The sequence below is a fragment of the Ideonella margarita genome, from assembly GCF_038066635.1.
In the GTDB taxonomy this organism is placed as follows: domain Bacteria; phylum Pseudomonadota; class Gammaproteobacteria; order Burkholderiales; family Burkholderiaceae_C; genus Ideonella; species Ideonella margarita.
Genome location: NZ_JBBUTI010000014.1, coordinates 1 through 57,320 on the forward strand (window position 1 = coordinate 1; position 57,320 = coordinate 57,320).

51 protein-coding genes and 1 tRNA gene (1 of these 52 running past the window's edge) are annotated in these 57,320 nt (G+C 65.4%); 17 read left to right on the forward strand and 35 right to left on the reverse strand.

The genetic code is table 11. From position 1 onward, the window contains the following. A partial coding sequence (locus tag AACH00_RS17375; RefSeq protein WP_423221955.1) for an ABC transporter permease subunit occupies positions 1-275 on the reverse strand: 275 nt, incomplete at its 3' end. 318 nt (positions 276-593) lie between these two features. Here AACH00_RS17375 and AACH00_RS17380 point away from each other — a divergent pair. Both AACH00_RS17380 and AACH00_RS17385 read left to right on the forward strand, forming a co-directional pair. After that, on the forward strand, positions 594-2,444 hold the full coding sequence (locus tag AACH00_RS17380; protein WP_341400442.1) for a sensor histidine kinase: 1,851 nt from the start codon (positions 594-596) through the stop codon (positions 2,442-2,444). Further along, positions 2,437-3,774, forward strand: a complete 1,338-nt coding sequence (locus AACH00_RS17385) for a sigma-54-dependent transcriptional regulator (RefSeq protein ID WP_341400443.1) — start codon at positions 2,437-2,439, stop codon at positions 3,772-3,774. Before AACH00_RS17380 ends, AACH00_RS17385 begins: the two co-directional genes overlap by 8 nt. Before the next feature lie 16 nt (positions 3,775-3,790). Here AACH00_RS17385 and AACH00_RS17390 read toward each other — a convergent pair whose 3' ends face one another. Beyond that, positions 3,791-4,615 carry an amino acid ABC transporter substrate-binding protein gene (locus AACH00_RS17390; RefSeq protein WP_341400444.1) on the reverse strand — a complete coding sequence of 275 codons (825 nt, stop codon included), beginning with the start codon at positions 4,613-4,615 and terminating at the stop codon, positions 3,791-3,793. Positions 4,616-4,889: 274 nt separating this feature from the next. Here AACH00_RS17390 and AACH00_RS17395 point away from each other — a divergent pair, with 274 nt between their 5' ends. The 7 genes from AACH00_RS17395 to AACH00_RS17425 all read left to right on the forward strand — a co-directional run bounded on the left by AACH00_RS17395 (position 4,890) and on the right by AACH00_RS17425 (position 12,816). After that, entirely contained in the window at positions 4,890-5,570 is a 681-nt protein-coding gene (locus AACH00_RS17395; RefSeq protein WP_341400445.1) for a response regulator transcription factor, read from the forward strand. 14 nt (positions 5,571-5,584) lie between these two features. Beyond that, positions 5,585-7,060 (forward strand): sensor histidine kinase, encoded by a 1,476-nt coding sequence (locus tag AACH00_RS17400; protein WP_341400446.1) that lies wholly within the window; start codon positions 5,585-5,587, stop codon positions 7,058-7,060. Between the two features lie 304 nt (positions 7,061-7,364). Next, positions 7,365-8,540 (forward strand): maltoporin, encoded by a 1,176-nt coding sequence (locus AACH00_RS17405; protein WP_341400447.1) that lies wholly within the window; start codon positions 7,365-7,367, stop codon positions 8,538-8,540. An 85-nt stretch (positions 8,541-8,625) separates the two neighbouring features. After that, positions 8,626-9,876, forward strand: coding sequence for an ABC transporter substrate-binding protein (locus AACH00_RS17410; RefSeq protein ID WP_341400539.1), 1,251 nt, complete (start codon positions 8,626-8,628; stop codon positions 9,874-9,876). 104 nt (positions 9,877-9,980) lie between these two features. Then, entirely contained in the window at positions 9,981-10,859 is an 879-nt protein-coding gene (locus AACH00_RS17415) for a carbohydrate ABC transporter permease (protein WP_341400448.1), read from the forward strand. Further along, the gene (locus AACH00_RS17420; RefSeq protein ID WP_341400449.1) at positions 10,859-11,734 is read left to right on the forward strand and encodes a carbohydrate ABC transporter permease; all 876 of its coding nucleotides are present in this window, start codon (positions 10,859-10,861) and stop codon (positions 11,732-11,734) included. Before AACH00_RS17415 ends, AACH00_RS17420 begins: the two co-directional genes overlap by 1 nt. A gap of 5 nt (positions 11,735-11,739) precedes the next feature. After that, positions 11,740-12,816: an ABC transporter ATP-binding protein gene (locus tag AACH00_RS17425; protein WP_341400450.1), complete on the forward strand. Its 1,077-nt coding sequence runs from the start codon at positions 11,740-11,742 to the stop codon at positions 12,814-12,816. A 128-nt stretch (positions 12,817-12,944) separates the two neighbouring features. On the opposite strand, the gene AACH00_RS17430 is transcribed toward AACH00_RS17425, so the two are convergent. The 4 genes from AACH00_RS17430 to AACH00_RS17445 are packed head-to-tail and all read right to left on the reverse strand — an operon-like array spanning position 12,945 to position 16,294. Then, positions 12,945-13,958, reverse strand: coding sequence for a TRAP transporter substrate-binding protein (locus AACH00_RS17430; RefSeq protein WP_341400451.1), 1,014 nt, complete (start codon positions 13,956-13,958; stop codon positions 12,945-12,947). Positions 13,959-14,002: 44 nt separating this feature from the next. Then, complete coding sequence (locus AACH00_RS17435) at positions 14,003-15,292, reverse strand: TRAP transporter large permease (protein ID WP_341400452.1); 1,290 nt, start codon at positions 15,290-15,292, stop codon at positions 14,003-14,005. Beyond that, positions 15,292-15,741, reverse strand: coding sequence for a TRAP transporter small permease subunit (locus tag AACH00_RS17440; protein ID WP_423221957.1), 450 nt, complete (start codon positions 15,739-15,741; stop codon positions 15,292-15,294). Before AACH00_RS17440 ends, AACH00_RS17435 begins: the two co-directional genes overlap by 1 nt. A gap of 49 nt (positions 15,742-15,790) precedes the next feature. Then, positions 15,791-16,294: a gluconokinase gene (locus tag AACH00_RS17445; protein ID WP_341400454.1), complete on the reverse strand. Its 504-nt coding sequence runs from the start codon at positions 16,292-16,294 to the stop codon at positions 15,791-15,793. A 183-nt stretch (positions 16,295-16,477) separates the two neighbouring features. Between AACH00_RS17445 and gntR the strand changes: the two genes are divergently transcribed. Beyond that, entirely contained in the window at positions 16,478-17,512 is a 1,035-nt protein-coding gene (gene gntR / locus AACH00_RS17450) for an HTH-type transcriptional regulator GntR (RefSeq protein ID WP_341400455.1), read from the forward strand. A 159-nt stretch (positions 17,513-17,671) separates the two neighbouring features. Further along, positions 17,672-20,086, forward strand: a complete 2,415-nt coding sequence (locus AACH00_RS17455) for a methyl-accepting chemotaxis protein (RefSeq protein WP_341400456.1) — start codon at positions 17,672-17,674, stop codon at positions 20,084-20,086. Here the strand turns inward: AACH00_RS17455 and AACH00_RS17460 are convergent. The 3 genes from AACH00_RS17460 to aroC all read right to left on the reverse strand — a co-directional run bounded on the left by AACH00_RS17460 (position 20,048) and on the right by aroC (position 25,776). After that, positions 20,048-23,260, reverse strand: coding sequence for an efflux RND transporter permease subunit (locus tag AACH00_RS17460; RefSeq protein WP_341400457.1), 3,213 nt, complete (start codon positions 23,258-23,260; stop codon positions 20,048-20,050). The two genes, AACH00_RS17455 and AACH00_RS17460, sit on opposite strands and share 39 nt — an antisense overlap. A 36-nt stretch (positions 23,261-23,296) precedes the next feature. Continuing rightward, positions 23,297-24,496 carry an efflux RND transporter periplasmic adaptor subunit gene (locus tag AACH00_RS17465; RefSeq protein WP_341400458.1) on the reverse strand — a complete coding sequence of 400 codons (1,200 nt, stop codon included), beginning with the start codon at positions 24,494-24,496 and terminating at the stop codon, positions 23,297-23,299. Between the two features lie 179 nt (positions 24,497-24,675). After that, a complete protein-coding gene (gene aroC / locus AACH00_RS17470; RefSeq protein ID WP_341400459.1) occupies positions 24,676-25,776 on the reverse strand; it encodes a chorismate synthase in 1,101 nt (366 codons plus the stop codon). Positions 25,777-25,977: 201 nt separating this feature from the next. On the opposite strand from aroC, the gene AACH00_RS17475 reads away from it, so the two are divergent. Then, positions 25,978-28,320 (forward strand): putative bifunctional diguanylate cyclase/phosphodiesterase, encoded by a 2,343-nt coding sequence (locus AACH00_RS17475; protein WP_341400460.1) that lies wholly within the window; start codon positions 25,978-25,980, stop codon positions 28,318-28,320. A gap of 3 nt (positions 28,321-28,323) precedes the next feature. Here AACH00_RS17475 and AACH00_RS17480 read toward each other — a convergent pair whose 3' ends face one another. Further along, on the reverse strand, positions 28,324-28,791 hold the full coding sequence (locus AACH00_RS17480) for a CBS domain-containing protein (protein ID WP_341400461.1): 468 nt from the start codon (positions 28,789-28,791) through the stop codon (positions 28,324-28,326). A 95-nt stretch (positions 28,792-28,886) separates the two neighbouring features. On the opposite strand from AACH00_RS17480, the gene AACH00_RS17485 reads away from it, so the two are divergent. Both AACH00_RS17485 and AACH00_RS17490 read left to right on the forward strand, forming a co-directional pair. Beyond that, on the forward strand, positions 28,887-30,221 hold the full coding sequence (locus tag AACH00_RS17485; protein WP_341400462.1) for an O-acetylhomoserine aminocarboxypropyltransferase: 1,335 nt from the start codon (positions 28,887-28,889) through the stop codon (positions 30,219-30,221). Position 30,222: 1 nt separating this feature from the next. Then, a complete protein-coding gene (locus tag AACH00_RS17490) occupies positions 30,223-31,026 on the forward strand; it encodes an alpha/beta fold hydrolase (RefSeq protein ID WP_341400463.1) in 804 nt (267 codons plus the stop codon). 44 nt (positions 31,027-31,070) lie between these two features. Here AACH00_RS17490 and AACH00_RS17495 read toward each other — a convergent pair whose 3' ends face one another. Beyond that, positions 31,071-32,021, reverse strand: coding sequence for an NAD-dependent epimerase/dehydratase family protein (locus AACH00_RS17495; protein ID WP_341400464.1), 951 nt, complete (start codon positions 32,019-32,021; stop codon positions 31,071-31,073). Then, positions 32,018-33,226: a glycine C-acetyltransferase gene (kbl, locus tag AACH00_RS17500; RefSeq protein WP_341400465.1), complete on the reverse strand. Its 1,209-nt coding sequence runs from the start codon at positions 33,224-33,226 to the stop codon at positions 32,018-32,020. The genes AACH00_RS17495 and kbl overlap by 4 nt, the downstream gene beginning before the upstream one ends. Positions 33,227-33,367: 141 nt before the next feature. On the opposite strand from kbl, the gene AACH00_RS17505 reads away from it, so the two are divergent. Then, positions 33,368-33,964, forward strand: a complete 597-nt coding sequence (locus AACH00_RS17505; protein ID WP_341400466.1) for a helix-turn-helix domain-containing protein — start codon at positions 33,368-33,370, stop codon at positions 33,962-33,964. 10 nt (positions 33,965-33,974) lie between these two features. On the opposite strand, the gene AACH00_RS17510 is transcribed toward AACH00_RS17505, so the two are convergent. After that, positions 33,975-35,210: a YihY family inner membrane protein gene (locus AACH00_RS17510; RefSeq protein WP_341400467.1), complete on the reverse strand. Its 1,236-nt coding sequence runs from the start codon at positions 35,208-35,210 to the stop codon at positions 33,975-33,977. A 19-nt stretch (positions 35,211-35,229) separates the two neighbouring features. Between AACH00_RS17510 and AACH00_RS17515 the strand changes: the two genes are divergently transcribed. Next, a complete protein-coding gene (locus tag AACH00_RS17515) occupies positions 35,230-35,643 on the forward strand; it encodes a DUF2069 domain-containing protein (RefSeq protein ID WP_341400468.1) in 414 nt (137 codons plus the stop codon). A gap of 2 nt (positions 35,644-35,645) precedes the next feature. Continuing rightward, the gene (locus AACH00_RS17520) at positions 35,646-37,052 is read left to right on the forward strand and encodes an FAD-binding oxidoreductase (RefSeq protein WP_341400540.1); all 1,407 of its coding nucleotides are present in this window, start codon (positions 35,646-35,648) and stop codon (positions 37,050-37,052) included. Between the two features lie 23 nt (positions 37,053-37,075). Here AACH00_RS17520 and AACH00_RS17525 read toward each other — a convergent pair whose 3' ends face one another. The 22 genes from AACH00_RS17525 to pnp form a co-directional block, all read right to left on the reverse strand. Next, the gene (locus tag AACH00_RS17525; protein WP_341400469.1) at positions 37,076-37,654 is read right to left on the reverse strand and encodes a DUF1178 family protein; all 579 of its coding nucleotides are present in this window, start codon (positions 37,652-37,654) and stop codon (positions 37,076-37,078) included. Positions 37,655-37,676: 22 nt separating this feature from the next. Next, positions 37,677-38,252, reverse strand: coding sequence for an NUDIX domain-containing protein (locus AACH00_RS17530; protein ID WP_341400470.1), 576 nt, complete (start codon positions 38,250-38,252; stop codon positions 37,677-37,679). A gap of 5 nt (positions 38,253-38,257) precedes the next feature. Then, the gene (locus tag AACH00_RS17535; RefSeq protein ID WP_341400471.1) at positions 38,258-38,557 is read right to left on the reverse strand and encodes a DUF2818 family protein; all 300 of its coding nucleotides are present in this window, start codon (positions 38,555-38,557) and stop codon (positions 38,258-38,260) included. Positions 38,558-38,565: 8 nt separating this feature from the next. Beyond that, positions 38,566-40,068: an NADH-quinone oxidoreductase subunit NuoN gene (nuoN, locus tag AACH00_RS17540; RefSeq protein WP_341400472.1), complete on the reverse strand. Its 1,503-nt coding sequence runs from the start codon at positions 40,066-40,068 to the stop codon at positions 38,566-38,568. A gap of 19 nt (positions 40,069-40,087) precedes the next feature. After that, entirely contained in the window at positions 40,088-41,563 is a 1,476-nt protein-coding gene (locus AACH00_RS17545; protein ID WP_341400473.1) for an NADH-quinone oxidoreductase subunit M, read from the reverse strand. A gap of 18 nt (positions 41,564-41,581) precedes the next feature. Continuing rightward, positions 41,582-43,609: an NADH-quinone oxidoreductase subunit L gene (gene nuoL, locus AACH00_RS17550; RefSeq protein ID WP_341400474.1), complete on the reverse strand. Its 2,028-nt coding sequence runs from the start codon at positions 43,607-43,609 to the stop codon at positions 41,582-41,584. A gap of 28 nt (positions 43,610-43,637) precedes the next feature. Beyond that, complete coding sequence (gene nuoK, locus AACH00_RS17555; RefSeq protein ID WP_341400475.1) at positions 43,638-43,952, reverse strand: NADH-quinone oxidoreductase subunit NuoK; 315 nt, start codon at positions 43,950-43,952, stop codon at positions 43,638-43,640. Then, a complete protein-coding gene (locus tag AACH00_RS17560; RefSeq protein ID WP_341400476.1) occupies positions 43,949-44,581 on the reverse strand; it encodes an NADH-quinone oxidoreductase subunit J in 633 nt (210 codons plus the stop codon). The genes nuoK and AACH00_RS17560 overlap by 4 nt, the downstream gene beginning before the upstream one ends. A 69-nt stretch (positions 44,582-44,650) precedes the next feature. Beyond that, a complete protein-coding gene (gene nuoI, locus AACH00_RS17565) occupies positions 44,651-45,148 on the reverse strand; it encodes an NADH-quinone oxidoreductase subunit NuoI (RefSeq protein WP_341400477.1) in 498 nt (165 codons plus the stop codon). Between the two features lie 15 nt (positions 45,149-45,163). After that, complete coding sequence (nuoH, locus tag AACH00_RS17570) at positions 45,164-46,231, reverse strand: NADH-quinone oxidoreductase subunit NuoH (RefSeq protein ID WP_341400478.1); 1,068 nt, start codon at positions 46,229-46,231, stop codon at positions 45,164-45,166. 14 nt (positions 46,232-46,245) lie between these two features. Further along, on the reverse strand, positions 46,246-48,558 hold the full coding sequence (nuoG, locus tag AACH00_RS17575) for an NADH-quinone oxidoreductase subunit NuoG (RefSeq protein ID WP_341400479.1): 2,313 nt from the start codon (positions 48,556-48,558) through the stop codon (positions 46,246-46,248). A 17-nt stretch (positions 48,559-48,575) separates the two neighbouring features. Continuing rightward, entirely contained in the window at positions 48,576-49,922 is a 1,347-nt protein-coding gene (gene nuoF / locus AACH00_RS17580; RefSeq protein WP_341400480.1) for an NADH-quinone oxidoreductase subunit NuoF, read from the reverse strand. Between the two features lie 2 nt (positions 49,923-49,924). Then, complete coding sequence (locus AACH00_RS17585) at positions 49,925-50,431, reverse strand: NADH-quinone oxidoreductase subunit NuoE family protein (protein ID WP_341400481.1); 507 nt, start codon at positions 50,429-50,431, stop codon at positions 49,925-49,927. Next, on the reverse strand, positions 50,428-51,681 hold the full coding sequence (locus AACH00_RS17590; protein ID WP_341400482.1) for an NADH-quinone oxidoreductase subunit D: 1,254 nt from the start codon (positions 51,679-51,681) through the stop codon (positions 50,428-50,430). The genes AACH00_RS17585 and AACH00_RS17590 overlap by 4 nt, the downstream gene beginning before the upstream one ends. 10 nt (positions 51,682-51,691) lie before the next feature. Continuing rightward, entirely contained in the window at positions 51,692-52,291 is a 600-nt protein-coding gene (locus AACH00_RS17595) for an NADH-quinone oxidoreductase subunit C (protein ID WP_341400483.1), read from the reverse strand. A gap of 21 nt (positions 52,292-52,312) precedes the next feature. Then, complete coding sequence (locus tag AACH00_RS17600) at positions 52,313-52,789, reverse strand: NuoB/complex I 20 kDa subunit family protein (RefSeq protein WP_341400484.1); 477 nt, start codon at positions 52,787-52,789, stop codon at positions 52,313-52,315. 81 nt (positions 52,790-52,870) lie between these two features. Then, positions 52,871-53,230 (reverse strand): NADH-quinone oxidoreductase subunit A, encoded by a 360-nt coding sequence (locus tag AACH00_RS17605; RefSeq protein ID WP_341400541.1) that lies wholly within the window; start codon positions 53,228-53,230, stop codon positions 52,871-52,873. A gap of 151 nt (positions 53,231-53,381) precedes the next feature. Then, positions 53,382-53,466: transfer RNA gene (locus tag AACH00_RS17610), tRNA-Leu, on the reverse strand. 164 nt (positions 53,467-53,630) lie between these two features. Continuing rightward, positions 53,631-53,996, reverse strand: a complete 366-nt coding sequence (secG, locus tag AACH00_RS17615; protein ID WP_341400485.1) for a preprotein translocase subunit SecG — start codon at positions 53,994-53,996, stop codon at positions 53,631-53,633. 42 nt (positions 53,997-54,038) lie between these two features. Next, on the reverse strand, positions 54,039-54,779 hold the full coding sequence (gene tpiA / locus AACH00_RS17620; RefSeq protein WP_341400486.1) for a triose-phosphate isomerase: 741 nt from the start codon (positions 54,777-54,779) through the stop codon (positions 54,039-54,041). 22 nt (positions 54,780-54,801) lie between these two features. Beyond that, positions 54,802-55,791, reverse strand: a complete 990-nt coding sequence (locus tag AACH00_RS17625; protein WP_341400487.1) for an NAD(P)H-quinone oxidoreductase — start codon at positions 55,789-55,791, stop codon at positions 54,802-54,804. 13 nt (positions 55,792-55,804) lie between these two features. Next, positions 55,805-57,320 carry the 3' portion of a polyribonucleotide nucleotidyltransferase gene (gene pnp, locus AACH00_RS17630; protein ID WP_341400488.1) on the reverse strand. The gene runs 773 nt beyond the window's last position, so 1,516 of the gene's 2,289 nt are visible here — the last part of the coding sequence; its start codon lies off the right edge, out of view; it ends in the stop codon at positions 55,805-55,807.

The following is a 57,320-nucleotide window of genomic DNA, read 5'->3' on the forward strand; positions in this document are numbered from 1 at the left end:
CGGTACGCGATCTTCTCGATCGCGAAGTTCAGCGCCGAGCACGCGATGATGGCCGCCACCAGCGAGATCAGCAGCAGCGCCCAGCCCGGCAGACCCGAGTCCGCCAGCGCCGTGACCACCGTCCAGCTGACCATCGCCCCCACCATCAACACCTCGCCGTGCGCGAAGTTGATCAAGCTGATGATGCCGTAGACCATCGTGTAGCCCAGGGCCACGAGCGCATACATGCTCCCGAGCACCAGGCCGTTGATGATCTGTTGTACGAAGATATCCATGGGTTTGACCTTTACGCGGCGGACCGCCAAAGCTGCTGAGACAGCGGTCATATTGCACAGCCCATGCCACATTGCCCATGCACCAGCTTGGTTCAGGGTAAGCCCCGACGGTTCAGAGCCTGTTGAGCCCCTTCCGCCCCCTGCAGGTGCCCCCGGTGCACGGTGAGCGTGCAGCAGGAGTGTGGAAATCCGCACTCACCAAACTGCGGTTCGTGCGGTGTTTCACACCAAGGCGGGGGCTGAGCGGCCCGACACTCGAAAAAAGTCCGCTGGCGCAGCGCCTTGCACCCGCTCCCATTGGGCACACTACGCACCCTGATGTCGCTTCCGCCTGCTTTCCCCACGCCGCGCCCGCCTGTGGCGCCGCCCCCTCGCTGGTGGCGCTCCGGCCTCCTGGCGGCCCTGATGGTGGGCTTGGTGGCGCTGGGCGGCATCGTCGGATTCCGCTGGAATGAGCGCGCCGGCCTGATCAACCTGGCTGCGGTGGCCAATGAGCGGCTGGAGCTGTATGCCGCCACGCTGGAGGCCGAGCTCGCGCGCTTTGCCTACCTGCCCAGCCTGATTGCCGCCGACAACGACGTGCGGGCCTTGCTGGACAACCCCGACAACCCGGCCCTGGCCGAACGCGCCGGCCGCACCCTGGCCCGCATCGGCGTGCGCGCCGGTGCCGCGCAGGTGCTGGTGCTGGACCCGGAAGGCAGCGTGCTGGCCCGCAGTGACCTGGGCAGTCTGATGGCTGGCGCCGATGCCCAGCGCAGCACCTCATCCTGGGTGCAGCTGATGGCCAGTGGTGACCACTTCAGCCGCAACCCGCTGGATGGCAGCACCGATTACCAGTTCGTGCTGCCGGTTCAGAGACAAGGAAAGACACGGGCCAATGTCGTGGTCACGGTGAACCTGTCGCCGCTCGAGGCCACCTGGATTGACCTGGGCCTGCGCACCCAGAGCGAACGGCTGCTGGTGGTGGATGAGCGCGAGAGCGTGGTGATGTCGTCGGTGCCCAGCTGGAAGTACCGGCACCTGCAGAACCTGGAGCCGGCCGTGCCTCGCAGCACCAGTACACCGCCGCCCACCGTGCTGGCCCTGCAGACGGAAACCGTGCTGGCGCCGGGCGCCACGCTGGTTCGTGCGCCGCTGCTGGGCGCCGGCACCACCAGCCGCTACCTGCTGCAGGAACGCACGCTGACGGCCGTGGGCGGACGCATGCTGACGTTGTCCGACCCCTCCGAGGTCTGGCGCCAATCGCGCATGGCCGCACTGGGCGGCGCGGCGGCAGGCGCTTTGGCCGGCCTGCTGCTGCTGTATGTGCTGTACCGGCGCCGCGTGCTGCGCCAGTTGCTGCAGGCCCGCAATGCCTTGCAGCAGGCGCACGATCAGCTGGAGCGGCAGGTGGACCTGCGCACCGCCCAGCTGCGCAGTACCAACGACGAGCTCAAGCGCCAGATCGCCCAGCGCATGCTGGCCGAGGACGAGCTGCTGCAGGCCAGCAAGCTGGCCGTGCTGGGCCAGATGTCGACCGGCATCTCGCACGAGATCAACCAGCCGCTCACCGCCCTGCGGGCGCTGTCGCGCAATGGCATCCGCCTGCTGGACACCGGGCGCATCCAGGACGCCATCCGCAACCTGCAGTCGATCGACGAGATGACCGAGCGCATGGGGCGCATCGTCACCCAGCTCAAGAACTTTGCGCGCAAGGACAGCCCGCACAACCGGCCGGTCTCACTCGCCGAAGCCGCCCGCAACGTGCTGCTGATGCTGGAGCACCGCCTGCGTGAAAATCAGGTGGGCGTGATGGTGGACATCGCCGACACGCTGCAGGCGCTGGGTGACCCGACGCGGCTGGAGCAGGTGCTGCTCAACCTGGCGGGCAACGCGGTGGACGCCATGGCCCACAGTGAGCGGCGCGTGTTGCGCCTGTCGGCACAGATGACACAGCACCGCGTCATGGTGCGGGTCGATGACAGCGGCCCGGGCATCACGGACGAGCAGCTGCAGCGCCTGTTCGAGCCCTTCTTCACCACCAAACCCGCCGGTCAAGGGCTGGGATTGGGGTTGGTGATTTCCACGAAGATCGTGCGCGAGTTTGGGGGCACCTTGCGCGCGCATCGCCTTGAAGAAGGCATGCGATTCGAATTTGATCTGGCCCCCGTCGAGGATCCCGATGTTTGATGGTTTCAAGGTCTTGTACGTCGAGGACGATCCGCCGGTGCGGTCGAGCGTCAGCCAGACGCTGGAGTTGTCCGGCCTGGCGGTGCAGGCTTTCGGCCGCGCCGAAGATGCGCTGACCCACGTGAGTGCCGGCGCCCAGGTCATCGTCATCACCGACATTCGCCTGCCCGGCATGGACGGCCTGACCTTGATGGACCGCGTGCGCGCCATCGACCCCGACATTCCCGTGGTGGTGGTGACGGCCCACGGCGACATCGCGATGGCCGTGAACGCCATGCGTGCCGGCGCCTACGACTTCATCGAGAAGCCGTTTGACCCGGAGCGCTTTGTCGACACAGCCATGCGGGCGCTCGACAAGCGCGTGCTGCGCGTGGCGCTCGATGACCTGCGGGCGCAGTTGCAGCAGCGCATCGGCATCGAGTCGGTGCTGCTGGGCGATTCACCGGCGATGCAGGAAGTGCGGCGCAAGGTGCTGCGCCTGGCCAGCACGTCGGCCGACGTGATGATCCTGGGAGAAACCGGCTCAGGCAAGGAACTGGTGGCCCGCTGCCTGCACGACCACAGCAACCGGCGCGACCGCAACTTCGTGGCCATCAACTGCGGCGGCCTGCCCGAAACGCTGTTCGAGAGCGAGTTGTTCGGCCATGAGCCGGGCGCCTTCACCTCGGCCGCCAAACGCCGCATCGGCAAGCTCGAACATGCGAACGGCGGCACGCTGCTGCTCGACGAGATCGAGACCATGCCGATCAGCATGCAGATCAAGTTGCTGCGAATCATCCAGGAACGCAAGATCGAGCGGCTGGGCTCGAACGAGGAGGTGCCGCTGAACGTGCGCATCGTGGCCGCCACCAAGGCCGACCTCAAGGAGATGGGCGAGCAGCACAAGTTCCGCAGCGACCTGTACTACCGGCTCAATGTGGCGGTGATCAACCTGCCGCCGCTGCGTGAACGCCGCGAAGACATTCCGCTGCTGTTCCAGTATTTCCTGACCCAGGCCAGTGCGCGCTACGAGTTGCCGCCGCCGGAGCTGACCCCTGCCCTGCTGCGAGAGATGATGGCCCACGACTGGCCGGGCAATGTGCGCGAGATCCGCAACGCAGCTGACCGCTATGTGCTGGAAAACGGCGCGACCGACCTGACCAGCACCAGCGCGGATGCGCCCACCTCACTGGCGCAGCAGATCGAGCTGGTCGAGAAGGCGCTGATCGAGCAGGCGCTGCAGCGCTGCCAGGGCCGCATGCAGGAAGTCATGCAGCAACTGGGCATCGCCAAGAAGACGCTCTACGACAAGCTGCACCGGCACGGCATTGACCCTGAGCGCTTCCGTTGAGGCTTCAGCCGACGTTTCAGCGGTAAGTCGCCGGGTCCGGTGAATCGGTGGGGTGGCGGATGACGCGCTGCAGCGATTCACTCATCGGCAACTGCAAATTGACGCCCCGCGGCCCGACCGGGGACTGGAACCACCGGCGGTAGATCTGCATGATCTCGCCGCGGCGATAGAGGTCGGTCAACACGTCGTCGACCAGCTTCTTGAACACCGGGTCACCGCGCCGCATCGGGATGCCGTAGGGCTCACGCGTCAACGGCTCTTCGGCAATGACGAAGTCGGCCGCATCGGGCGCGGTGCTCAGCAGGCTGAGCAGCAGCACATCGTCCATGGCGTAGGCCACGGCACGGCCGGTGCTGACCATGCGGAAAGCCTCGACGTCGTCCTGACCGGCGAGGATGCGCATGTCCAGATCACGCGCCTGGTTCAGCGCATGCAGGTACTGGATGCTGGTGGTGGCGAGTGTGGACACCACGGTGCGCCCCTGCAGGTCGTCCACGGTGCGGATACCGCTGCTGCGCCTTGAGAGCAACTTGCTGCCCGCCACGAAGGTGGTCACCGAAAACGCCACCAGCTTCTGCCGCTCGGCGGTGTTGGTGGTGATGCCGCACTCCAGGTCCACGCTGCCGTTGGCCACCAGCGGCATGCGCGTGGCCGAACCCACAGGCACGGTGCGCACTTCCAGATCAGGCAGCGCCAGGCGCCGCTTCACGGCGTCCACCACGCGCTCGCACAGATCAAGCGAATAACCCACCGGCACCCGGCGCGCGTCAAGGAAGGAAAACGGCGGGGAGTTGGTGCGATAACCGAGCGTGATCAGGCCGGTGTCGCGGATCTTGCGCAAGGTGGGCGATTCAGTCGGCGCGCTGCGGGCCACCGCGCTCGACGCCCCGCCGCCCTGGGCCCATGTCGCCCCCGTGAACAACCCAGCGGCCAGCCACAAGCCACACCAAACGGCGAGCTGTCGCGGGCGAAACGCAAGGCTGGATGGCAGAGTCACGGGAAGGTGCCGGGAGGGCGTGGTCAGCGGAATGGGCGCGATTGTGACAAATCCGGCTGACGCGGCTCGGGCTATCTCCGGATGGCGAGGCGGCGGCGGCCGCGTTAAGCTCTCATTCATGAACTTGTTGCTCGCAGAAGACGATGTGATCCTGGCTGACGCGCTGTCGGCCCAGCTGATGGAAGCCGGCTTCCAGGTCGAGCACGCCCCCAATGGCGCGGTGGCCGAATACCTGCTGCTGAAGCAGACCTGGGACCTGGCCGTGCTGGACCTCGGCTTGCCGATGGTGGACGGCCTGACCGTGCTCAAGCATGTGCGCGCGGCGCGCCCCAACCTGCCAGTGCTGGTGCTGACGGCGCTCGACGGCCTCGACAACCGCGTGGCGGGCCTGAATGCCGGGGCCGATGACTACCTCACCAAGCCCTTTGATTTTCCGGAGCTCGAAGCCCGACTGCGCGCCCTGCTGCGGCGGAGCAAATCAGCCACCGGCGCGACCGACCTCGGCCGCATGATCTACGACCGCGAAGCCCGCCGCGTCAGCGTGATGGGCGAGGTGCTGGAGCTCAGCCCGCGAGAATGGCTGCTGCTGGACCTGCTGCTGACCCACCGCGACCGTGTGGTCACGAAGGAGCAGATCCACCTTTGCTGGAGTGCAGACGGCAGTGAAGCCGTGAGCGGCAACAACGCGGTCGAGGTGTACATCCACCGCCTGCGTCGCAAGATCGACAACTCCGGTGTGGCCATCCGCACGGTGCGGGGCTTGGGCTATCTGCTCGAACTCGACACCCAGACGGCCTGAGCCGCGACCTGCCCGTGCTTCACCGCCCTCATGCAGCCTGGCTTTACCGCTGGGTGGAAGCCCTGCCCGGTGGCCGCTCATTGCGGCGCCAGCTGCTGCTGTGGGTGCTGCTGCCCCAGCTGGTGCTGTGGCTGGCGGGGGCGCTGTTCACCTACAAGCTGGCCGCCCGCTATGCCAATGAGGTGATCGACGCCAGCTTGTCGCAGGCTTCGCGCGCACTGGCGCGGCAGGTCAAGCCGATGGGCAACGGCCTGTTCATCGACTTCCCGCGGGCGGCTCAGGACGTGCTGGAAGCAGACCCCTCGGATCGGCTGCTCTACACCGTCAGCGCCCCACCCGGCGAGTTCATCCTCGGCAACCGCAACCTGCCGCCACCGCCTGACAGCAACAAGGCCCATCAGCCCGGCGAGACCGTGTTCTACGACGGCCAGGTGGCCCCGCAGAACCACGCCGACGAGCCCCCGCAGCGGGTGCGCGTATCGGCGCTGTACCTGAGCTACGGCGACGAAAACGGCCCGATGCAGACCATGCTGGTACAGGTGGCCCGCTCCAGCGCCAACCGGGAAGAACTCACCCGCCGCATCCTGGTTGATACGGTGTTGCCGCTCTCGGGCCTGATGCTGCTGATGACGATGATCGTCTGGGCCGGCATCCGGGCCGGCCTGGCGCCGCTGGCCCGGCTGCGCAGCCTGGTCGAAGGCCGCGCCCCGAATGACCTGACGCCGATCGAGCTGGAAGCTGCGCCGGGTGAGGTGCGCGCGCTGGCCCAGGCCATCAATGACCTGCTGGGTGCGGTGCAGCACAACGTGGGCGCGCAGAAACGATTCATCAGTGATGCCGCGCACCAGCTGCGAACCCCGCTGGCCGGCTTGAAAAGCCAGACCGAGCTGGCCCTGAAAGATGCCACCGACCCCGCCTTGCAGGCCCGCCTGCAACGGGTGCATGAAAGCGCCACGCGCAGCGCCCACCTGGTGAACCAGCTGTTGACGCTGGCGCGCGCCGAACCGGAATCCGCCGGCCGCCAGGACCGCAGCCGGGTTGATTTGACCCGCCTTGCGCGTGAGCTCACCGCCGAGCTAGTGCCTCGTGCCCGGCAGGCCGGCATCGACCTGGGTTTCGACGATGCAGCCGATGGGGATGTGCTGCTGCCCTGCGAGGTGGCCGGCATCGGCCTGCTGCTGCGCGAAGCCTTGATGAACGTGATCGACAACGCGCTGCGCTACTGCGAGCGCGGTGCCGAAGTCACCGTGCGGCTGCGTCGGCAACCGCACCGCGCCTGGCTGGAGGTGCTCGACAACGGCCCCGGCATTCCGCCAGAGCAGCATGAGGCCGTGTTCGAGCGCTTCGTGCGCGCCACGCACCTGGGCACCGGCTGCGGCCTGGGGCTGGCCATCGTGCGTGAAATCGTCGAGCGTCACCAGGGCAGCGTCACGCTGCACAGCCTGCAACCGCACGGCTTGATGGTGCGCATCGACCTGCCGCTAGTCTGAGGCCACCCCGGGCCGGGCGGCCCGCCCCTACCGGCGTTCAGCCGGCGTTCGCCCGAATTTCGACCGGCGTTCTCCCGCTTCTCCCCCGTCATCCCCAACCTTGAGCCGTGCGCCCGCCGTGTTGCAGGCGCGCTGCCGCATTCGTGTAATCCCCGATGTTGGTTGTATTAATGCTTCATTAATAATTGCGCCACCAAACATGAACATGAACGTTTCGTTAACAAATGAGTTAACGCTGTCGTTCAGGCCATGTGCGGACACACCAAACTCCGGGCCCCCCAGCCCGCACCAAGGAGACGCTCACATGAAGAAAAGCACCCTCATCGGCGCAACGCCGATCGCCCTGACCCTGCTGCTGGCCAGCCAATCGGCCCTGGCCGTTGACTGGACCGGTTACTTCCGCGCCGGCCCCGGCCTCACCAGCGGCAACGCCAACCGCGCCTGCTATGGCCTGGGCGCCGGCAGCAAAGGCATGACCTACCGCCTCGGCAACGAGTGCGACTTCTACGGCGAGTTCCAGCTCAGCCAGGGTTTCCAGAAGGATGGCATCGAGTACCGCGCCACCCTGATGACGAACTACTACAAGGGCGCCACCGACAACGACGGCGCCGGCATGGCCATCGAACAGATGTTCGCCGAAGCCAAGGGCTTCGACGTCGCGCCTGAAGCCACCTTCTGGATCGGCAAGGAACGTGGCCGTCGTGGTGACGTGCACATCGTCGACACCCAGTTCATCGAAGCACTGGGCGTGGGCGCCGGCATGAAGGGCCTGAAGGCAGGCTCGGGTCAGTTCGGCATGGCGTTCTACAAGACCGACAAGGACGTGACGAAGCCGGGCAACCGCCTGAACTTCGAATACGTGAACCTGCCGGTGAACGAAGGCGGCAAGTTGAACTTCTTCGCTGCAGCCACCAAGGGTGACTTCGACGGCGGCACCAGCGGCGCCACCGTGAGCCTGCGTCACGACCAGGACAACATCTTCGGCACGGGCCTGAGCAACACCTTCTGGGTGCAGTACGCCCAGGGCTCCGCCTCGCTGAACGCCAACTTCGGTGACTTGAGCGCCGGCTCGGCCGCCAAGAGCTGGCGTCTGGTGGAAACCGCCACCTGGCAAAAGGGTCCGTTCGGCGGCCAGGTCATCGCCCTGGTGGCCAGCGAGAAGGACAGCGCCGGTCTGAAGACCGACTCGGCGACCCTCGGCGGCCGCGTGTCGTACGCCTTCACCCGCAACTTCAAGTTCCTGACCGAGCTGGGCGTGTCGCAGTACAAGCCGGAAGGCGGCGAAACTGCCCGCCTGACCAAGCTGACGCTGGCCCCGACCCTGTCGGTTGGCCAGGACTTCTTCAGCCGTCCGGAATTCCGCCTGTACGCCACGTTCGCGAACTGGAACAAGGCTGCTGGCAACGTGACCGGCAAGACGGCGTTTGACGGCAAGACCTCGGGCACCAGCTACGGCGCCCAGGTCGAATGGTGGTTCTGATCGTGTGAGTGCCAAGGGCCGGCCGCACAATGTTGCCGGCCCCGTTTTTCCATTGATGGAGACAAGAGAAATGACCAAGACCTTGATGCGTTCCCCTGTCGCGCTGGGCGCCCTGGTGTGCGTGGCCATGATGGCCGGCCAGGCAGCTCGTGCCGGTGAAGTTGAAGTGCTGCACTGGTGGACCAGCGGCGGCGAGGCCAAGGCCGCGTCGGCCCTGAAGGCCACGATGCAGCAGAAGGGCCACACCTGGAAGGACTTCGCGGTGGCCGGCGGCGGTGGTGATTCCGCCATGACGGTGCTGAAGTCGCGCGTGGTGTCGGGCAATGCCCCGGCCGCTGCCCAGATCAAGGGCCCGTCGCTGCAGGAGTGGGCCAAGGAAGGCGTGCTGGCGAACATGGACGATGTCGCCAAGGCCGAGAAGTGGGATGAATCGCTGCCGAAGGTCGTCAGCGACATCATGAAGTACAAGGGCAACTACATTGCCGCACCGGTGAACGTGCACCGCGTGAACTGGCTGTGGGCCAACCCGGAAGTCTTCAAGAAGGCCGGCGCCAAGGTGCCGACGACCTGGGACGAATTCTTCGTGGCCGCTGAAGCCCTGAAGAAGGCCGGCGTGGTGCCCATCGCCCACGGTGGCCAGAACTGGCAAGACTTCACCACCTTCGAAGCCGTGGCGCTGGGCGTGGGCGGCACCGACTTCTACAAGAAGGCCCTGGTGCAACTCGACCCCGCCAGCCTGAGCAGCCCGACCATGGAGAAGGTGCTGACCACCTTCAAGAAGGTCAAGGACTACACCGACAAGAACGCCCCGGGCCGCGACTGGAACCTGGCCACCGCCATGGTCATCAAGGGCGAAGCCGGCATGCAGATCATGGGTGACTGGGCCAAGGGTGAGTTCCTGGCTGCAGGCAAGACCCCGGGCAAGGACTTCGTCTGCGCCGCTGCCCCTGGCACCTCGAAGGCCTTCACCTTCAACATCGATTCGTTCGCGCTGTTCAAGCTGAAGAACGAAGCCAATGTGAAGGCGCAGAAGGACCTGGCCGTGGCCATCATGTCGCCGGAATTCCAGGAACTGTTCAACCTGAACAAGGGCTCGATCCCGGTTCGCCTGAACATGAAGATGGACAAGTTCGACGACTGCGCCAAGACCTCGTCGGCTGACTTCGTGGCCACCGCCAAGTCGGGCGCGCTGGTGCCGTCGATCGCCCACGGCATGGCTGTGCCTTCGGCTGCTGAAGGCGCCATCAAGGACGCCGTCAGCCAGTTCTGGAACAGCGACAAGATGAGCGCCAAGGACGCGATGGCGAAGATCGCCACCGCCGCCAAGACGCGCTGATCCCTGCGCGCAAGCGCCCTGGCCGCCATGTCTCGGTGGCCAGATTGACGGGCTGCGCGTGCCACCAGCGCGCGGCCCGGCTTTTCTATTTGCAAGGTTCCTCTATGTCTCGCAGCGCATCGGCGCGCACCCCCTGGCTGCCCAGGCTGGTCGTCGCGCCCTCTTTCCTGCTGTCGTTCCTCTTCATCTACGGCCTGATGGCCTGGAACGGCGTGCTGTCGTTCTCGGCGTCACGCCTGCTGCCGAACTATGAATGGGTCGGCCTCGAGCAATACCAGACCTTGTTCGACAACGAACGCTGGTGGGTGGCGCTGACCAACCTCGGCATCTTCGGCCTGCTGTTCATCGGCGGCGCCATGGTGGTGGGCCTGCTGCTCGCCATCCTGCTGGATCAGAAGATCCGCGTTGAAGGCGCCCTGCGCACCATCTACCTCTACCCGATGGCGCTGTCGTTCATCGTCACCGGCACGGCCTGGAAGTGGATGCTGAACCCGGGCCTGGGCCTGGAACACCTGATGCACCAGTGGGGTTTCGAGAACTTCGAATTCGGCTGGCTCGTTGATCCCGACAAGGCGATTTACTGCGTGGCGATTGCCGGCGTGTGGCAATCCGCCGGCTTCGTGATGGCGCTGTTCCTCGCCGGCCTGCGCGGCATTGACGACTCCATCATCAAGGCCGCCCAGGTCGATGGTGCGAGCCTGCCGCTGATCTACTGGCGCATCATCATCCCGACGCTGCGTCCGGTGTTTTTCTCGACGCTGATGGTGGTCAGCCACCTGGCCATCAAGAGCTTCGACCTGGTCATGGCCCTGACGGCCGGCGGCCCCGGTTACGCCACCGACCTGCCTGCCACCTTCATGTACACGATGGCGTTCTCGCGCGGCCAGATTGGCCTGGGCGCCGCCAGCGCCACGGTCATGCTGGCCACGGTGGCCGCCATCGTCGTGCCCTACCTTTACTCCGAACTGCGGAGCAAGAACTGATGAGCGCGCCAGCCTCCCTCACCCCTCGCCTGACCCTCGGCCGACTGGCCCTGCTGTCGGTGCTGCTGCTGTTCGCGGTGTTCTTCCTGACCCCGCTCTACGTGATGGTCGCGACCTCGCTGAAGGGCATGGACGAGATCCGCACCGGCACCCTGTTGTCGCTGCCGCTGAGCCCGAGCCTCGCGGCCTGGGCCACGGCCTGGTCAAGTGCCTGCACGGGCACCGACTGCGGCGGCCTCAAGCCCTTCTTCATGAACTCGGTGCTGATGGTGCTGCCGGCCGTGGCCATCTCCACGCTGCTGGGCTCGCTCAACGGCTACGTGCTGAGCAAGTGGAAGTTTCCGGGCAGTGAATTCCTGTTCGCGCTGCTGCTGTTCGGCGTGTTCATGCCGATGCAGGTGGTGCTGCTGCCGATGAGCCAGGTGCTGGGCTGGCTGGGCATCGCCAGCTCGGTCTGGGGCCTGATCTTCGTGCACGTGCTGGCCGGCATTCCCTCCACCACGCTGTTCTTCCGCAACTACTACGTGGGCCTGCCGGACGAGCTCATCAAGGCCGCGATGCTGGACGGTGCCAACTTCTGGCAGATCTTCTGGCGCATCGTGCTGCCGCTGTCCACGCCGATCCTGGTGGTGACGCTGATCTGGCAGTTCACGAACATCTGGAACGACTTCCTCTACGGCGTGGTTTTTTCCGGCGCCGACAGCAAGCCCATCACGGTGGGCCTGAACAACCTGGCCAACACCTCCAGTTCGGTCAAGGAATACAACGTTGACATGGCCGCGGCCATGATCGCCGCCCTGCCCACCCTCTTCGTCTATGTGGTGGCAGGCAAGTACTTTGTGCGCGGGCTGACCGCCGGCGCCGTCAAGGGTTGAACATCATGGGTGCACTTTCCATCAAAAACGTCCGCAAGACCTTCGGGTCGGTGGACATCCTCAAGGGCATCGACATCGAGATCGATGCGGGCGAATTCCTGATCCTCGTGGGCCCGTCGGGCTGCGGCAAGTCGACGCTGCTGTCGATGATTGCCGGCCTGGATGTGCCGACCACCGGCAACATCTTCATCGGTGAGCGCGACATCACCCACCTGCCCAGCAAGGACCGCGACATCGCGATGGTGTTCCAGAGCTACGCGCTCTATCCGAACATGAACGTGGCGCAGAACATCGCCTTCGGCCTGGAAATGCGCAAGGTGCCCAAGGCCCAGCGCGAAGCCGCCGTGACCCGCGTCTCCGCCATGCTGCAGATCGATCATCTGCTCGACCGCAAGCCGGGCCAGCTATCGGGCGGCCAGCGTCAGCGTGTGGCCATGGGCCGCGCCCTGGCCCGTGACCCCAAGCTGTTCCTGTTCGACGAGCCGCTGTCCAACCTCGACGCCAAGCTGCGCGTGGAAATGCGCGCCGAGATCAAGCGGCTGCACCAGCGCACCCGCACCACCACCGTCTACGTCACCCACGACCAGGTCGAAGCCATGACGCTGGGCGACCGCATCGCCGTGATGAAGGACGGCGTGGTGCAGCAGTTCGGCACGCCTGACGACATCTATGCCCGCCCGGCCACCCGCTTCGTCGCCGAGTTCATCGGCTCACCCGCCATGAACCTGGTGCCCTGCCAGGTGCAGGCCGGCGTGCCGATGGCGCATGGCCTGAGCCTGCCGCTGGCTGAAGACACCAGCGCGGCCTTGAGCCGTTCGCAAGCCAGCTCGGTGCTGGTCGGCGTGCGCCCGGAAGACCTGCAACTGGCCGCCGCAGACACCGCCGGTGGCCTGCCCGGCACGCTGGCGATGCTGGAGCCCACCGGCCCGGAAACCTATGCGATGGTCGACACGCCACTGGGCACCTGGACGGCCCGTGTGCCAGGCAAGGTCGACACGTCCATCGGCACTGCACTCTCGCTGACCTGGCCACGCCACGCCATGCACGTCTTTGACGCTGCCACCGACAAGCGCATCGGCTGATTCTGGTTCGATCAGCACCATGAAAAACGCCCCGTGGCGGCTTGCAGCCCGGGGCGTTTTGCCGTTGCCGGCAGGGTCAAGAAAACTCAAAAAGCGGCGCTGTTGAACGCCGCCTGAGGCTCAAGCCATCACTTGCGTGCGCGCAGCTTCTCCAGCTCGCTGCGGGTTTCATTCCACAGGTCCATGCCCACGTTGGCGGCAATGCCGGCGTTCACACGGGTCAGCTTGTCGCGCATGCGGGCGGCTTCGGTCGGGTTCAGCTCATTGATCTGCATGCCCTTGGCCTTCAGATCACCCAGGGCCTTGGCGGCTTCGGCGCGGGTATCGGCGCGCTCGAAGTCGCGGCTCTTCACGGCAGCGTCCATCAGCACCTTCTGCTCGTCCTTGCTCAGGCCGTCCCACCACTTCTTGCTCACCAGCACGATCCACGGGCTGTAGACGTGGTTGGTGACCGTCAGGTACTTCTGCACCTCGTAGAACTTGCTCGACAGGATGGTGTTGAACGGGTTTTCCTGGCCGTCCACGGCCTTGGTTTCCAGCGCGCTGAACAGCTCGGAGAACGGCAGCGGCACGGCGTTGGCGCCCAGCGTCTTGAAGCTGTCGAGGAACACGTTGTTCTGCATCACGCGCAGCTTCACGCCATCCAGGTCTTCCAGCTTGGTGACCGCGCGCTTGTTGTTGGTGAGGTTGCGGAAGCCGTTTTCCCAATACACCAGGCCCACCAGGCCCTTCTCGTTCAGCTTGGCCTTGACCTTCTCGCCCACCGGGCCGTCCAGCAGGGCGTCGGCTTCCTTCACGTTGTTGACCAGGAACGGCGTGTCCCACAGCGCCATTTCCTTGACGATGCCGACCAGCGTGGCGGTGGAGCCCACCATCATTTCCTGGGCGCCGCCGATCAGGGCCTGCTGCATCTGGGTGTCCGGGCCGAGGGCCGCGGCGCCGATGGCGCGCACCTTCATCTTGCCGCCAGACGCCTTCTCCACTTCCTCGGAGAACACCTTGGCTGCACGGCCCTGGTTGCTCTGCTCGTTCAGGCCGTAGCCAAAACGGATCAGGCGGGGCTTGATGTCCTGGGCCTGGGCGGCCAAGGGCGACAGCACGGCCAGGGCCAGTGCGGCGATCACGGAACGACTCAATTGCATGTTTGTCTCCTACAGGGTGTGTGCAATCTCAGGGAAGGAAGAGATCAGCGCATCCACGCCACGGGCGCGATGACGATCTGGGGAAAGATGACGAACAGGGTCAGGATGAACAGGTAGACCATCAGGAACGGATTGACGCCCTTGATGACCTCGTCGAGCCGCAGCTTGCCGACGCCGGCCACCACATTGAGCACCGTGCCCACCGGCGGCGTGATCAGGCCGATGGCGCCATTGAGCACGAACATCAGGCCGAAGTACACCGGGTCGATGCCCGCCTTCACCGCGATGGGCAGCATCACGGGGGCGAAGATCAGGATGGTCGGCGTCAGGTCGAGGGCCGTGCCGATGAGCACGAGCGTGATCATCATCACCGCCATCAACACACGCGGGTTGTCGATCAACGGGCCCAGCCAGGCGGCCAGGGTCGACGGCAGGTCGGCCAGCGTGACCATGTAGCTGGCCACCTGCGCACCGGCGCACAGGAACATCACGATGGCGGTGGTCTTGGCAGCGCGCACCAGCACGTCATGGAAGCCCGAGAGCGTCAGCTCGCGGTGCACGAAGAACGAAATCACCAGCGCATAGAACGCGGCCACCACGGCCGCCTCGGTCGGCGTGAACACGCCCGACTTCATGCCACCGATGATGATCAGCGGCATCAGCATGGCCCAGAAAGCCTTGCCGGTGGCCACCAGCCGCTGCCCGATGCTCAGGCGCTCATCCGCCACCACGGTGAACTTGTTGAGCTGCAAACGCCAGGCCACGATCAGGCCCACGCCCATCAGCAGGCCCGGCACGATGCCCGAGAGGAACAGCGCCGAGATGGAGGTGTTGGTGGTGACGCCATAGATCACGAAGGGCATCGACGGCGGAATGATCGGGGCGATGATGCCGCCCGCCGCCATCAGGCCGGCCGAGGTGTGCATCGGGTAGCCCTGGCTGCGCATCATCGGCAGCAGGATGGTGGCCAGCGCGGCGGTATCGGCCAGCGCCGAGCCGCTCATGCTGGCCATCAGGATGGCCGCACCGATGGTCACGAAGCCGAGGCCGCCACGGATGTGGCCGACCCAGGCGCGGGCCATGTCGATGATGCGGCGACTGATGCCGCCGGCGTTCATCAGCTCGCCGGCCAGGATGAAGAAGGGCACGGCCAGCAGCGGGAAGCTGTCGACGCCGGCCACCAGGTTCTGCGCCAGCAACTGGGTGTCCCAGAAGTCGAGCGCGAAGGCCATGGCGGCACCGGTGAGCACCAGCGAAAACGCCATCGGCATGCCCAACCCCATCAGGCCGAGCATGGCCACGATGAAGATGATCGAGACGAGACCTTGATTCATCACTCCACCTCGCTCTCATGGCCGAGGTCGATCACCTCGCCACGCAGCAGATTCCAGAAAGACATCGCGCCAATGGCTACGGCGCACAGAAAGGCCGGCAACGGCAGCAGCGCCGTCGGGTAGGCCATCACCACGCTGCGGCTGTCCATGCCGATCACCACCTGCTGCCAGGCGCCCCAGCCCAGCAAGCCGCAGCTCAGCAGCACCAGCGCATGCACGAGGCGCGACATGGCTTTCAGGGCGACCGGGCGCTTCGCGAGCGGCGTCAGCAGCGCCGTGAAGGCCATGTGCTGGCCCATGGGGTAAGCGGCGGTGGCGCCGATGAACACCATCCAGACGAACAGCAGGCGCGACAGCTCTTCGCTGGCCGCCACGCCGCTGCCAAAGCCGTACCGCAGCACGACATTGAGGAACACCGCGGCGGCCATCACGGCCAGGCACAGGGCCATGGCGCGTTCAGACCAGCGCTGGAAACCGGACGAGCCGGGGTTGGTGGAATCAGACAAGGGAGGTCTCCTGTTGGATCCAGGCCTGGGTATCGGCTGCCAGATCGATCAAGGGGCGCGTGGCCGAGAGTGACAGCACCCGAGGTTCACCCGCCGGGTCTTCGAGCGCGGCGAACTGGCTGTCAACGAGGCTGGGCGGGAACGGATGGCCCGGGCGGGCCGCCACGCGCTGGCGAGCCTCGTCGGGCGTGAGTTGAAGGTGCACGAAGCCGAGACCGGCACAGGCCGAGCGCAGTTGTTCGCGGTAAGCCCGCTTCAGCGACGAACACGTCAACACCACGCCGTTCGGGTGGGCCGCCAGCTGGCCGCCCAAGGTAGCCAGCCAGCTCGCACGGTCTGCGTCGTTCAGGGCCTGGCCGGCCTGCATCTTGGCCATGTTGCTGGGCGGATGGAAGTCATCGCCTTCCACCAGCGTCCAGGCCAGGCGCTGTGCCAATTCGGCGCCCAGGCTGGACTTGCCGCAGCCGGAGACACCCATCACCACGAGGGCTTTCATTTGGGATAGCGCTATCTTTGCTTGGTAAATGAAACGGGTCATCGACGCTTTGTCTGTTGACCCGTACCGTGCCTCCCGAAGAGCAAAAGCTCGTCGCGTTCAGGCAAACACCGATGAGAAACTCAACGGGATAGCGCTATCCTACAGGCCATGACTTTTACGCGTAAACGGGGTTAACCCGAGATGCCCAGTTCGCAACGCTCCCGGGCCACCGGCCGTGTCACCCTGGCCGATGTGGCCCAGGCCGCCGGCGTCAGCCCCATCACGGCCTCGCGCGCGCTGCGTGGCACCCGCAGCGTCGACGAGGCCATGGCGCAACGCGTGCATGACGCCGCCCGACAGCTTGGTTACGTGCCTGACCCGGCGGCGCGCGCGCTGGCCTCAGCCCGCAGCCACCATGTGGCCGTGCTGATCCCGCTGCTGTCGAACAACCTGTTTGTTGATTTGCTGGAAGCCGCCCAACGCTGCCTGCAACCCGCCGGCTTCCAGATGCTGATTGGCGTGACGCACTACCAACCGGCCGAAGAAGAAGCTCTGCTGCGCAGCTACCTGGCGCACCGGCCTGCCGGCCTGATGGTCACCGGCTTCGACCGCACGCCCGAAGCGCATCGCTTGATTGAAACCAGCGGCGTGCCCTGCATTCACCTGATGGAGCTGGGCGCGCCCGACCTGAACGATGAAGCACCGTACTCGGTGGGCCTGTCACAGCGCGAAGCCGGCTATGCATTGACCCAGCACCTGCTGGCCCAGGGCCGCCGCCGGGTGGCGTTTGTCGGTGCGCAGCTCGACCCGCGTGTGCTGCAACGGCTCGACGGCTATCGGCAGGCTTTGGCGGAAGCCGGTCTGCATGATCCGGCCCTTGAATGCCTGAGCCCCCTGCCCTCGTCATTGGCGCTCGGCGACCAGTTGATGCAGCAGGTGCTGCAGGCCCACCCCGACGTGGACGCGCTGTTCTTCTGCAACGACGACCTGGCGCAAGGCGGCTTGCTGGCGGCGCTGCGGCTGGGCATTCCGGTGCCGCAGCGGCTCAGCGTGGCAGGCTTCAATGACCTGGCGGGCAGCGCGCAATGGGTGCCGCCGCTCACCACCGTGCGCACGCCCCGGGCGGCGATCGGCGAGCAGGCCGCGCAGATGCTGCTGCGCCTGATGCACGGCGAGCCTGTGCCCCGCCGGCAGGTGGATGTGGGCTTCGAGCTGATGGTGCGCGGCAGCAGCTGAAGCACTGACGGCGCTGACGGCGCTGACGGCCGCCTTAAATGCCGTCAAAAGCCATGGCTTTTCCAGCCAGTTGGCAGCGCCACTCGCTGCCACGATAGGAGTGCAGACATGGGCCCGAGGACAAGGGCTGCCCACAAGATCTCCGCTCAAGGAACAGACATGGCCAGATGGACACGTGCGCTGATGCGCCCCGGCACAAGATTGATGCGCCAGATGCGCATGCCGGCGAAGCTGAGCCTGCTGGGCCTGTTGCTGCTGCTGCCCTTGCTGCTGCTGATCATCCACAACTCCAGCCGCGCCACCGACGAGCTGAAGCTGGTGCGTGAAGAGCTGGACGGTACCGCCGTCATCGAACAAATCGGGCAGCTGATCAACGAGACACAACGCCACCGCACACTGCTGCACAGGCAGCTGAACGGCGACGCTACCGCCGCAGCCGCGTTGGCCGAAACCCGGGCCGCGCTGAAAACACACACCGAGACGATGGCGCCGGGCCCCCTGCTGGGCGACGACTGGGCGGCAGCTGCTTCAGCCAGCCTGGCACTGGCCGACGGCAAGCACGCCCAGCGGCGCGACCAGGCCTTCGAGGAGCAAACGGCGCAGATCGAGCGGCTGCGCGAGATCATCTTGCTGGTGGCCGAACGCAGCGGCTTGCTGCTGGACCCGGACGCCGACACCTACTTTCTGATGGACCTGGCCGTGGAGCGCATGACGCCGTGGTCGGAAGCCCTGGGCCAGACCGTGGGTTACGGCAGCGCCTTGCTGGCCCGTGGCGATGCCAGCAGCGCCGAGCGTGCCAGCGTGCTGGGCCGCACCGAACAACTGGCCGTGAAGCTGCACGACATTGAGCTTCGCCTCGCTGCGCTGTCGCGCGCTGGTGTGGAAGCCCCTGCCGCCTGGACCACGGCGCGCGACAAGAGCAGCGCGTTCGCCCGCAAGGTGCGCGACACCTTCACCGCTGAAAGCCTGCAGGGCGAACCCGCCGAGCTGTTCAGTGCCGGTGACAGCGCGCTGGCGAGTGTGGTGGAACTGCACAGCGCGGTCTTGAAGGACCTAAACCAGCGCCTGCAGCTACGGGAAGCGCGGCTGCTGAAGACGCTGGCCATCGAGCTGCTGGTCTCCACGGGCGGCGTGATTGCCCTGCTCTACCTGGGCCTGGCCTTCTACCTGAGCTTCATGGGTGCGCTGCGTGCCCTGGCCAGCTGTGTCGAAGCCGTGGCCCAGGGCGACATGTCCCGCAAGATCGATATCCATGGCCGCGACGAGCTGGCCAGCATCGGCGGGCAGGTAGAGGCGATGAGCTCACGCCTCTCGGCCATGGTGGCCGAAATCCGCAGCAGCGCGGTGCGGGTGGGCCTGGCGGGCCAGCAGGTGGCGGGCAGCGGCGAAGCCCTGTCACAGCGCACCGAGGCCCAGGCGACCAGCGTGAAGCAGACCATCACCACGGTGGCGCACCTGAGTGAAGCCGTGGCCACCAACGCCAGCGCAGCTCAAGAGCTGGACGCCCTGACCCTGAAGCTGCGCAAGGAAGCGGAAGCCGGTGGTGCCGCCATGGACACCACGGTGAAGGCCATGGGCACGCTGGAGGACAGCTCACGCCGCGTAGCCGAAATCATCGGCGTGATCGACGGCATTGCGTTCCAGACCAACATCCTCGCGTTGAACGCAGCCGTCGAAGCGGCCCGCGCTGGCGAGGCCGGCCGCGGCTTTGCCGTCGTGGCGTCCGAGGTTCGGCAACTGGCCCAGCGCAGCGCGTCGGCGGCGGCGGAAATCCGTCAGCTGATCGGCCAATCCACCGAGCAGGTCGGGCAGTCGGTCACCCGCATCCAGCAGGTTGGCCAGACCTTGGCCACCGTGGTGGCCGGCGTGCGCAATGTGTCCGAGCGCCTGCGCGGCATCGCGGCCGCCAGCGCCGAGCAGAGTGCAGGCCTGCACCAGGTCAGCCAAAGCGTGGCCAGCCTGGACGACATCACACGCCAGAACGCCCAGATGGTCGAGGAATCATCACACGCCTCCAGCGATCTGGTGGCCCGCGCCACCGTGCTGAGCGATGCCGTGGCGGCCATTCGCCTGCGCCAGGGCAGCGCGGACGAAGCCCGCGCGCTGGTGGACCGGGCCGTGGGTCTGGTGCGCAGCATGGGCCTGGCGGCGGCCTGCAACGAATTCCACAAGGCCGAGGCCGGTTTTGTCGACCGCGACCTGTATGTCTTCATCGTCGACCGCGAGGGCCGCTATCACACCCATGCCGCCAAACCGGCCATGGAAGGCAAGCGCGTGCATGAGGTACCGGGTATCGACGGCGACCGCTTCACCCGCGAGGCCTGGGCGGCCACGCAAGGCTCGCAGTGGGTGGAGTACGACATCGTCAACCCCGAAACCGGCGCGGTGCAACCCAAGGCCAGCTTCGTGCAGGCCCTGGATGAGCGCCTGCTGCTGGGCTGCGGCATCTACCGCCAGGCCGACCCGGCGGCGAGCCGCACCGGCCCTGCCAAGCTGGCGGCGACAGGGCCCTCGGCCCCGCGCCACTCAGGCTCCTCAGGCCTCGGCGGCAGCCGCGCCCTCGCCCGACTCTGAGGCCCGCAAGGCCGCAGCGCGCATCGCTGCGGGCCGCACCAGGTAGCTGTAGAGCACCGGCACCACGACCAGCGTCAGCAGCGTCGAGGTGATGACCCCGCCGATGATGGCGCGGCCCATCGGTGCCTGCAGTTCACCACCTTCGTCGAGCGCCAGGGCCAGCGGCAACATGCCGAAGACCATGGCGGACGTTGTCATGATGATCGGACGCATCCGGATCATGCCGGCCTCCAGCACCGCCTCGGCCACCGTCTTGCCAGCCTTCACCGCGTGGTTGGCGAAGTCGACCAGCAGAATCGCGTTCTTGGTGACCAGGCCCATCAGCATGATCAGGCCGATCATCGAGAACAGGTTGATGGTCGAGCCGAAGATCAGCAAGGCCAGCATCACGCCGATCAGCGACAGCGGCAGCGAAGCCATGATCGCAATCGGCTGCAGGAAGCTGCCGAACTGGCTGGCCAGCACGATGTAGATGAAGATCACCGCCAGACCCAGCGCCGCGAAGATGGCGCCGAAGATCTCGCCCTGCTCTTTCGCCTGGCCGCCCACGTCGAAGCGGTAGCCCTGCGGCAGCACCGTCGCCTTGACGATCTTCTGCACATCGCCGCTCACGTCACCCACAGCCCGGCCCGAGCTGGCGCTGACGCCCGCATAGATGGCCTGGCGACGCTCCAGGTTCTGGCGCTTGATGACCACCGGGTTCTCGACCGGCTCGATGGTGGCCACGCTCGAGAGCGCAATCGGCGTGCCGTCCTTGGCATACGCCACCGGCAGATCACGCAGTTGCTCCACCGTCTGGCGGGCCGATTTGGCCAGGCGCAGCTGCACCTCCACCTGCTGGCCGTCGGGCGTGGTCCAGTAGGTCGCCACATCACCGTTCACGTAGGTGCGCAGGGCCGAGGCCAGCGACTGGGTGTTCAGGCCCAACTCGCGTGCCGCATCCGGCTTCACCCGCACCGCGAAGGCCGGCACGCCTGGCTTGACCGAGGTTTCCATGTCGGTGATGCCCGGCACCTTGGCGATCTTGGCGCTCAGGTCGTTCGTGATCTGGTCGAGCACGGTCGGATCAGGGCCCAGGATGGCGACGTTGATCGGGCGGTTCCAGCCCAGTGCAATGTCGATGCCCGGCACGGCCGACAGCGCCTGGCGGATGCCGTCTTCAATCTCCTTCTGGCTGCGCTTGCGTTCCTTGCGCGGCTTCAGGCTCAGGCCGATCTCGGCCGAGTTGCGGCCGTTTTCACCGCCCACCGTGGTGGTCATGGTTTCGACTTCCGGGAAGCCGGAGACGATGGCCTCGACCTGGCGGATCTTGGCGTCCGAGCGCTCCAGGCTGGAGCCCACGGGCAGCTTGATGTTGATCTGCGTGTAGCCCTGGTCGGTCTGCGGCATGGTTTCCGCGCCGATGATCGGGGCCAGCCCGATGGCCACGACAAAGCTCAGGGCCGCCATTGCAATCACGATGCCGCGGGGCGAGATGGTGCCCAGGCGCCAGCCGCGGGCCTGGCTCTTGTCGCGCTTGCCGTTCTCACCCAGCGGGCGGGCATACAGCGGCACCGGCAGGGCGAACAGGCGGTAGCGGCGGCCGCTGAAGGCCCACTTGATGACCCGCTCATACACATCGTGCAGCACGTCCATGCCGTGGTCGACCAGCGCAATCAGATGGCGGATGACGGGCCAGCGGCGCACCGGGTCGTTCTCCGGGTCCTTCCAGATCGACGACAGCATCGGGTCGAGCGTGAACGACACGAACAAGCTGACCAGCACCGCCACCGTGACGGTGATGCCGAACGGGAAGAAGAACTTGCCGACGATGCCCTTCATGAAGGCCACCGGCACGAACACGGCGCAGATGGCGAAGGTCGTGGCCATCACGGCCAGGCCGATTTCGTCGGTACCCACCCGCGCCGCGGTGTGGTGGTCTTTGCCCATGGCCACGTGCCGCACGATGTTCTCGCGCACCACGATGGCGTCGTCGATCAGCAAGCCGATGCACAGCGACAGCGCCATCATCGTCATGAAGTTCAGCGTGAAGCCGAACATCTGCACGGCGATGAAACTGGCGATCACCGAGATTGGCAAAGTCAGGCCGGTGATGACAGTCGAGCGCCAGCTGTGCAGGAACAGGAAGACGATTGCCACGGTCAGCAAGGCGCCTTCAAACAAGGTGCGCTTGACGCCGTCGAGCGACGACTTCACCCAGTCGCTGCTGGCCCAGACGATGCGCAGCTCGACGCCCGGCGGCAGGTTGGCCTTGAGGCTTTCTGCGGCTTCCTTGATGGCGTCGCCCGTCTTGACGATGTTGGCGTCCTGCTGCTTGAACACCTGGATGTTGATGGCCGGCTTGCCGTTGATGCGCGAGATGGAATCCGCCTCGCGGTCCGCTTCCACCAGCTCACCCAGGTCACCCAGCGTGATCACGCCGTTGCCGTTGCGTGAGACCACGATGTTGCTGAACTCCTTCGGGTCACGCACGCGGCCTTCCACACGCACGATGGCGTCGGTGCTGCCACCACTGACCAGGCCCACGGGCTGGTCGGCGTTCGAGCGTTGCAGGGCCACGGCCACATCGGCAGGCGTCAGCCCGGCGGCGCGCAGGCGCTGCGGGTTCAGGTCAAACCGCACCTGGCGCACGTTCAAGCCACCAGACTGCACACGGGCCACGCCTTCGGCGCGCTCCAGGCGCTTGACCACCAGCTGGTCGGCGATCAGCGAAAGCTCACGCGCGCTGCGATCGGTGGCGATCAAGGCCAGCGAGACGGTGGGCTGCGCGTTGTCGTTGTCCCAGTGGCCGATGAACGGCTGCTTGGCGTCCTTGGGCAGACCGGCCTGAACGCCGGCCATCTTGTCGCGAACGTCCTGCGTGGCGATGGCCACATCGGCATCCAGGCTGAATTCAAGCGTGGTTTCGCTCCGGCCTTCCAGGCTGTTGGAGCGGATCATCTTGACGCCGGCAATGCCGTTCAGCGCCGATTCCACTGGCTTGGTGATTTCGGTTTCCACCGCGGCCGGCGAAGCACCGGGATAGGCGATGGAGACAAACACCACCGGCGCATTGACGTTGGGCATCTGCTCGACGCCCAGCCGGTTGTAGGAGAACAAACCCAGCACGCACAACGCAACCATGACCATGGTGGCGAAGACGGGGTTGTTGATGGCGACACGAGTCATCCACATGACATGGCCTTTCTGGCTGGCAGTGACGGGGATGAATCAGGACGCCGAGGAGGCGGCCGGCGCGGAGGCCGAAGCCGCTGCGCTCGATGCAGGTGCTGATACCGATGCCGCAGGTGCGGCTGCACCAGTCAACTTCGCCTCGCCACCTTCACGCAGGTTCTCGAAGCGCATGGCCAGCACCATCACGTCGGGCTTCAAGCCCTCCAGCACTTCGGTCAGGCCCAGGCTGGCGTCACGCCGGCCGGTGGTCACGGTGCGGCGCAGCAGCTTGCCGCCCTCCACCGTCCATACGAATTGCTGACCGGATGCCGAGCCGATCGCCGCCGTGGGCACCGTCAGCTGCGCCGCGCCGTTGGCCAGGGCCACACGGGCGGTGGCGTACTGGCCGGCCCGCAGCTTCTCGCCCGGGTTCGGCACCTTCACCGCCACGCCGATGGAGCGCGTGCCGACGTCGGCCGCCGGGGCGATGCGCGACAGCACACCGCGGATCGGCTCAGACATGCCTTCCACCTTCATGGTGACCGGCATGCCCACGCTGAGCTGCGGCACCTCATGCGTGCCCACCGTGCCGGCCATTTCCAGCGAGGCCAGATCAACGATGGTCAGCACCTGCTGCTCGGCCGAGACCTTTTCGCCGGGCACCACATGGCGCTTGGCCACGATGCCGGAAATCGGCGCCACCAGGGCCGCATCACGCAGGCCGATGCGCACCGTTTCGACCTGCGACAGCGCTGCCGCATGCTGGGCCCGTGCGCTGTCGAGCGCGGCCTTGGAGGCATCCACCGCGCTGGGCGAGATGAACTGCTGATCGGCCAGGCGCAGGTTGTTCTGGTGGGTGCGATCGGCCTGCGCCAACTGGGCGCGCGCCGATTCGGCCGTGGCCAGGCGCTCGTTGAGGCGCGCCGTCAGATCAGCCAGGTCCAGGGTGCCCAGGGCCTGCCCGGCACGCACACGACTACCTTCGGACACCTGAAGCTTCAGCAGGGTGCCGGCGGCCTTGGCACGGACGATGGCTGTGTCGGGCGCCACCAGCGGCCCTGAAAAATCGATGCTGTTGACCAAGGCCAGCAGCTGAGGCTTCGCCACTTCGTTGGCTGCGAAGGACATCACCGGCTCAGGCGGCTTGCCGTCAGCGGCCTTGTCCGCCCCCTTCTTGCCCACCCCCATCGCCACGGCAGCCCCCAGGGCCACCGCCACGACCGCTCCACCCACCATCCATTTACGCTTCTGCTGCATGCTGTGCCTGCTCATCCTTGTTTGTCGCTCTCTTGAAGCGAGGGGCAGTTTATGGGTGGATAGGCAGAATTCACCAGCAGCGCGACGAATTGCACGGAATCGCCGATGAGTTGCCGTCAGCAGCGACCAACGGCGGCGCAGGCCGCCAGCCCGTCAGCAAGCACGCTCCAGCCGCTTGTTCAAGCCACGGCGCCAGGGATGCGCGGCGTATCCACCTGCACATCGCCGCACTGGGCACGGTGACGCAGCACGTGGTCAATCAGCACCAGGGCCAGCATGGCCTCGGCGATCGGGGTGGCACGGATGCCGACGCACGGGTCATGGCGTCCGAAAGTTTCAACGGTGGCCGGCTGACCCGCCAGGTCGATCGACTGCTTGGGGCTGCGGATCGAGCTGGTCGGCTTGATGGCGATGTTCACCGTGATGTCCTGGCCGGTGGAAATGCCACCCAGCACGCCACCGGCGTTGTTCGACAGGAAGCCCTGCGGCGTGAGTTCATCGCCGTGCTCGGTGCCTTTCTGGCGCACGGACTCGAAACCGGCGCCGATTTCCACGCCCTTGACTGCGTTGATGCCCATCATCGCGTAGGCAATGTCGGCGTCCAGCTTGTCGAACAGCGGCGCGCCCAGGCCCACCGGCACGCCCTTGGCCTCGACATACAGCCGGGCCCCCACCGAATCGCCCGCCTTGCGCAGCGCGTCCATGTAGGCTTCCAGCTCGTCGGTCTTGCTGGCAGATGCCGCGAAGAACGGGTTCTGGCTGACCTGCGACCAGTCGTCACACGGGATGTCGATCTCGCCGATGGCCGTCATGCAGCCGCGGATCTCGATGCCGAACTGCGCCGCCAGCCACTTCCGGGCAACCGCGCCGGCGCCCACCATCGGCGCCGTCATGCGGGCCGAGCTGCGGCCGCCGCCACGCGGATCGCGAATGCCGTACTTCTGCAAGTAGGTGTAATCAGCGTGGCCGGGGCGGAAGGTCTGGGCGATGTTGCCGTAGTCCTTGCTGCGCTGGTCGGTGTTGCGGATCAGCAGGCAGATCGGCGTGCCGGTGGTCTTGCCCTCATAAACACCCGACAGGATTTCCACGGCGTCCGGCTCATTGCGCTGGGTGACGTGGCGCGACGTGCCCGGGCGGCGGCGGTCCAGCTCGGGCTGGATGTCAGCCTCGCTCAGCGCCAGGCCGGGTGGGCACCCGTCAATCACGCAACCGATGGCCGGGCCGTGGCTTTCGCCGAAATTGGTGACGCGAAACAAGTCGCCGAGGGTGCTGCCGGACATGGAATGTGCGCGACCGGCCGGAAGCCGGGTTGCGAAGTCGGTTGATCAAGCTGCCCATTTTAGGCGGCTGGCCCGTGCATTCCGCACAACTGTGCCGTGAACGCCCCTCGCCTTCCGGCTTTGCATTGGCGACAAACCTGTGACAGTGATCACATCGTCCATGGTGGCCCTGCAAGGCAGTGCCACTGGCAAGGCTGCTGAATGAACAACGCCACACCACCGTCCGCCCTGCCGACTTCCCACCGCCAGCGTCCTGCCATCTGGCTGCTGCTGGCCGCCTGCCTGCTGGCCATGCAAGCCCATGCCGCCGGTGGCGGCGGTGGCACCAACACCACGCCCGTGGGTGACGACCACTGGATGAAGCTGGGCCTGGGCACGCTGCTGCTGGCCCTTTGCGCCCTGCTTGGCGCACTGCACGCGCTGCGCAGCCGAACCCGCCGGCAGAGCGACACCGACCGGCTCAGCCGCGCCATGCTCGACCACAGCCACCAGCTCATCGGGCTGCTGGACCGCAACGGCCTGGTGGTGCGCCTCAATGAAACCGCCCATGTCTGGCTCGGTGAATTGCCGGAAAGCCTGCGCGGGCAGGCTGTCTGGGCCTTGTCGGGCATTTGCCATGACGCCCAGCAGGCCGCGCGGCTGCGCACGGCGGTGGAGCAATGCCGGGATGGATTGAGCACCCGTGCCGACCTGCAACTGCTGCGGGCGGGGCCCCAAGCCCAGGGGATGCGGCATGCCGAATTGAGCCTGCGCCCGGTCACGCCGACCAACGGCCAGGAGGTTCGCTATCTGTTGCTGGAAGCGCGCGACGTGACGATGCGCAGGCAGGCCGAAGACAAGCTGCGCCTGGCCGCGGCCGTGTTCGAGCAAGCCAGCGAAGGCATCCTGATCACCGATCCCGATGGCCGGGTGGTGTCGGTCAACCAGGCGTTCACGAACATCACCGGCTTCCAGGCCGAGGATGTGATCGGCGAGGCTTACCACCGGCTGGCGAGCAACCTGCAAGGGGGCCGGACACAGGAAGAAATGCGCCGCGCCTTGAAGGTTCGTGGCCAATGGCAGGGCGAGATGCGCAGCCTGCGCAAGGACGGCACGCCCTATGTGGCCCGCGTCACCTTGAGCCGACGGCACGACCCCAACGGCGAGATGACGCACCTGATCGCCATCGTCAACGACGTGACGCAGGCCCGCGAGGCGGAGCTCAAGCTGCTCAAGCAGGCTCACTTCGACACGCTGACCGACCTGCCCAACCAGCACTTGCTGGCAGACCGTCTGTCGCTGGCCCTGAGTGCGGCGCGCCGCCACGACGAGCCGCTGGCCCTGCTCTACATGGACCTGAATCAGTTCCGGGTGATCAACGACAATTTCGACCGCTCAGCCGGTGACCTGGTGTTGATGGAAATGGCGCAACGCCTGCGCGACCACCTGCGGGAGGTGGACACCGTGGCACGGCTGGGCGGCGACGAATTCGCCGTGCTGTTGCCGGGCACCGATGCCGACGGCGCCGCCCAGGTGGCGGCCAAGCTGCTCAGCAGGGTGTCACGGCCGTGCATGGTGCGCGACCAGGAGCTCAGCCTGACGCTGAGCATCGGCATTGCGATGTACCCGACCGACGGCGAAGACGCAGAAGCCCTCGGCCGCTGTGCCGAATCGGCCATGTACATGGCCAAGCAAGGTGGCCGCGGCAATTGGCAGTTCTTCACCGCCGACATGCAGCAGCAATCGGTGCGCCACCTGCAGCTGGAAGCCGCACTGCGCCGGGCCACCGAGCGCGGCGAGCTGCTGCTGCACTACCAGCCGCAGCTGGACATGCGCAGCGGCGAGGTGCAGGGCGTGGAGGCGCTGGTGCGCTGGAAGCACCCGGAGCTGGGCATGATCTCGCCAGGCGAGTTCATTCCGATGGCCGAAAGCAATGGCCAGATCATTGAAATCGGCCAGTGGGTGATGCGTGAGGCGGCGCGGCAGATGCAGGCCTGGATCTCGCAGGGGCTGACGCCGGCCGTGGTGGCCGTGAACCTGTCGGCCATCCAGTTCCGCGACACCAGCCTGCCGGAGCAGGTGCAGGCCATCCTCACCGAGGTGGGCCTGCCGCCGCAGTACCTGGAACTGGAGCTCACCGAGAGCGTGGCCACCGGCAACCCGGCAGCGGCCATCGCGATGATGGGCCGCCTGCATGCGCTGGGGGTGCGCCTGTCGATCGACGACTTCGGCACCGGGTATTCATCACTGAACTACCTCAAGCGCTTCCCGATCCACACGCTGAAGATCGACCAGAGCTTCGTGCGGGACATCAGCACCGACGCTGACGACCGCGCCATCGTGCAGGCCATCGTGCAACTGGCCCGGGCGCTCAAGCTGGGCACCATCGCCGAAGGCGTGGAAACGTCAGATCAGGCGGAGTTCTTAAGGCGCCAGGGCTGCGACATGGTGCAGGGCTACCACTACTGCAAGCCCCTGCCGCCGGCGGAACTGCAGCAATGGCTGACCCAGCGCGCAGCGGCGCTGGCCGGCACATCCACCCAAACGGCGCTGAACTGCGCCTGAGGCTCAGACGGCCGGGCTGGTGCCCTCGGCACCCTCTTCCACCGGCCAGTCGCGGATGTAGGCCTTGAGCATGCGGTTCTCGAAGTCCTGGGCGTCCACCACGCTCTTGGCCACATCGTAGAACGAGATCACGCCCATCAGGGTGCGGCCGTTCAGCACGGGCATGTAGCGGGCGTGGCGGCCGAGCATCATCCGGCGCACTTCGTCGATCTCGGTTTCCGGCGTGCAGGTCAGCGGATGGTCGTCCATCACGCTGCGGACCTGCGTGGTGCCGACCTGGCCGCCATTGGCCACGATGGCCGAAATGACCTCGCGGAAGGTCAGCATGCCGACCAGATCACCGTGGCCGATGACCACCAGCGAGCCGATGTCGTGATCAGCCATGATGCTGACGGCATCCGCCAGGGGCTGCTCGGGGGTGACGGTGTAGAGGGTGTTGCCCTTGACACGCAGGATGTCGCTGACTTTCATGACGGATCTCCTTGCGAACGTGGGTGTTCTGTCGTTTCGTTGTGGGGGGCAACATAGCACACAATCGGCGCCCCAGACACATCTCGGAAAGCCTTATGCCCGGCGCTTCGAACCCAGGTTTTGACACCCTTGCGCTGCACGCCGGCGCGCAACCCGACCCGGCCACCGGCGCGCGCGCCACGCCGCTGCACATGAGCACGTCCTTCGTGTTCGAGTCCAGCGACCATGCCGCCTCGCTGTTCAATCTCGAGCGCTCGGGGCACGTCTACAGCCGCATCTCCAACCCCACCAACGCCGTGCTCGAAGAACGCATGGCGGCGCTGGAAGGTGGCGTGGGGGCGATCGTCACCGCCAGCGGCCAGGCCGCCCTGCACCTGGCCATCACCACCTTGTGCAGCGCGGGTGACCACATCGTGGCCAGCTCGGCACTGTATGGCGGCTCGCACAACCTGCTGCACTACACGCTGCGCCGCTTCGGCATTGAAACCACCTTCGTGGCACCAGGCGACCTGGCTGCCTGGCGCGCCGCCATCCGCCCGGAGACCAAGCTGCTGTTTGGTGAAACCCTGGGCAACCCCGGCCTGAACGTGCTGGACCTGCCTGCGGTGAGCGCCGTGGCCCACGAGGCGGGCCTGCCGCTGCTGGTGGATGCCACCTTCACCCCGCCCTGGTTGATGCGTGCGTTTGAGCACGGCGCAGATCTGGTGGTGCATTCAGCCACCAAGTTCCTCTCCGGCCATGGCACGGTGATTGGCGGCGTGCTGGTCGACTCCGGCCGGTTTGACTGGCAGGCGGCCCACAACCAGCACGGCAAGTTCGCCACCCTGTGCGAGCCCTACGCGGGCTTTCACGACATGGTGTTCACCGAGGAAAGCACCGTGGGCGCCTTCCTGCTGCGCGCCCGCCGCGAAGGCCTGCGTGACTTTGGCGCCTGCCTCAGCCCGCACAGCGCCTGGCTGATCCTGCAGGGCCTGGAAACGCTGCCGTTGCGCATGGCTCGCCACATCGAGAACACCCGCGCCGTGGTGAACTTCCTGGCAGCGCATCCGCTGGTGGCACGCGTGGCCTACCCTGAGCTGCCCAGCCACCCTGACCATGCGCTGGCCCGGCAGCTGCTGCCGCGCGGCGCCGGTGCCGTGTTCACCTTCGACCTGGCCGGCACCCGTGCACAAGGCGTGGCTTTCGTGGACGCGCTGAAGATCTTCTCGCACCTGGCCAACGTCGGCGATTGCCGCTCCCTCGTCATTCACCCGGCGTCGACCACGCACTCGCGCATGGACGATCAGGCCCTGCAGGCCGCCGGCATCGGCCCGGGCACCATCCGCCTGTCGATCGGCCTGGAAGACCCGGCTGATTTGCTGGACGACCTCGGCCGCGCCCTCAAGGCGGCCCAGCGCGCCGGCACCGCCAACCAAGCCCCGGGAGCCTGACATGCAATTCAATGTTCGAGGCCAAGCCGTTTACGCCTACACCGGCGGGCAAACGTTCGATGCCAGCAAGCCCTGCGTGGTGTTCCTGCACGGCGCGTTGAATGACCACAGCGTGTGGACGCTGCTGGCCCGGTGGTTTGCCCACCACGGCCACAGCGTGCTGGCGCTGGACCAACCCGGCCACTGCCGCTCAGCCGGCCCGCTGCTGCCGAATGTGGAAGCCTTGGCCGACTGGACCTGGGCGGCGCTCGACGCCCTCGGCGTTCAGCAAGCCAGCCTGGTCGGGCACAGCATGGGTTCGTTGATTGCCCTGGCGGCCGCTGGCCAGGCCCCACAGCGCGCCACCGCCTTGGTGATGGTGGGCACGGCGTATCCGATGGTGGTGTCAGATGCCCTGCTGCAAGCCGCGCGTGACACGCCGGCCCAGGGCATGGCCATGGTGAACAACCTGGCCATTTCCAGCACGGCCACCAAGCCGGGATTCCCTGGCCCCGGCAGCTGGCTGCATGGCGGCGGGCTGCAATTGATGGCGCGCGTGCAGGCGTCCAACACGGCTGCCAATGTGTTCGAGCACGACTTCAAGGTGTGCGGCGCGTATGCGGGCGGCATGGAAGCCGCAGCAGCCGTCACCTGCCCGGCCCACCTGGTGCTGGGCGACGTCGACCAGATGACCCCGCCCAAAGCCACCAAGGCCCTGGCGGCGGCGCTGCGGGCGCGTGTGCACCGGGTGCCGGGCGGCCACTCGCAGATGCAGGAGCAACCGGAGGCCACGCTGGCGGCCATCCGGGCAGCGCTCGGCGCTTGAAGCCCCCCGAAGCCACGGTGCGCGTGGCTTCGGGCTTTGCAAGGTCAAGCCACGAGCAAAGGCCGCAGCTGGGTCAGCATCTCGCGCACCATGGCCTGCAGGTCGAACTCGGGGCGCCAGCCCCAGTCGGCCTGTGCTGCCGTGTCGTCGATGGAGCGCGGCCAGCTGTCGGCAATCGCCTGCCGGAAGTCCGGCGCATAGTCGATCTCGAACCCGGGCAGCTCGCGGGCAATCGCCGCGGCAATCTCGGCCGGGGTGAAGCTCACGCCGGCCAGGTTGTAGCCGTGGCGGTCCTTCACCTGCTCGGCCGGTGCGTCCATCAGGCTCAGCGTGGCCCGGATGGCGTCGTCCATGTACATCATCGGCAGGGCGGTGTCCGCGCCGAGGAAGCTGGTGTAGCGGCCCGTCTTGAGGGCCTCGTGGAAGATTTCCACAGCGTAGTCGGTGGTGCCGCCGCCCGGGGGCGTCTTCCAGCTGATCAGACCGGGGTAGCGCAGGCAGCGCACGTCCACGCCGTGGTTGCGGTGGTACCAGTCGCACCAGCCCTCGCCTGCCAGCTTCGAGATGCCGTACACCGTCGTCGGCTCCATCACCGTCTTCTGCGGCGTGGCGTCACGCGGGGTGGTGGGGCCGAAGGCGGCGATCGAGCTCGGCCAGAACACGCGGTCGAGCTTGTGGGTGCGGGCCAGTTCCAGCACGTTGAGCAGGCCCTTCATGTTCAGGTCCCAGGCCCACATCGGGTGCTTTTCGCCCCGCGCCGACAAGGCGGCAGCCAGGTGATAGATGCGGGTGATGCCGTGGCGCTCCACCACCGCGGTCAGGGCGGAGGCATCGGTCACGTCCAGCGCCTCGTGCGCCAGGCCGGCCACGCGGCCCTTGGGCGACAGATCGCTCGTCACCACCGATTCACGGCCATGCCGCGCCGCGAGTTGTTCGGCCAGCTCGGTGCCGATCTGCCCGTTGGCGCCAATGATCAGGGTCTTGGGCGTGCTCATTTCACCAGCCCCAGTTCACGGCCCGCCTGGGTGAAGGCCGCCACGGCTAGCTCAAGATGGTGGCGGTCGTGCACCGCGCTCATCTGGGTGCGGATGCGGGCCTGGCCCTTGGGCACCACCGGATAGAAGAAGCCGACTGCGTAGACGCCCAGTTCCAGCAGACGCTGGCTGAGTTGCTGGGCCTTCACGGCGTCATGCACCATGATCGGCACGATGGCGTGGTCGCCGGGCTTGATGTCGAATCCGGCGGCCTGGATGGCCGTGCGGAACCAGGCGGTGTTTTCCGCCAGCTTGTCGCGCAGCGCCGTGCTGGCTTCGAGCAGGTCGAGCACCTTGATGGATGCACCGACGATGGACGGCGCCACCGTGTTCGAGAAGAGGTAGGGCCGCGAGCGCTGGCGCAGCAGCTCGATCACCTCGCGCCGGCCGGTGGTGAAGCCGCCCGAGGCGCCGCCCAGGGCCTTGCCCAGCGTGCCGGTGATGATGTCGACCTGGCCGTACACGCCTCGGTGTTCGTGCGTGCCGCGGCCGGTGGCGCCCATGAAGCCGCTGGCATGGCATTCGTCGATGCCCAGCAGCGCGCCATGTGCATCACACAGGGCGCGGATTTTGTCGAGCTGCGCTACGGTGCCGTCCATCGAGAACACGCCGTCGGTGAACACCAGCGTGTGTCGCGCGCCATCGGCCTTGGCCTGGTTCAGGCAGCGCTCCAGATCGGCCATGTCGTTGTGGGCATAGCGGTAGCGCTTGGCCTTGCACAGGCGGATGCCGTCGATGATGGACGCGTGGTTCAGGGCGTCGCTGATGATGGCGTCTTCCTCACCCAGCAGCGGCTCGAACAGGCCGCCGTTGGCGTCAAACGCAGCGGCGTAGAGGATGGTGTCTTCGGTGCCCATGAAGCGGGCAATGCGCTGCTCCAGCGTCTTGTGCAGATCTTGCGTGCCGCAGATGAAGCGCACCGAGCTGAGACCGTATCCATGCGTACGCAGTGCCTCATGCGCCGCCTCGATCACTTCCGGGTGCGAGGACAAACCCAAGTAGTTGTTGGCGCACAGGTTGATGACCTCGCGGCCATCGGCTGTGCGCACCACGGCGCCCTGGGGGCCGGTGATGATGCGCTCAGCCTTGAACAGCCCGGCTTCGCGGATGCCGTCGAGTTCCTGTTGCAGGTGGCGGTAAAACGGATGCTCTTGAGTGGTGGTCATGGCTGCGGTGTGGTGGTGGCGCTGTGTGGGCAGGTTTGTCAGTTACCATCGTTGTTCGATGGATTGCACCGTGTTCGATATATCGAACGATTCGTGCAGTATCCAAAAACACCACCGCCTCGTCAAGCCCCCACGCCGAACATGCCCAGCGTCTCTCGCGCCTCCCGCTCTGCCCCACCCGCTGAGCCGCCCCGTGTTGGAGAAACATTGGCTGCCTTGCGGCAGGAGCGCGGGCTCTCGCTGGATGAGCTGTCGCGGCAAGCCGGCGTGTCCAAGTCGATGCTGTCGCAGATCGAGCGCAACCAGGCCAACCCGACGGTGGCCGTGGTCTGGCGTTTGTCGAATGCCCTTGGCGTGCCGCTGGGTGAGTTGCTGGGTGGTGAACGCCCGACCGGCCCGACGATCAGCACCGTGGCCGCACACGCCACGCCGGGCCTCACCAGCCCGGACGGCAAGTGCCACCTGCGCATCCTCGGGCCGATCGAGCTGGCCGGCAAGTTCGAGTGGTACGAGCTGACGGTGCAGCCCGGCGGTACGCTGGATTCACAAGCGCACGAGCCCGGCTCGATGGAGCACCTGAGTGTGCTTGAAGGGCAGTTGCAGGTCAGCGCCGGCACTGAAAAAAGCCCGCTGGCGCCCGGAGAAACCGCGCGCTACGCGGTGGACCTGCCGCACGCCATCCACAACCCGGCCAAGACCGTGGCGCGGGCGCTGCTGGTGGTGCTGCACCCGGCCTGAGGCTCAAGCTTCAGCGGCCGAGCAGATCGGCCAGCATCAGGCGCTCGAAGCCTGCCTTTTCCCGGAAGTTGCGCACGCGCTCATCCGGGTTCAGCAGCAGCTTGTCGATGAGCTCGGTCGCCGGGGTGCGAACCGGATCACACAGCAGCACGATGCGCTGCACGCCCTCCTCTTCCAGCCGGCCCACCCAGTCCTGGCGCATCAGCATCTCGACGACGGGTTCGATCTGCAAGGGGTCGAGGCGCAGGCGCTCGGCCACGGTGGCCAGCGGCAAGCCCTGCGGGCCCACGCCTCGCACATCGGCCAGCACACCCAGCACCTGCAAGGCCAGCGCAAAGCGCTGACCCGGCATGTTCGGCTGCCGCACGACCCGCATCTGCAGGCTCGGCGCATAGGCAGCAATCACCGCGCCCATCAGCACGATCGCCCAGCTCAGGTAGAGCCAGAGCAGGAAGATCGGGGCGGTCGCAAACGCGCCGTAGATCGTCGAGTAGGTGGACACCGAGCCGACATACCAGGCCAGCACGCGCTTGGCCACCTCGAAGGCGATGGCCACGAACAGCCCGCCGGAGATGGCATGGCGCCAACGCACATGGGTGTTGGGCACGTAATGGAATAGCCCCGCCACCGCCGCGCCCAGCAGCACGAACTCGACCACGTCGAAAAACACGCTGATGCCGCCCGGCATGGCCCCCACCAGCCCCTTGGAGGCTGACACCGCGTACGAAGTCATCGTCAGGCTGCCGCCGAGCAGCAGGGGCCCGAGGGTGAGCGCTGCCCAGTACACCAGCACCCGCTGGGCGATGGGACGCGGCTTGCGCACCCGCCAGATGGCGTTCAGGCTGCGGTCGATCGTCAACATCAGGGACAAGGCGCTGACCAGCAGCACGGCCAAGCCCGCGGTGCCCAGGCGGTTAGCCTTGCTCGCGAACATCGTCAGCGAGCTCAGCACGGGCTTGGCGATGTTGTCGGGCACCAGGCTTTGCAGGAAGTACTTCTGCAGCGAATCCTGAAACTTGGCGAAGATGGGAAACGCTGTGAACAAGGCCAGCATCACCGTCAGCAGCGGGACCAGCGCGATCAGGGTGGTGAAGGTCAAGCTGCCGGCTGTCAGGCCCAAGCGGTCTTCGCGGAACCGCTCACGCAGCATGCGTGCGGTGTCATACCAGGGCCAGTTGCGCAGGGTCTGCAGGGTGCTTGCCACGCCCTCGCGCCAGTGGCCTTTCAAATCGGAACGGGAAATCATGGCGGCTATGATGCCAGCCATGTCTGAACCCGTAGTTTTGAAGGCCGATGCGGTCGTGCGCGGCACCCGCATTGCGGCCGTGGCCGCCCTCGTGGGCCTGATCGTTCTGGGCCTGGCCTGGGAGCTCTGGCTGGCCCCCACCGGCAACCGCAGCCTGAGCCTGAAAGTGCTGCCGCTCACGCTGCCCCTGGCCGGCTTGCTGAAGCACCGGATGTACACCTACCGCTGGGTCAGCCTGCTGGTCTGGATCTACTGCACCGAAGGCCTGGTGCGCGGCACCAGTGAAACCGGCATCAGCCAGGTCCTGGCCTGGATCGAAGTGCTGCTGTGTGTCGTGCTGTTCACGGCCTGTGCCTGGCAGGTGCGCTGGCGCCTGAAGCGCGCTGCCGCGTTGGCCGCGTCTTCCGCCAGCCCGGACGGGGCCGCGGTGTGACCATCGATGGGCTGCTGGCGCATCTGCGGCAGCTGCTCGGCGCTGCCGGGTTTCGCGAAGACGGCGACCTGAGCCCCTGGGAAAAGGACTGGCGTGGCCGCTGGCCCGGATCAGCCCTGGCCGTCGCACTGCCTGCCAGCACCGAGGAGGTGGCCGCCGTGGTGCGCGCCTGCGCGGCAGCGGGCGTGGCCATCGTGCCGCAGGGCGGCAACACGGGCCTGGTGGGTGGCGGCGTGCCTGACGCCACTGGCCGGCAACTGGTGCTGAGCCTGCGCCGGATGAACACCATCCGCGCGGTGGACGTAGCCAACCTCACCCTCACCGTTGACGCCGGTTGCCTGCTGACCCAGGTACAGGCAGCAGCCGAAGAGAACGGCCTGCTCTACCCCTTGAGCCTGGCGGCCGAAGGCAATTGCACCATCGGCGGCAACCTGGCCACCAATGCCGGCGGCACGCAGGTGCTGCGCTACGGCAATGCCCGTGAGCTGTGCCTGGGCCTGGAGGTGGTCACGCCGCAAGGCGAGATCTGGCACGGCCTGAGCGGCCTCCGCAAGGACAACACTGGCTACGACCTGCGCGACCTCTTCATCGGCAGCGAAGGCACCTTGGGCGTGATCACTGCGGCCACCTTGAAGCTGCACCCGCGCCCCGGGGCCGTGATGACCGCGCTGGCCGGTTTCAGCGATCTGAACGCGGCGCTGCGCCTGATCGACCGCAGCCGCCGTGCGCTGGACGCCGGCTTGACGGGCTTCGAGCTGATGTCGGCGCATGCCTTGGGCCTGGTGCAGCAGTGGTGCCCGCCGATGCGTTCGCCCTTGCCGGCCACACCCTGGACGGCCTTGATCGAATTGGCAGCAGCCACCGAAGCGCAAGGCCAGCGGCAGCTTGAAGAACTGCTGGGCGATGCCCTGGCCTGTGGCGACATCACCGATGCCGCGGTGGCCACCAGTTTGTCGCAGGCGGCGCAGTTCTGGGCGCTGCGTGAAGCCATACCCCGGGCACAGGCGCTGAGCGGCTTGAACATCAAGCACGACATCGCCCTGCCCGTGTCGGCCATTCCCGCCTTCGTGTCTGAAACCCATGCCGCACTGCAAGCCGCCTTGCCGGGCTGCCGACCGGTGACTTTCGGGCATCTGGGTGACGGCAACCTGCACTACAACGTGCAGGCCCCCGAAGGCGTGGAGCCCGCCACTTTCCTGCGTGAGCAGGAGGCGCTCGTGAACGCGCTGGTGCACGACCGGGTGAGTGCGCTGGGTGGGTCGATCTCCGCGGAGCACGGCATCGGCGTGCTCAAGCGCGAGGAACTGGCGCGGCGGAAATCACCGGTGGCGTTGCAGATGATGCGGGCCATCAAGCAGGCGCTCGATCCGCAGGGCTTGATGAACCCGGGCCGACTGCTGCCGGATTGAGCCGCAGTGCGGCGCCACTCACCTCAGTGGGTGGGGCCTTTGAGCAAGTCTGGCACCGGCAGCGTGAACACATCAATGCCTTCATCGGCCAACTCGGCGCGTTGGTCTGCCGTGGCCTGGCCACGGATGCCGCGCTCCTCGGCGTCGCCGTAGTGGATGCGCCGGGCCTCGTCGGCGAACTGCTCACCCACGTCCTCGGTTTTCGCGAGCACCTCGCGCACGGCTTCCAGCAGACGCGTCTGCAGCGCCTCCGACATCGCGTCGAAGTTGGGCGGCGTGATGGCGCCGGGTTGCGGTGTGCCGGACCTGCCTGGCGGTGTGTTGTGCTGTGCGTCGGGCGGGCCTGTTGGGCGGTCGCGACCAGGTGCAACAACCGCAGCGCCAGATCTTGCGGGCTGCTGCGGGCCGGATGAGGCCTCCTGGCGATCGCGCGAACCAGACAGGTTCAGGCGCGGCGCGCTGGGCAGGCGCTGCACCTGCAAGTCGCCGCACAGCGGGCATGAAAGCAAACCACGCTCGATTTGCGACTGGTAATCAGCCTCAGAGCCAAACCAGCCCTCAAAACCGTGGCCCTGGCCACAGCGCAGGTTCCAGACCTTCATGGGAATGTCCTGAACCGGCTGCTCAGGCGCTTTGCCAGTGCAGCGGCCATTGCCCGGCTCGCCACTTCTGCAGCCACATCAAGGCGATGAGCGACTTCGCGTCGGTCATTTCGCCCCGACCGGCCAGCGCGTCGAGTTCAGCCTCTTCCATCAGCACCACTTCAATGTGCTCGCCGTGGTCGAGTTGCTGCGGACCAGCCTGCAAACCCCGCGCAAACCAGATACCGATGCCTTCGGTGGAGTAAGCCGGCGCGTTGTGCATCACGCCTGCGCAGGCCCATTCACGAGCGGTGTAGCCCGTCTCTTCCAGCAACTCGCGCTGGGCGCAGTGCAGCTGGCTTTCATTCGGGTCGATCTTGCCGGCGGGGAATTCCAGCAGCACCTGGCCGATCGGGTGGCGGTACTGGCGCTCCAGCACCAGCCGGCCGTCGTCCAGGATGGGCACGATCATCACCGCACCGGAGTGACGGACGTATTCGCGGGTGGCCAGGCCCTGCTGCTTCGGCAGTTGCACCGTGTCGCGGCGCACATCCAGAAAGCTGCCCTTGAACACCTGGTGGGCTTCAACCAGGGGCTCAATCAGATGCTCGTCGGCCATGGCTCTCACTGGCGGCGCAGGTACCGCCACACGAAGCCGGGGAAGGCCAGGGTCGTGAACAGGAAACCGAAAGCCCAGTAGAACTCCCAGCCCTGCGGCGCACGCTGGCCGATCGAGCCTTCGAGCACGAAGCCGATGCCCAGCGTGGCGGCACCGAGCACCACCAGTTCCACCAATCGCCAGCCAAACGCCTTGCGCGGAGCGCGCTGCGGGCCGACCAGCAAGATGCGTTCAGTGAGGAACGGCAGGTTGGCGGCCACGATGGCCACCACCAGCACCGTCCACACCGAGATCGTCTGGTTCATGCGTACGCTCAACCAGCCAGTGCAGCGACGATGACGTCACGGCACAGGGCCATCAGGCCGTCGGGCAGCAGACCCAGCACCAGCGCAGCAGCACCGTTGAAGGCCAGCAGGATGCCCAGACCACCGTGCTGAGGCGCAGGTGCGTCATTGGTGGGCTCGTCAAAGTACATGACCTTGACGATGCGCAGGTAGTAGAACGCGCCGATCAGCGACAGCAGCACGGCCACCACGGCCAGGGTGATGTAGGCCGGATCAGCCGTCGTCACCAGCGCCTGCAGGATGGCGAACTTGGCGTAGAAGCCCACCATCGGCGGCACGCCGGCCAGCGAGAACATGAACACGGTCATCACGCCAGCCAGCCACGGGCTGCGACGAGCCAGACCTGCCAGGTCGCTGATCTCTTCGCTCTCGAAACCGGTGCGGCTCAGGAACATGATCAGACCGAAGGTGCCCAGCGTGGTCAGCACATAGCTGATCACGTAGAACATGGCCGAGCTGTAGCCGTTGGCTGCCGACAGCGTGTTGGCGCCGATGACGGTCGGGGTCAGGCCCAGCAACATGAAGCCCAGCTGTGCGATGCCCGAGTAGGCCAGCATGCGCTTGAGGTTGGTCTGGGCGATGGCGGCCAGGTTGCCCAGCGCCATCGACAGCACCGACAGCACGATCAACATCTGCTGCCAGTCGTGCGCCAGGCCACTGAGGCCTTCCACCAGCACGCGGATGGTGATGGCGAAGGCAGCCAGCTTCGGTGCGCCGCCGATCATCAGTGTGACGGCCGTCGGTGCTCCTTGGTACACGTCAGGCACCCACATGTGGAACGGCACGACACCCAGCTTGAAGGCCAGGCCGGCCACGATGAAGACGATGCCGAAGGTCAGCACGATCGCGTTGATCTGGCCGGTCTGGATGGCGTTGAACACCTCCGGCAGGTCGAGCGAGTGCGTGGCGCCGTACATCATCGACATGCCGTACAGCAGGAAACCGCTGGCCAGCGCGCCGAGCACGAAGTACTTCATCGCCGCTTCGGTGGACACGCCGTGATCGCGTCGCAGCGCCACCAGGGCGTACAGCGACAGGCTCATCAGCTCCAGGCCCACGTAGATGACCAGGAAGTTGTTGGCCGAGATCATCACGGAGATGCCGAGCAAGGCGAACATCGCCAGCACGAACAACTCGCCCTTCAGCAGATCACGACTGCCGGCGTACGGCTGCGCGTAGGCCAGGGTCATCATCATGGCGATGCCGGCGCACAGGGCCAGCAAGTGGCCCATCGGGTCAGAGACCACCAGGCCTTGCATGCCATACACCGAGGCTGCAGCGCCGTTGGCGCCCAGGCCCTGGCTCAGCATGCTGCCATGCATGAGCGCAAAGGCGGCCAGCGTCAGCTGCGTCAGCCAGAAGGTGATGCGGCGCTTCGGGTCGGTCAGGAAAAGATCAATCAGTGCGATGGCGCAAGCCGCCACCAGCAACAGGATTTCAGGAGAAACAACGAGCCAGTTCATTTGATTCATGGTGTGCATCCCGGCAACGTCAGTTCAACTTCGACGTGGCCACGTGCTTGAGCAGCTCGGTGACCGACACGTGCATCACATCGGTGAAGGGCTTCGGATACAAGCCCATCCACAGCACCGCCACGGCCAGCACGGCGAGCATCAGGAATTCACGTGCGTTGATGTCTTCCAGCGTACGGACGTGGTCATTGGTGATGTCACCGAAGTACACGCGCTTGTACATCCACAGGGTGTAGGCAGCACCGAAGATCAGGGCGGTGGCCGACAAGGCACCGATCCAGAAATTGAACTGCACGGCGCCCAGGATCACCATCCATTCACCGATGAAGCCTGCGGTGCCCGGCAGGCCGCAGTTGGCCATCGAGAACAGCAGCGCGAACGCGGCGAACTTGGGCATGGTGTTGACCACGCCGCCGTAGTCGGCAATCTCACGCGAGTGGACGCGGTCATAGAGCACGCCGATCGACAGGAACATCGCGCCCGACACGAAGCCGTGCGAGATCATCTGCACGATGCCGCCGGCCACGCCGAGTTCGTTGAAGATGAAGAAGCCCAGGGTGACAAAACCCATGTGCGCAATCGACGAATAAGCGACGAGCTTCTTCATGTCCTGCTGCACCATCGCCACCAGGCCGATGTAGATCACGGCCACTAGGCTCAGGGTGATGATCAGCCAGGCGTATTCATGGCTGGCGTCCGGTGCGATCGGCATCGAGAAGCGCAGGAAACCGTAGGCACCCAGCTTCAGCATGATGGCAGCCAGCACCACGGAGCCGCCCGTCGGTGCTTCCACGTGGGCGTCCGGCAGCCAGGTGTGCACCGGCCACATCGGCACCTTCACCGAGAAGGCGGCGAAGAACGCGAAGAACAGCAGCGTCTGCGCGGGCATGCCCAGCGGCAGCTTGTGCCAGGTGGCGATGTCAAAGCTGCCACCCGACTTGTAGTACAGGAAGATCAGCGCGATCAGCATCAGCAGCGAGCCGAGCAGCGTGTACAGGAAGAACTTGAACGCTGCGTAGACGCGACGCGGGCCGCCCCAGATGCCGATGATGATGTACATCGGAATCAGCGTGGCTTCGAAGAAGACGTAGAACAGCAGGCCGTCGGCTGCCGAGAACACGCCCACCATCAAGCCCGACAGGATCAGGAAGGCGCCCAGGTACTGGTGCGCACGGTCGGTGATGACCTCCCAGCCGGCGATCACCACGATGACCGTGATGAACGCGGTGAGCAGCACGAACCACACCGAGATGCCGTCGACACCCAGGTGATAGCGCACATTGAAGCGCTCGATCCAGACCAGGTTTTCCTGGAACTGCAAGGCCGCGGAACCGGGGTCGAACCCACTGATCAGCGGCAAGGTGACAACAAACGCCAGTACCGCTCCGGCAAGTGCAATCCAGCGGGCAGCGCCCGCCTGCTTGTCACTGCCAAGGGCCAGCAGGAGGGTGCCGAAAGCAATCGGCAACCAGATGGCAACGCTCAAAAGACCCATTCTTGTTCTCCGCCCTATTTAATGGCCAACGATCTGGCTCATCAGGTAGGGCCACAGTTGCCAGGTCATCAGACCAAAGATGCCCAACACCATCACCAGTGCATAGAACGACAGGTAGCCGGTCTGCACGGTGCGCACGATGCGCGCGAATACACCCACTGCGTTGGCGGAACCGTTCACCACGGCACCGTCAATCAGCGCAACATCACCCACCTTCCAGAGGCCCAGGCCCAGCTTGCGGGCGCCGGCGGCCAGGATGTTCTCGTTGATCCAGTCGAGGTAGTACTTGTTCTCCATGACACGGACCAGCGGCGACAGTGCGCGGCCGATGGCGGCCGGAATCTCCGGCTTGACCATGTAGAAAAAGTACGAGACAGCCACACCCGCCAGTGCCAGCCAGAACGGCAGCGTGCTCAGCGCGTGCAGGCCCATGGCGGTGGCGCCGTGGAACTCATGCGCCAGCTCTTCCATAGCGTGGTGCACTTCGTGGTTCACGAAGATGGCGTCCTTCAGCAGGTCGCCGTAGAGCATCGGCTGGATGGTCAGGAAACCGATCACCACCGACGGAATCGCCAGCAGGACCAGCGGTGCCGTCACGACCCACGGCGATTCATGCGGCACGTGTGGCTCATGGTGATCGTCGTCATGGTGATCGTGCTCACCCGGGAACGGCTTGTGGTGGAAGTGTTCCTTGCCGTGGAAGACCAGGAAATACATCCGGAACGAATAGAACGCAGTGACGAACACACCGGCGATCACGGCGAACTGGGCGAACCCGGCGGCCGGCAAGTGGCTGGCACCCACGGCTTCGATGATCGAGTCCTTCGAGTAGAAACCGGCGAAGAACGGGGTACCGATCAGGGCCAGCGACCCCAGCAGCGAGGTGATCCAGGTGATGGGCATGTGCTTGCGCAGGCCGCCCATGTTGCGGATGTCCTGGTCGTGGTGCATGCCGATGATGACCGAGCCTGCCGCAAGGAACAGCAGTGCCTTGAAGAAGGCGTGGGTCATCAGGTGGAACACGGCCACGTTGTAGGCCGACACACCGAGCGCGACCGTCATGTAACCCAGCTGCGACAGCGTCGAATAGGCCACGACACGCTTGATGTCGTTCTGGATGATGCCCAGGAAGCCCATGAACAGCGCCGTGATCGAGCCGATCACCAGGATGAAGTTCAGCGCGGTGTCGCTCAGCTCGAACAGCGGCGACATGCGGGTGACCATGAAGATGCCGGCCGTCACCATGGTGGCGGCGTGGATCAGCGCGGAGATCGGGGTCGGGCCTTCCATCGAGTCAGGCAGCCAGACGTGCAGCGGAAACTGCGCCGACTTGCCCATCGCACCGATGAACAGGCAGATGCAGGCCACGGTCAGCAGTGCCCAGTCGGTGCCCGGGAAGATGAGCTTCGACAACTCACCCGACTTGGCGAACACTTCCGTGTAGTTCAGCGAACCGGTGTAGGCCAGCACCAGGCCGATGCCCAGGATGAAGCCGAAGTCACCGACACGGTTGACCAGGAAGGCCTTCATGTTCGCGAAGATCGCCGTGGGCTTCTTGAACCAGAAACCGATCAGCAGGTACGACACCAGGCCCACCGCTTCCCAGCCGAAGAACAGCTGCAGGAAGTTGTTGCTCATGACCAGCATGAGCATCGAGAAGGTGAACAGAGAGATGTACGAGAAGAAGCGCTGGTAGCCAGGATCCTCTTCCATGTAGCCGATGGTGTAGATGTGCACCATCAGCGACACGAAGGTCACCACGCACATCATCATGGCGGTCAGGCCGTCGATCAGGAAGCCGACTTCCATCTTCAACGGGCCGAGCACCATCCACTCGTACACGGTGGCATTGAAGCGTGCGCCGTCGACGGCGACGGCCTTCAGCACCATCGCCGAGACGATGAAGGAAACGAGCACACCGAGGATGGTCAGGAAGTGGGAGCCTCGACGGCCCACCGACTTGCCGAACAGGCCCGCGATGACGGAGCCCACCAACGGTGCGAGCGGCACCGTCAGCAGCAGGTTTTGGGAGAGTTGTGCAGACATGTTCTTCAGGGCTTTCGTGGCTGCGTGATCAGCCCTTCAGGGTGTCGAGTTCGTCCACGGCGATGCTGGCGCGATTGCGGAACAGCACGACCAGGATGGCCAGGCCGATGGCGGACTCGGCCGCCGCGACCGTCAGGATGAAGAACACGAACACCTGACCGGCCATGTCACCCAGGTAATGGGAGAAGGCCACGAAGTTCATGTTCACCGCCAGCAGCATCAATTCGATGGCCATCAGCAACACGATCAGGTTGCGGCGGTTCAGGAAGATGCCCACCACCGACAGCGCGAACAGCGCGCCGCCCAGGGTCAGGTAGTGATAAAGCGTGATGCCGGCGTTCATGCCTGGCCTCCTTCCTTGGGGAGCGATGCAGCTTCGATCGTCGGAGCGACCTTCACCAGGCGCACACGATCAGCCTTCTTGGCCTTGACCTGCTCGGACGGGTTCTGCGAACGGCTGTCCTTGCGCTTGCGCAGCGTCAAGGCAATCGCGGCAACCATCGCCACCAGCAGCACCACGGCAGCGATCTGCAGCGGGTACAGGTACTGGGTGTAGATCTCGATGCCCAGGGCCTTGGTATTGCCCATCTTCACGACTTCAGGCGGCAGCGCCTTGACCGCGCCGAGGTTGAAGCCGCCCTTCATGACGAAATACATCTCGAGGGCGATCAGCACACCGACAAAGGCAGCCAGCGGGAAGTGGGTCCAGAAACCCTCACGCAGACTGTCGGTATTGATGTCAAGCATCATCACGACAAAGAGGAACAGCACCATGACCGCGCCGACGTACACGAGCACGAGGGTGATGGCCAGGAACTCGGCCTGCAGCAACATCCACACGCACGACGCGTTGAAGAAGGCCAGGACGAGGTAAAGCGCAGCGTGCACGGTGCTGCGGGCGGTGATCACCTTGAAGGCGGACACCAGCAGCACAGCCGCGAACAGATAAAAGAGAGCGGACGTTGTAGTCATGTTCTAACGCACCTGGGTGTGTCGCTCGGGAGCCGGAAAGGCAGCACTGCTGCCCTGCCCTGGCCGCCCTCAGCGGTACTTGGCGTCGGCCTCCTTGTTGGCAGCGATGTCTTTTTCGTAACGGTCACCGACCGCGAGCAGCATGTCCTTGGTGAAGTACAGGTCGCCCCGCTTTTCGCCGTGGTATTCGAAGATGTGCGTCTCGACGATCGAATCGACAGGGCAGCTCTCTTCGCAGAAGCCGCAGAAGATGCACTTGGTCAGGTCGATGTCGTAGCGGGTGGTGCGGCGCGAGCCGTCATCACGCACATCCGATTCGATCGTGATGGCCATGGCCGGGCAAACCGCTTCGCACAGCTTGCAGGCGATGCAGCGCTCTTCGCCGTTCTCGTAGCGACGCAGCGCATGCAGGCCCCGGAAACGCGGCGACTGCGGCGTCTTTTCTTCCGGGAACTGGACCGTGATGTTCGGCGACAGGAAATGACGACCCGTCAGTGCCAGACCCTTCCACAGCTCAAGGAGCAGGAAGCTGGAAAACAGGTGCTTGAGGGAAGCAACAGATGACATGGGATGGTGACCTCGTTACTTCCAGATGTTGAACGGCGACTGGATCCACAGACCGACCACCACCAGCCACACCAGGGTGACGGGGATGAAGATCTTCCAGCCCAGACGCATGATCTGGTCGTAGCGGAAACGGGGGAACGTGGCGCGGACCCACAGGAACATCGTGACGACCACGAAGGTCTTGATCGCCAGCCAGATCCAGCCGGGGATCCAGTTGAACAGTGCGGAGTCGATCGGGGGCAACCAGCCACCGAGGAAGAACAGCACGGTCAACATCGACACCAGGATCATGTTGGCGTATTCGGCCAGGAAGAACATGGCGAACGACATGCCCGAGTACTCGATCATGTGACCGGCCACGATTTCCGATTCACCTTCCACCACGTCGAACGGGTGGCGGTTGGTTTCGGCGAGGCCGGAGATGAAGTACACGATGAACACCGGCAGCAGTGGCAGCCAGTTCCACGACAGGATGTTCAGACCCATGTTGGCGAAGGTGCCACGGCCCTGGCTCATCACGATGTCGCTGAGGTTCAGGCTGCCCGAGGTCATCAGCACGATGACCAGCGCAAAGCCCATCGCGATTTCGTAGCTCACCATCTGGGCCGATGCGCGCAGCGCACCCAGGAAGGCGTACTTCGAATTGGATGCCCAGCCGGCGATGATCACGCCGTACACCTCGAGCGAGGTGATGGCCATCAGGAACAGCAGGCCGGCGTTGACGTTGGCCAGCGCCACGTCCGGGCCGAACGGCACCACGGCCCATGCGGCCAAGGCCGGCATGATGGTCATGACAGGTGCCAGGAAGAACAGGCCCTTGTTGGCCGCCGTCGGGCGGATGATTTCCTTGAAGATCAGCTTGACGGCGTCAGCGATCGGGGTGAGCAGGCCGAACGGGCCGACACGGTTCGGACCCGGACGGATCTGCGACCAGCCGATGGCCTTGCGCTCCCAGAGCGTCAGGTAAGCCACGCAACCCAGCAGGGGCAGCACGACACAGACGATCTTGATCAGCGACCAGACCACCGCCCACAGCGGTGCGCCCAGCAATGCCAACCCGGATTGATAGATGGAGTCGATCATGGGTTTTCCCGTCCTCAGGCCTTCTCAAGCACCAGGGCGCCGAACATCGCGCCAAGGCCCAGGGTGTCTGCATGGCCTGCCGGCACACGCACTGCATTGGCAGCGAGGCTGCTGTCTTCACGGGCCGGCAGCACGGCGCTGTTCGCACCCTGGCTGACCTTGACCTTGTCGCCCGACGCCAGACCCAGCTGGGCCCACAGGTTCGAAGGCACGCCCACGACCGGTGCAGCAGCGTCTGCCGTGCGTTGCAAGGCGCCAGCGCGACGCACCAGGCTGTCGGCGCTGTAGATCGGCACGTCGGCAATGCGCTGCACGCCGCCTTGCGGCACCAGCGCAGCCTGCACCGCCACCGACGCGTTGCTCAGGCGTGCGGGCACGGTGCTCACATCGCCCAGCGCTTCGGCGCGCACTTCTTCGGCAGATTCCTGCGAGAAGCCGTCCAGGCCCATCAGGTTGCCCAGCACACGCAGCACCTTCCAGGCCGGGCGGCTGTTGCCCATCGCCTTGACGACGCCGTGGAAGCTCTGCACACGGCCTTCGGCATTGACGTAGGCACCTGCGGTTTCGGTGAACGGCGTGATCGGCAGCAGCACGTCGGCGTTGTCGACAGCGGCGTCGCGGAACGACGTCAGCGCCACCACCAGGCCGGAGCCCTGCAGGGCCGCCGTGGCAGCCGCAGCGTTGGCTGCGTCCAGTGCGGGCTCGACGTTCAGCAACAGCAGCGCCTTCATCGGCTGGCTCAGCATCTGGCCGGCGTTCAGGCCGCCATTGCGGGGCTGTGCGCCCACCAGCTGTGCGCCCACCGTGTTGGCAGATTCACCCAGGTAGCCGACCTTGGCTTCCACCTGGCCGCCGATCCAGTTGGCCAGAGCCAGCAGCTGCGACGCTTGCGGGTGCTGCGCGGCAGCGTTGCCCAGCAGGATGGCCTTGCGCTCACCCGACAGCAGCGACTGTGCGATGGCTTCCGCAGAGGCATTCACCATGGCCGGGGCCGGTGCAGCCACACCCACCGCGGTGGCGATGTAGCCAGCGATGTCGGCCAGCGATTGGGCCCATGCGTCAGGCGCAGCCACGAGGCTGGCGCCGACGTTCATCGCCCAGTCTTCACGAGCGGCGTTCAGGCTCATCACCTGCGCGCCACGACGTGCGGCCTGGCGCAGGCGTTGTGCGAACAGCGGATGGTCCTTGCGCAGGAACGAACCCACCACCAGCGCTCGGTCGAGCGTCGACAGCGTGGCGATGGAGGTGCCCAGCCAGCGTGCGCCCTCACCCGTGGTGAACTCGGCGTGACGCAGACGGGTGTCGACGTTGTCGCTGCCAATGCCGCGGACCAGCTTGGCCAGCAGGTGCAGTTCTTCCACCGTGCTGTGCTCCGAGCCCAGCGCGCCGATGCCGGCAGCACCGAACTCACCCTTGACGCGCTTCAGGCCGTCGGCCACATAGCCCAGGGCCGTGTTCCAGTCGACGGTGATCCACTCACCGCCCTGCTTGATCATCGGCTCGGTGAGGCGAGCGGCGCTGTTGACGGCTTCATAGCTGAAGCGGTCCCGGTCAGCGATCCAGCATTCGTTCACGTCCTCGTTTTCGAGCGGAACGATGCGCAGCACCTGGTTGTTCTTGACCTGGACGACCAGGTTGGCACCGGTGGAATCGTGCGGGCTGACCGTCTTGCGGCGCGACAGCTCCCAGGTGCGGGCCTGGTAGCGGAACGGCTTGCTGGTCAAGGCACCGACCGGGCAGATGTCGATCATGTTGCCCGAGAGCTCGGAGTCGATCGTGTCACCCACCACCGTGGTGATTTCGGAATGCTCACCGCGGTGAATCATGCCGAGCTCCATCACGCCGGCCACTTCCTGGCCAAAACGGACGCAGCGCGTGCAATGGATGCAGCGGCTCATTTCTTCCATGGAGATCAGCGGGCCGACGTCCTTGTGGAAGACGACGCGCTTTTCTTCCTGGTAGCGCGAGCTGGAGCCACCGTAACCCACAGCCAGGTCTTGCAGCTGGCATTCGCCGCCCTGGTCACAGATCGGGCAATCCAGCGGGTGATTGATGAGCAGAAACTCCATCACCGAGGCCTGGGCCTTAACGGCGCGGTCGCTCTTGGTGCGCACCACCATGCCTTGCGTCACGGGCGTGGCGCAGGCGGGCATGGGCTTAGGTGCCTTTTCCACATCCACCAGACACATGCGGCAGTTCGCCGCAATGGACAGCTTCTTGTGATAGCAGAAGTGAGGGATGTAGGTGCCAGCAGCATCAGCGGCATGCATCACCATGCTGCCGACCGGGACCGAGACCTTCTTGCCGTCGAGTTCGATTTCAACCATGTTGTATGCGCCCTGCTTCAGACGTAAGGCCCGACCACGCAGGTCTTGTGTTCGAGGTGATGCACAAACTCATCACGGAAATGCTTCAACATGCCGCGCACCGGCATCGCTGCCGCGTCGCCGAGCGCACAGATCGTGCGGCCCATGATGTTTTCTGCCACGTTGTCCAGCAGTGCGATGTCATCGGCACGGCCTTCGCCATGTTCCAGACGATGCACCAGGCGGTACAGCCAGCCCGTGCCTTCACGGCACGGCGTGCACTGACCGCAGGATTCGTGGGCGTAGAAGTACGACAGGCGCTCCAGGCTCTTCACCATGCAGCGGGTCTCGTCCATCACGATCACGGCGCCGGAGCCCAGCATCGATCCGGCCTTGCTGATGGAGTCATAGTCCATCGTGCATTCCATCATGATGTGCGCAGGCAGCACCGGTGCGGACGAGCCGCCGGGGATCACGGCCTTGAGCTTCTTGCCGCCCTTGACGCCACCGGCCAGCTCGAGGAGCTTGGCGAACGGCGTACCCATCGGGACTTCATAGTTGCCCGGACGCTCGACGTCACCCACCATCGAGAAGATCTTGGTGCCGCCGTTGTTCGGCTTGCCGCACTCGAGGTAGGCCTGGCCGCCGTTGCGGATGATCCAGGGCACCGCAGCGAAGGTCTCGGTGTTGTTGATGGTGGTCGGCTTGCCGTACAGGCCGAAGCTGGCCGGGAACGGTGGCTTGAAGCGGGGCTGACCCTTCTTGCCTTCAAGCGATTCCAGCAGCGCGGTTTCTTCGCCGCAGATGTAGGCGCCAAAACCGTGGAACGCATGCAGCTGGAAGCTGAAGTTGCTGCCCAGGATGTTGTTGCCCAGCAGGCCGGCCGCGCGGGCTTCTTCCAGGGCAGCTTCGAAGCGCTCGTAGGTGCCGAAGATTTCGCCGTGGATGTAGTTGTAGCCCACCGAGATGCCCATCGCGAAGGCAGCGATGGCCATGCCTTCGATGACGATGTGCGGGTTGTATTGCAGGATGTCGCGGTCCTTGCAGGTACCCGGCTCGCCTTCGTCGCTGTTGCAGACGAGGTACTTCTGGCCCGGGAACGCGCGGGGCATGAAGCTCCACTTCAGGCCCGTCGGGAAACCGGCGCCGCCACGGCCGCGCAGGCCCGAGGCCTTGACCTCGGCGATCACCTGGTCCTGCGTCATCGGCTCGGCGCCGTCAACGCCCAGGATCTTGCGCAGGGCCTGGTAGCCACCACGCGCCTGGTAATCGGCCAGCGACCAGTTCTTGCCGTCCAGGCCGGCGTAGATCTGGGCACCGATGTGACGGTCGTGGAAACAGGTTTCCGTGCCGGCCGTCTGGAAGCGGGAAAGATCAAGTGCCATGGTCAGGCGGCCTTTCCAGCGTTGGCTTCTTCCGAGCGGATCAGCGCGATCATCTCGTCAAGCTTCTGTTGGCTCATGTAGCTGAGCATCTGGCGGTCATTCACCAGCATCACCGGGGCGTCGGCGCAGGCACCGAGGCACTCGCACTTGGCCACCGTGAACAGGCCGTCAGCGGTCGTGCCGCCGTCTTCCACGTTCAGCGTCTTGCACAGATGTTCCAGCGCGACCTGGCCGTTGCGCAACTGGCAAGGCAGGTTCGTGCACACGTTGAGCTTGTACTTGCCCACCGGTTGCTGGTTGTACATGTTGTAGAAGGTGGTCACTTCGTGCACAGCGATGGCGGGCATGCCGAGGTACTCGGCGATGACGGCCTCGGATTCGGGCGAAACCCAACCCTGTTCCTGCTGGACGATGGACAGGCAGGCCATCACGGCGGACTGGGCCTGCTCCTTCGGATACTTGGCGACTTCCTTGTCGAAGCGCGCCTTGGTGACGTCAGAGAGTGTCATCGATCGATCTCACCAAACACGATGTCCATGGTGCCAATCACCGCCACGGCGTCAGCGATCATGTGGCCGCGCGCCATTTCATCGAGCGCAGCCAAGTGGGCGAAGCCCGGGGCACGGATCTTCAGGCGGTACGGCTTGTTCGCGCCGTCGCTCACCAGGTAGATGCCGAACTCGCCCTTCGGATGCTCCACGGCCGCGTAGGCCTCGCCTTCCGGCACGTGGAAGCCTTCGGTGAAGAGCTTGAAGTGGTGGATCAGCTCTTCCATGCTCGACTTCATGTCGACGCGTGAAGGCGGAGCCACCTTGTGGTTGTCGGTGATGACCGGGCCCGGGTTGGCACGCAGCCAGTCGACGCACTGCTTGATGATGCGGTTGGACTGACGCATTTCCTCGACGCGCACCAGATAGCGGTCGTAGGTGTCGCCATTGACGCCCACTGGCACATCGAAGTCCATCTTGGCGTAGACGTCGTAGGGCTGGCTCTTGCGCAGATCCCAGGGGATGCCCGAGCCACGCAGCATGGCGCCGGTGAAGCCCATCTGGAGCGCACGCTCCGGGGTCACCACGCCGATGCCGACCGTGCGCTGCTTCCAGATCCGGTTGTCGGTCAGCAGGGTTTCGTAGTCATCCACCAGCGCCGGGAAGCGCTGGGTGAAGTCGTCGATGAAGTCGAGCAGCGAGCCCTGGCGATTGCGGTTGAGCTGGTCAATCGCGCGCTGGTTCTTGATCTTGCTGACCTGGTACTGCGGCATCACATCCGGCAGGTCGCGGTACACGCCGCCCGGACGGAAGTAGGCCGCGTGCATGCGCGCGCCGGACACGGCTTCGTACATGTCGAACAGATCTTCCCGCTCGCGGAAGCAGTAGATCAGGATGTTCATCGCGCCGCAGTCCAGCCCGTGGCAACCCAGCCAGAGCAGGTGGTTCAGCAGGCGGGTGATCTCCGAGAACATCACGCGGATGTACTGCGCGCGCTCAGGCACCTCGATGCCCAGCAGCTTCTCGATCGCCAGGCAGTACGCATGCTCGTTGGACATCATCGACACGTAGTCGAGGCGGTCCATGTAGGGCAGCGACTGGATGTAGGTCTTCTGCTCAGCCAGCTTCTCGGTGCCGCGGTGCAGCAGGCCGATGTGCGGGTCAGCGCGCTGGATGACTTCACCGTCCAGCTCAAGCACGAGGCGCAGCACGCCGTGTGCGGCCGGATGCTGCGGACCGAAGTTCAGGGTGTAATTCTTGATTTCTGCCATGGCGCGGGTCTCAGTGCAGGCCGCCGTAGTTGTCTTCGCGGATCACGCGTGGCGTGATTTCACGAGGCTCGATCGTGACTGGCTGGTAAATGACGCGACGGGTTTGTGCGTCGTAGCGCATTTCCACGTGACCGGACACCGGGAAGTCCTTGCGCATCGGATGACCGATGAAACCGTAGTCGGTCAGGATGCGGCGCAGGTCCTCGTGGCCTTCATAAATGATGCCGTAGAGGTCAAACGACTCACGCTCGAACCAGTTGGCCGAGTTCCAGACCGGGTTGACCGAGGCCACCACCGGCAGCTCGTCGTCAGGCGCATACACCTTCAGACGGACGCGCCAGTTGTGCGTCACGGACAGCAGGTGCGACACGATGCAGTACCGCAGGCCGTCCCACGGCTGGTCCTTGTAGCTCGACATGTCGAGGCCGCACAGGTCGATCAACTGCTCGAACTTCAGCTCGGCGTGGTCACGCAAGGTGGTCGCCACGGCGAGGTAATCAGTGGCCGACACCGTGATGGTGATCTCGCCACGCTCGCGCTTGAACTGGCGAATGCGCTCGCCCAGCACGGCCTCCAGGGCCGCCTGCAGCTTGTCTAGTTTCTGCGTCATGGATGGTCGCTTCCTGTGAGGTCAGCGCGCAATGGTGTTTTCGCGGCGGATCTTCGTCTGCAGTTGCAGGATCCCGTACAGCAGCGCCTCGGCCGTGGGCGGGCAGCCCGGCACATAGACGTCCACAGGCACGATGCGGTCGCAGCCGCGCACCACCGAATAGCTGTAGTGGTAGTAGCCGCCGCCGTTGGCACAGGAGCCCATCGAGAGCACCCAGCGTGGCTCGGCCATCTGGTCGTAGACCTTGCGCAGGGCCGGTGCCATTTTGTTGCACAGCGTGCCGGCCACGATCATCAGGTCAGACTGACGCGGGCTCGGGCGGAACAACATGCCGAAGCGGTCGATGTCGTAACGCGCAGCGCCCGCATGCATCATTTCGACTGCACAGCAGGCCAGGCCGAACGTCATCGGCCACAACGAACCGGTCTTGGACCAGTTGATCAGCTTGTCGACCGAGGTGGTGACGAAGCCTTCCTTCAGAACGCCTTCAATTCCCATGGGATGTATGCCTCTCGCTGCTGGGGCGTGAATTCACGGCCACCGCTGTAGCCGTCTTGACGTGCAAAGTACTCGCCAGGATCACTCCCAGTCGAGGGCACCCTTCTTCCATTCGTAGGCAAAACCGACCACCAGAATGGTCAGAAACACCATCATCGCCCAGAAACCTGACGGCCCGATTTCCTTCAGGGACACAGCCCAAGGGAACAGAAACGCGATTTCAAGGTCGAAAAGGATGAACAGGATCGCCACCAGGTAGTAGCGAACGTCGAACTTCATGCGGGCGTCTTCGAAAGCCTCGAAGCCGCATTCATAGGGGGAGTTTTTGGCCGCGTCAGGCCGCTGAGGGCCGAGCAGGAATCCAAGGACTTGTGGCGCTATGCCCACCGCGACACCGACCAGGATAAAAAGGATGACGGGCAGGTAGGCTTGCAGGTCCATGTCGTGATCTTCCAGCGGTGATTCTTGCGTTTCATCCGGCCATGAAAAAAGCGCGCTGATCACGGCACAAGCCTCAATCTAGCGCGCCCAGTTCCCCCTGATGTCAGGGCGCCCGAAACAGGCGCCGGATGAGGGCCTGTTTCGATTTGTCTGGTGCCGTCGGCGAGACTCGAACTCGCACAGCTTTCGCCACTACCCCCTCAAGATAGCGTGTCTACCAATTTCACCACGACGGCTGATGGACCCGTTTTACCCGGCTTCTCTGCGGCGCAAGCCACATTGAAGCCCTAGCTTCACTCTTCCATGCTGTTCAGTTTGCGTGAGGTCTTGCTTACTGAACAGCCTCGAATTCTAGCCTCAAAAATGAGTGAATCCTAGGGTAAGTGCCGGGGAAATTACTTTACTTCGACGGAATGGCCACAGAAGCGGCTGCCGACGGGATCTGAGGCTCGATCGCGGCAGGTGCCGGTGCCGAAGCGCCCGGTGCGCGGTCGAGCACGCTGGTGCCGGCGCTGACCTTGCCGCTCACGCTGTTGGACATGAACGACAGCGTCAGCGTGGCCAGGAAAAACACGGTGGCGCAGACGGCGGTGGCGCGCGACAGGAAACTGGCGCTGCCGGTGGCACCGAACAAGCTGCCCGAGGCGCCGCTGCCGAACGACGCGCCCATGTCAGCGCCCTTGCCGTGTTGAACCAGCACGAGACCGATCATGGCGATGGCGGACAGCATCTGCACCACCACCAGAAGATTCATCCAAACTTGCATGTTCTATTTACTCCGGAAACTGAAAATCTAGGGCCGAACTGCTCAACCGGCAGCACGGCAAATGGCGACGAAGTCAGCGGCCTTCAAGGCGGCGCCACCGATGAGTCCACCGTCGATGTCTGGCTGACCGAACAGCGTGACGGCGTTGTCAGGCTTGACGCTGCCGCCATAAAGAATCGTCATGCCGTCGGCCTTGGGCGTCGCGGCCTTCAGCTGCGCGCGCAGCACGGCATGCACGGCCTGGGCTTGCTCCGGCGTGGCCGTCAGGCCCGTGCCGATCGCCCAGACCGGCTCATAGGCCACCACCATTTCACCCACGCAGTGCGTGAGCGCATGGATGACCGCCGACAGCTGACGCTTGACCACGGTTTCGGTCTCGCCAGCCTCGCGCTGCGCCAGCGTCTCGCCCACGCACACGATGGGCGTGATGCCGCGCGCCAGCGCCGCCTTGGCCTTGTCGGCCACCAGCTGATCGCTCTCGCCGTGATAGGCACGGCGCTCCGAGTGACCAACGATCACATAGCGGCAGCCAAACTCGGCCAGCATCGACACCGACACTTCACCCGTGTAGGCGCCCTGCTCATGGGCCGAGCAATCCTGGGCACCCCAGCGGATGTCGCTGCCCGCCAGCGCCACGGCCGACTCGGACAGATAGGGGAATGGCACACACACGGCCACATCTGCGCCAAACGGACGGGCCTCGCAAATGCCGGACAGCAACTCGGCGTTCGCCTTGTGACTGCCGTGCATCTTCCAGTTGCCCACCACGAGCTTGCGTCGCATGTTCAAAATTCCTTGAATTGATTCACGACCAGCGCAGGACGATCTTGCCCACGTGCTGGCTGGATTCCATCAGCGCATGGGCCGCTGCTGCTTCGGGCGCATCAAAGACACGCTCGATCACCGGCTTGATCTGGCCGCTGGCAATCAGGGGCCAGACACGCTGCACCAATGCCTTGGCAATGGCCGCCTTGAACTCGACCGAGCGCGGACGCAGCGTCGAGCCGGAAATCGTCAGGCGGCGACGCAAGACCTCGCCGGCATTGAACTCGGCTCGAACACCGCCCTGCACCGCGATGATCACGAGGCGACCATCATCGGCCAGGCAGCTGATTTCGCGCGCCACGTAATCGCCGGCCACCATGTCGAGCACCACGTCAGCGCCCCGCCCTTCGGTCAGGCGCTTCACCTCAGCGGCAAAGTCAGCGGTGCGGTAGTTGATCGCATGATCAGCACCGAGCTTGACGCAGGCGGCGCACTTGTCGTCGCTGCCGGCCGTCACGATGACGGTGGCACCAAAGGCCTTGGCCAGCTGGATCGCGGTGACGCCGATGCCACTGGCACCGCCCTGCACCAGCAGGGTTTCACCAGGCTTCAGCCCGGCACGGTCGAACACGTTCGACCAGACCGTGAAGAAGGTTTCGGGCAGGCAGGCCGCCTCGATATCCGACAGGCCGTCAGGCACCGGCATGCACTGCGCCAGCGGGGCCACGCACAACTCTGCGTAACCACCGCCAGCCACCAGCGCACAAACGCGCTGGCCAAGCACAAAACCGGCTGCAGCCAGCGCCTCAGCGTCGCCCGCAATGATGGTGCCAGCCACCTCCAGCCCCGGCAGCTCGGAAGCGCCGGGAGGAGGTGCATATGCCCCCTTGCGCTGAAGCACATCCGGGCGGTTGACGCCGGAGGCACTGACGCGCAACAGCACTTCACCGGCGCCGGGAACCGGATCGGGGCACGTGGCCTCGACCAGGACTTCCGGGCCGCCAAAGGCCGTCAGGGTGATGGCACGCATCGCGGGCTAGGCCTTATTGCTGCTGCTGTTGCTGCTGTTGCTCAACGCCCTCACCAGCTTCAGCCGGTGCGTCGTTGCGCTGTTCAGCACGTTCACGACGGGGACGATCGCCACGGTCGCCACGGCCCCCGCGGTCACCGCCACGGTCACCACGGTCGCCGAACTCACGGCGAGGAGCGCGTTCATAACGCTCTTCTTCCATGCCTTCCGGACGTTCCTGCAGCGCCTTCATGGACAGCTTGATGCGGCCCTTTTCGTCGGTTTCCAGGACCTTGACCTTGACCACTTGGCCTTCGGTCAGGAAGTCAGTGACCTTCTCCACGCGCTGGTGGGCGATCTGGCTGATGTGCAGCAGGCCGTCCTTGCCAGGCAGGATGTTGATCAGGGCGCCGAAGTCCAGCACCTTGGTGACTGCGCCTTCGTAGACCTTGCCGATTTCAGCTTCGGCGGTGATCTCTTCGATGCGCTTCTTGGCGGCTTCAGCCTGACCAGCGTCGGTCGAGGCGATGGTGATCGTGCCGTCTTCCGCGATGTTGATCTGGGTGCCGGTCTCTTCGGTCAGCGCACGGATGGTGGCGCCGCCCTTGCCGATCACGTCACGGATCTTTTCCGGATTGATCTTCATGGTGTACAGACGCGGAGCGAACTGCGACACCTCGGTCTTGGCTTCGCCCAGGGCGCCCACCATTTCACCCAGGATGTGCATGCGGGCTTCCTTGGCCTGCGCCAGTGCCACCTGCATGATTTCCTTGGTGATGCCCTGGATCTTGATGTCCATCTGCAGGGCGGTGATGCCACCGGTCGTGCCGGCCACCTTGAAGTCCATGTCGCCCAGGTGATCTTCGTCACCCAGGATGTCGGTCAGCACGGCGAAACGGTTGCCGTCCTTGATCAGGCCCATGGCGATGCCGGCCACGTGGGCCTTCAGGGGCACGCCAGCGTCCATCATCGACAGGCAGCCGCCGCAGACCGAAGCCATCGACGAGGAGCCGTTCGACTCGGTGATTTCCGAGACCACGCGGATGGTGTACGGGAAATCTTCCTTGCTCGGCAGCACGGCAGCCAGAGCACGCTTGGCCAGACGGCCGTGGCCGATTTCACGACGCTTCGGACTGCCCACGCGGCCGGTTTCGCCGGTGGCGAACGGAGGCATGTTGTAGTGCAGCATGAAACGCTCGCTGAACTCGCCAGCCAGTGCGTCGATGGTCTGTGCATCGCGCTCTGTGCCGAGGGTCGAAGCCACCAGCGCCTGGGTTTCACCACGGGTGAACAGCGACGAGCCGTGGGCGCGCGGCAGCACGCCGTTGCGGATCTCGATGCGGCGCACGGTGCGGGTGTCGCGACCGTCGATGCGGGGCTCACCAGCCAGGATCTGGCCGCGCACGATGCGGGCTTCGATCTCGAACAGCAGACCTTCAACTTCAACCTTGTCGAACGACAGGCCTTCAGCCGACAGCGCAGCCATCACGTTGGCGGTCACGCCGCGGCAAGCCTGGGTACGGGCTTGCTTCGAGCGGATCTGGTAGGCA

Bases quoted from the DNA above. Each gene is read 5' to 3' on its own strand.
- AACH00_RS17420 (WP_341400449.1), top strand. From the start codon at position 10,859: ATGAGCGCGCCAGCCTCCCTCACCCCTCGCCTGACCCTCGGCCGACTG.
- AACH00_RS17505 (WP_341400466.1), top strand. From the start codon at position 33,368: ATGCCCAGCGTCTCTCGCGCCTCCCGCTCTGCCCCACCCGCTGAGCCG.
- AACH00_RS17455 (WP_341400456.1), top strand. From the start codon at position 17,672: ATGGCCAGATGGACACGTGCGCTGATGCGCCCCGGCACAAGATTGATG.
- AACH00_RS17430 (WP_341400451.1), bottom strand. From the start codon at position 13,958: ATGCAATTGAGTCGTTCCGTGATCGCCGCACTGGCCCTGGCCGTGCTG.
- AACH00_RS17585 (WP_341400481.1), bottom strand. From the start codon at position 50,431: ATGACACTCTCTGACGTCACCAAGGCGCGCTTCGACAAGGAAGTCGCC.
- AACH00_RS17605 (WP_341400541.1), bottom strand. From the start codon at position 53,230: ATGGACCTGCAAGCCTACCTGCCCGTCATCCTTTTTATCCTGGTCGGT.
- AACH00_RS17405 (WP_341400447.1), top strand. From the start codon at position 7,365: ATGAAGAAAAGCACCCTCATCGGCGCAACGCCGATCGCCCTGACCCTG.
- AACH00_RS17460 (WP_341400457.1), bottom strand. From the start codon at position 23,260: ATGTGGATGACTCGTGTCGCCATCAACAACCCCGTCTTCGCCACCATG.
- AACH00_RS17435 (WP_341400452.1), bottom strand. From the start codon at position 15,292: ATGAATCAAGGTCTCGTCTCGATCATCTTCATCGTGGCCATGCTCGGC.
- nuoF (WP_341400480.1), bottom strand. From the start codon at position 49,922: ATGGCACTTGATCTTTCCCGCTTCCAGACGGCCGGCACGGAAACCTGT.
- AACH00_RS17600 (WP_341400484.1), bottom strand. From the start codon at position 52,789: ATGGGAATTGAAGGCGTTCTGAAGGAAGGCTTCGTCACCACCTCGGTC.
- AACH00_RS17485 (WP_341400462.1), top strand. From the start codon at position 28,887: ATGCCCGGCGCTTCGAACCCAGGTTTTGACACCCTTGCGCTGCACGCC.
- AACH00_RS17490 (WP_341400463.1), top strand. From the start codon at position 30,223: ATGCAATTCAATGTTCGAGGCCAAGCCGTTTACGCCTACACCGGCGGG.
- tpiA (WP_341400486.1), bottom strand. From the start codon at position 54,779: ATGCGACGCAAGCTCGTGGTGGGCAACTGGAAGATGCACGGCAGTCAC.
- AACH00_RS17475 (WP_341400460.1), top strand. From the start codon at position 25,978: ATGAACAACGCCACACCACCGTCCGCCCTGCCGACTTCCCACCGCCAG.
- AACH00_RS17440 (WP_423221957.1), bottom strand. From the start codon at position 15,741: ATGGCCCTGTGCCTGGCCGTGATGGCCGCCGCGGTGTTCCTCAATGTC.
- gntR (WP_341400455.1), top strand. From the start codon at position 16,478: ATGCCCAGTTCGCAACGCTCCCGGGCCACCGGCCGTGTCACCCTGGCC.
- AACH00_RS17385 (WP_341400443.1), top strand. From the start codon at position 2,437: ATGTTTGATGGTTTCAAGGTCTTGTACGTCGAGGACGATCCGCCGGTG.
- secG (WP_341400485.1), bottom strand. From the start codon at position 53,996: ATGCAAGTTTGGATGAATCTTCTGGTGGTGGTGCAGATGCTGTCCGCC.
- AACH00_RS17380 (WP_341400442.1), top strand. From the start codon at position 594: ATGTCGCTTCCGCCTGCTTTCCCCACGCCGCGCCCGCCTGTGGCGCCG.
- AACH00_RS17625 (WP_341400487.1), bottom strand. From the start codon at position 55,791: ATGCGTGCCATCACCCTGACGGCCTTTGGCGGCCCGGAAGTCCTGGTC.
- AACH00_RS17480 (WP_341400461.1), bottom strand. From the start codon at position 28,791: ATGAAAGTCAGCGACATCCTGCGTGTCAAGGGCAACACCCTCTACACC.
- AACH00_RS17545 (WP_341400473.1), bottom strand. From the start codon at position 41,563: ATGGGTCTTTTGAGCGTTGCCATCTGGTTGCCGATTGCTTTCGGCACC.
- AACH00_RS17410 (WP_341400539.1), top strand. From the start codon at position 8,626: ATGCGTTCCCCTGTCGCGCTGGGCGCCCTGGTGTGCGTGGCCATGATG.
- AACH00_RS17510 (WP_341400467.1), bottom strand. From the start codon at position 35,210: ATGATTTCCCGTTCCGATTTGAAAGGCCACTGGCGCGAGGGCGTGGCA.
- nuoK (WP_341400475.1), bottom strand. From the start codon at position 43,952: ATGAACGCCGGCATCACGCTTTATCACTACCTGACCCTGGGCGGCGCG.
- nuoN (WP_341400472.1), bottom strand. From the start codon at position 40,068: ATGAATCAAATGAACTGGCTCGTTGTTTCTCCTGAAATCCTGTTGCTG.
- nuoG (WP_341400479.1), bottom strand. From the start codon at position 48,558: ATGGTTGAAATCGAACTCGACGGCAAGAAGGTCTCGGTCCCGGTCGGC.
- AACH00_RS17415 (WP_341400448.1), top strand. From the start codon at position 9,981: ATGTCTCGCAGCGCATCGGCGCGCACCCCCTGGCTGCCCAGGCTGGTC.
- nuoL (WP_341400474.1), bottom strand. From the start codon at position 43,609: ATGTCTGCACAACTCTCCCAAAACCTGCTGCTGACGGTGCCGCTCGCA.
- kbl (WP_341400465.1), bottom strand. From the start codon at position 33,226: ATGACCACCACTCAAGAGCATCCGTTTTACCGCCACCTGCAACAGGAA.
- AACH00_RS17595 (WP_341400483.1), bottom strand. From the start codon at position 52,291: ATGACGCAGAAACTAGACAAGCTGCAGGCGGCCCTGGAGGCCGTGCTG.
- nuoI (WP_341400477.1), bottom strand. From the start codon at position 45,148: ATGTCATCTGTTGCTTCCCTCAAGCACCTGTTTTCCAGCTTCCTGCTC.
- AACH00_RS17535 (WP_341400471.1), bottom strand. From the start codon at position 38,557: ATGAACCAGACGATCTCGGTGTGGACGGTGCTGGTGGTGGCCATCGTG.
- AACH00_RS17525 (WP_341400469.1), bottom strand. From the start codon at position 37,654: ATGAAGGTCTGGAACCTGCGCTGTGGCCAGGGCCACGGTTTTGAGGGC.
- AACH00_RS17445 (WP_341400454.1), bottom strand. From the start codon at position 16,294: ATGAAAGCCCTCGTGGTGATGGGTGTCTCCGGCTGCGGCAAGTCCAGC.
- AACH00_RS17395 (WP_341400445.1), top strand. From the start codon at position 4,890: ATGAACTTGTTGCTCGCAGAAGACGATGTGATCCTGGCTGACGCGCTG.
- AACH00_RS17530 (WP_341400470.1), bottom strand. From the start codon at position 38,252: ATGGCCGACGAGCATCTGATTGAGCCCCTGGTTGAAGCCCACCAGGTG.
- AACH00_RS17425 (WP_341400450.1), top strand. From the start codon at position 11,740: ATGGGTGCACTTTCCATCAAAAACGTCCGCAAGACCTTCGGGTCGGTG.
- AACH00_RS17560 (WP_341400476.1), bottom strand. From the start codon at position 44,581: ATGACTACAACGTCCGCTCTCTTTTATCTGTTCGCGGCTGTGCTGCTG.
- aroC (WP_341400459.1), bottom strand. From the start codon at position 25,776: ATGTCCGGCAGCACCCTCGGCGACTTGTTTCGCGTCACCAATTTCGGC.
- AACH00_RS17465 (WP_341400458.1), bottom strand. From the start codon at position 24,496: ATGCAGCAGAAGCGTAAATGGATGGTGGGTGGAGCGGTCGTGGCGGTG.
- nuoH (WP_341400478.1), bottom strand. From the start codon at position 46,231: ATGATCGACTCCATCTATCAATCCGGGTTGGCATTGCTGGGCGCACCG.
- AACH00_RS17495 (WP_341400464.1), bottom strand. From the start codon at position 32,021: ATGAGCACGCCCAAGACCCTGATCATTGGCGCCAACGGGCAGATCGGC.
- AACH00_RS17515 (WP_341400468.1), top strand. From the start codon at position 35,230: ATGTCTGAACCCGTAGTTTTGAAGGCCGATGCGGTCGTGCGCGGCACC.
- AACH00_RS17590 (WP_341400482.1), bottom strand. From the start codon at position 51,681: ATGGCAGAAATCAAGAATTACACCCTGAACTTCGGTCCGCAGCATCCG.